The sequence below is a fragment of the Burkholderia sp. WAC0059 genome (genome assembly GCF_002870125.1).
Taxonomy (GTDB): domain Bacteria; phylum Pseudomonadota; class Gammaproteobacteria; order Burkholderiales; family Burkholderiaceae; genus Paraburkholderia.
On record NZ_PNEO01000026.1, the window covers coordinates 1 to 43035 of the forward strand.

General features: G+C 67.8%; 35 protein-coding genes, 1 tRNA gene and 1 rRNA gene. 20 read left to right on the plus strand and 17 right to left on the minus strand.

Annotation, left to right across the window (positions count from 1 at the left end; all coding sequences use genetic code 11):
- Positions 1-26: 26 nt before the first annotated feature.
- Both rrf and CY652_RS24605 read left to right on the plus strand, forming a co-directional pair.
- Positions 27-139: ribosomal RNA gene (rrf, locus tag CY652_RS21430) — 5S ribosomal RNA — on the plus strand.
- Positions 140-299: 160 nt separating this feature from the next.
- A complete protein-coding gene (locus CY652_RS24605; protein ID WP_180970718.1) occupies positions 300-443 on the plus strand; it encodes a hypothetical protein in 144 nt (47 codons plus the stop codon).
- A gap of 225 nt (positions 444-668) precedes the next feature.
- Here the strand turns inward: CY652_RS24605 and CY652_RS21435 are convergent, their stop codons facing one another.
- The 3 genes from CY652_RS21435 to CY652_RS21445 all read right to left on the minus strand — a co-directional run bounded on the left by CY652_RS21435 (position 669) and on the right by CY652_RS21445 (position 3346).
- On the minus strand, positions 669-977 hold the full coding sequence (locus CY652_RS21435) for a DUF2288 domain-containing protein (protein WP_180970719.1): 309 nt from the start codon (positions 975-977) through the stop codon (positions 669-671).
- Positions 978-1486: 509 nt separating this feature from the next.
- Positions 1487-2197, minus strand: a complete 711-nt coding sequence (locus CY652_RS21440) for a peptidoglycan DD-metalloendopeptidase family protein (RefSeq protein ID WP_102132735.1) — start codon at positions 2195-2197, stop codon at positions 1487-1489.
- 231 nt (positions 2198-2428) lie between these two features.
- On the minus strand, positions 2429-3346 hold the full coding sequence (locus CY652_RS21445; RefSeq protein ID WP_102132736.1) for an aldose epimerase family protein: 918 nt from the start codon (positions 3344-3346) through the stop codon (positions 2429-2431).
- A gap of 536 nt (positions 3347-3882) precedes the next feature.
- On the opposite strand from CY652_RS21445, the gene CY652_RS21450 reads away from it, so the two are divergent.
- The 4 genes from CY652_RS21450 to CY652_RS21465 all read left to right on the plus strand — a co-directional run bounded on the left by CY652_RS21450 (position 3883) and on the right by CY652_RS21465 (position 6353).
- Positions 3883-4713: an undecaprenyl-diphosphate phosphatase gene (locus CY652_RS21450; RefSeq protein WP_102132762.1), complete on the plus strand. Its 831-nt coding sequence runs from the start codon at positions 3883-3885 to the stop codon at positions 4711-4713.
- 154 nt (positions 4714-4867) lie between these two features.
- Positions 4868-4944: transfer RNA gene (locus CY652_RS21455), tRNA-Arg, on the plus strand.
- 316 nt (positions 4945-5260) lie between these two features.
- The gene (locus tag CY652_RS21460; RefSeq protein WP_102132737.1) at positions 5261-5575 is read left to right on the plus strand and encodes a hypothetical protein; all 315 of its coding nucleotides are present in this window, start codon (positions 5261-5263) and stop codon (positions 5573-5575) included.
- A 460-nt stretch (positions 5576-6035) separates the two neighbouring features.
- Positions 6036-6353 (plus strand): antibiotic biosynthesis monooxygenase family protein, encoded by a 318-nt coding sequence (locus tag CY652_RS21465; RefSeq protein ID WP_102132738.1) that lies wholly within the window; start codon positions 6036-6038, stop codon positions 6351-6353.
- Between the two features lie 254 nt (positions 6354-6607).
- Here CY652_RS21465 and CY652_RS21470 read toward each other — a convergent pair whose 3' ends face one another.
- A complete protein-coding gene (locus CY652_RS21470) occupies positions 6608-7429 on the minus strand; it encodes an aldo/keto reductase (RefSeq protein ID WP_102132739.1) in 822 nt (273 codons plus the stop codon).
- A gap of 302 nt (positions 7430-7731) precedes the next feature.
- Between CY652_RS21470 and CY652_RS21475 the strand changes: the two genes are divergently transcribed.
- Positions 7732-8193 carry an NUDIX hydrolase gene (locus CY652_RS21475; protein ID WP_102132740.1) on the plus strand — a complete coding sequence of 154 codons (462 nt, stop codon included), beginning with the start codon at positions 7732-7734 and terminating at the stop codon, positions 8191-8193.
- 27 nt (positions 8194-8220) lie between these two features.
- Here the strand turns inward: CY652_RS21475 and CY652_RS21480 are convergent, their stop codons facing one another.
- A complete protein-coding gene (locus tag CY652_RS21480; protein WP_102132741.1) occupies positions 8221-9930 on the minus strand; it encodes a glutamine--tRNA ligase/YqeY domain fusion protein in 1710 nt (569 codons plus the stop codon).
- Positions 9931-10080: 150 nt separating this feature from the next.
- On the opposite strand from CY652_RS21480, the gene CY652_RS21485 reads away from it, so the two are divergent.
- On the plus strand, positions 10081-10740 hold the full coding sequence (locus CY652_RS21485; protein WP_102132742.1) for an RBBP9/YdeN family alpha/beta hydrolase: 660 nt from the start codon (positions 10081-10083) through the stop codon (positions 10738-10740).
- 52 nt (positions 10741-10792) lie between these two features.
- On the opposite strand, the gene CY652_RS21490 is transcribed toward CY652_RS21485, so the two are convergent.
- The gene (locus tag CY652_RS21490) at positions 10793-12013 is read right to left on the minus strand and encodes a CaiB/BaiF CoA transferase family protein (RefSeq protein ID WP_102132743.1); all 1221 of its coding nucleotides are present in this window, start codon (positions 12011-12013) and stop codon (positions 10793-10795) included.
- Between the two features lie 377 nt (positions 12014-12390).
- Between CY652_RS21490 and alaS the strand changes: the two genes are divergently transcribed.
- Positions 12391-15015, plus strand: a complete 2625-nt coding sequence (gene alaS, locus CY652_RS21495; RefSeq protein ID WP_102132744.1) for an alanine--tRNA ligase — start codon at positions 12391-12393, stop codon at positions 15013-15015.
- Positions 15016-15246: 231 nt separating this feature from the next.
- On the plus strand, positions 15247-15777 hold the full coding sequence (locus tag CY652_RS21500; protein ID WP_102132763.1) for an NUDIX domain-containing protein: 531 nt from the start codon (positions 15247-15249) through the stop codon (positions 15775-15777).
- A 76-nt stretch (positions 15778-15853) separates the two neighbouring features.
- Here the strand turns inward: CY652_RS21500 and CY652_RS21505 are convergent, their stop codons facing one another.
- The gene (locus tag CY652_RS21505; RefSeq protein WP_102132745.1) at positions 15854-17104 is read right to left on the minus strand and encodes an MFS transporter; all 1251 of its coding nucleotides are present in this window, start codon (positions 17102-17104) and stop codon (positions 15854-15856) included.
- A 465-nt stretch (positions 17105-17569) separates the two neighbouring features.
- Between CY652_RS21505 and CY652_RS21510 the strand changes: the two genes are divergently transcribed.
- Together CY652_RS21510 and CY652_RS21515 are read left to right on the plus strand one after the other, a co-directional pair.
- Positions 17570-19270, plus strand: a complete 1701-nt coding sequence (locus CY652_RS21510) for a methyl-accepting chemotaxis protein (RefSeq protein ID WP_374703688.1) — start codon at positions 17570-17572, stop codon at positions 19268-19270.
- Positions 19271-19397: 127 nt separating this feature from the next.
- A complete protein-coding gene (locus CY652_RS21515) occupies positions 19398-19628 on the plus strand; it encodes a sulfurtransferase TusA family protein (protein WP_102132765.1) in 231 nt (76 codons plus the stop codon).
- Between the two features lie 110 nt (positions 19629-19738).
- On the opposite strand, the gene galU is transcribed toward CY652_RS21515, so the two are convergent.
- Positions 19739-20620 (minus strand): UTP--glucose-1-phosphate uridylyltransferase GalU, encoded by an 882-nt coding sequence (galU, locus tag CY652_RS21520; protein WP_102132746.1) that lies wholly within the window; start codon positions 20618-20620, stop codon positions 19739-19741.
- Positions 20621-20709: 89 nt separating this feature from the next.
- Positions 20710-23577, minus strand: coding sequence for a valine--tRNA ligase (locus tag CY652_RS21525; protein ID WP_102132747.1), 2868 nt, complete (start codon positions 23575-23577; stop codon positions 20710-20712).
- A gap of 252 nt (positions 23578-23829) precedes the next feature.
- On the opposite strand from CY652_RS21525, the gene CY652_RS21530 reads away from it, so the two are divergent.
- Positions 23830-26190 carry a UvrD-helicase domain-containing protein gene (locus CY652_RS21530; protein WP_102132748.1) on the plus strand — a complete coding sequence of 787 codons (2361 nt, stop codon included), beginning with the start codon at positions 23830-23832 and terminating at the stop codon, positions 26188-26190.
- A 28-nt stretch (positions 26191-26218) separates the two neighbouring features.
- Positions 26219-27016 carry a 5'-methylthioadenosine/adenosylhomocysteine nucleosidase gene (locus CY652_RS21535; protein ID WP_102132749.1) on the plus strand — a complete coding sequence of 266 codons (798 nt, stop codon included), beginning with the start codon at positions 26219-26221 and terminating at the stop codon, positions 27014-27016.
- Positions 27017-27023: 7 nt separating this feature from the next.
- Here CY652_RS21535 and CY652_RS21540 read toward each other — a convergent pair whose 3' ends face one another.
- The 4 genes from CY652_RS21540 to CY652_RS21555 are packed head-to-tail and all read right to left on the minus strand — an operon-like array spanning position 27024 to position 31911.
- Positions 27024-27884, minus strand: a complete 861-nt coding sequence (locus CY652_RS21540; RefSeq protein ID WP_102132750.1) for an efflux RND transporter periplasmic adaptor subunit — start codon at positions 27882-27884, stop codon at positions 27024-27026.
- A gap of 13 nt (positions 27885-27897) precedes the next feature.
- A complete protein-coding gene (locus CY652_RS21545) occupies positions 27898-28098 on the minus strand; it encodes a DUF1656 domain-containing protein (protein WP_102132751.1) in 201 nt (66 codons plus the stop codon).
- Positions 28088-30280: an FUSC family protein gene (locus CY652_RS21550; RefSeq protein ID WP_102132752.1), complete on the minus strand. Its 2193-nt coding sequence runs from the start codon at positions 30278-30280 to the stop codon at positions 28088-28090. Before CY652_RS21550 ends, CY652_RS21545 begins: the two co-directional genes overlap by 11 nt.
- 11 nt (positions 30281-30291) lie before the next feature.
- Positions 30292-31911 (minus strand): efflux transporter outer membrane subunit, encoded by a 1620-nt coding sequence (locus tag CY652_RS21555; protein WP_102132753.1) that lies wholly within the window; start codon positions 31909-31911, stop codon positions 30292-30294.
- A 164-nt stretch (positions 31912-32075) separates the two neighbouring features.
- Between CY652_RS21555 and CY652_RS21560 the strand changes: the two genes are divergently transcribed.
- Both CY652_RS21560 and CY652_RS24610 read left to right on the plus strand, forming a co-directional pair.
- Positions 32076-33014: a LysR family transcriptional regulator gene (locus CY652_RS21560; protein WP_102132754.1), complete on the plus strand. Its 939-nt coding sequence runs from the start codon at positions 32076-32078 to the stop codon at positions 33012-33014.
- A gap of 261 nt (positions 33015-33275) precedes the next feature.
- The gene (locus CY652_RS24610; RefSeq protein ID WP_180970720.1) at positions 33276-33419 is read left to right on the plus strand and encodes a hypothetical protein; all 144 of its coding nucleotides are present in this window, start codon (positions 33276-33278) and stop codon (positions 33417-33419) included.
- Positions 33420-33504: 85 nt separating this feature from the next.
- Here CY652_RS24610 and CY652_RS21565 read toward each other — a convergent pair whose 3' ends face one another.
- The 3 genes from CY652_RS21565 to wrbA all read right to left on the minus strand — a co-directional run bounded on the left by CY652_RS21565 (position 33505) and on the right by wrbA (position 36715).
- A complete protein-coding gene (locus tag CY652_RS21565; protein WP_102132755.1) occupies positions 33505-34311 on the minus strand; it encodes a metallophosphoesterase in 807 nt (268 codons plus the stop codon).
- 40 nt (positions 34312-34351) lie between these two features.
- A complete protein-coding gene (locus CY652_RS21570) occupies positions 34352-35794 on the minus strand; it encodes an FAD-binding oxidoreductase (RefSeq protein WP_102132756.1) in 1443 nt (480 codons plus the stop codon).
- A gap of 318 nt (positions 35795-36112) precedes the next feature.
- On the minus strand, positions 36113-36715 hold the full coding sequence (wrbA, locus tag CY652_RS21575) for an NAD(P)H:quinone oxidoreductase (protein ID WP_102132757.1): 603 nt from the start codon (positions 36713-36715) through the stop codon (positions 36113-36115).
- A 79-nt stretch (positions 36716-36794) separates the two neighbouring features.
- Between wrbA and CY652_RS21580 the strand changes: the two genes are divergently transcribed.
- From CY652_RS21580 to aroC, 4 genes are all read left to right on the plus strand, one after another.
- Complete coding sequence (locus tag CY652_RS21580) at positions 36795-38108, plus strand: YihY family inner membrane protein (RefSeq protein WP_102132758.1); 1314 nt, start codon at positions 36795-36797, stop codon at positions 38106-38108.
- Positions 38109-38420: 312 nt separating this feature from the next.
- Positions 38421-38876: a CBS domain-containing protein gene (locus tag CY652_RS21585; RefSeq protein ID WP_102132759.1), complete on the plus strand. Its 456-nt coding sequence runs from the start codon at positions 38421-38423 to the stop codon at positions 38874-38876.
- A 137-nt stretch (positions 38877-39013) separates the two neighbouring features.
- Positions 39014-40981, plus strand: a complete 1968-nt coding sequence (locus CY652_RS21590) for an MFS transporter (protein WP_102132760.1) — start codon at positions 39014-39016, stop codon at positions 40979-40981.
- 103 nt (positions 40982-41084) lie between these two features.
- Entirely contained in the window at positions 41085-42197 is a 1113-nt protein-coding gene (gene aroC / locus CY652_RS21595; protein ID WP_102132761.1) for a chorismate synthase, read from the plus strand.
- A 96-nt stretch (positions 42198-42293) separates the two neighbouring features.
- On the opposite strand, the gene CY652_RS21600 is transcribed toward aroC, so the two are convergent.
- The coding region (locus CY652_RS21600) for an electron transfer flavoprotein-ubiquinone oxidoreductase (RefSeq protein WP_180970721.1) at positions 42294-43035 on the minus strand (742 nt) is incomplete at its 5' end.

Here is a 43035-nt window from a genome sequence, read left to right on the forward strand (position 1 = left end):
CTCCTGCGACGCAGCAACCCGTCATGCCTGATGACCATAGCGAGTCGGCCCCACCCCTTCCCATCCCGAACAGGACCGTGAAACGACTCCACGCCGATGATAGTGCGGATCCCCGTGTGAAAGTAGGTAATCGTCAGGCTCCCCTCCTCACCAGACCCCGCCGGCCCTCGCAGGACCGGCGGGGTTTCGTGTTTAAAGGCTCCATGGTTTTGGCACAGGGGACTCAGAGTGAGTCTGCCCCGGTGAATTTAAGAGGAGCGGTTAAATTGACAAAAAATCGCCTTGGGCTCGCGCTAATCATGCTGATCTCGTTGGCCGGCTGCGTTGACAACCCGACCATCAAGTTCCATGGCCCTCCGCCGAAGGATCCGCCCGATTATCACGGCGTGCCGACCGATACCCGGCCACCCATGATGCTCGACGACCAGGCTCCTTCCCAATGATTTCGTGGCTTGTCTTCGGATGATCGCCGTGATCGGAGGAGTAGCCACGGAAAGAGCGTGAGACCCCGACAGGCCATGAAGACGAGCAACGCTGCCCATAGCCCGTGATTGCCGAGGGGGCGACGAGCAGTTGGGGTACTCCCAGAAAAATTACACGGCATGCTGAACAATCCGGCTCGATCGCTCACGCTGCACGCCTGCGCGACGAGCCCAGCGGTACTCATATTAACGGCGTTCCTGCACGCACACCCACGGCGAGACAACGACGGCCCAAAGCTCGGGATTGCGCGTGCCGACATCGGCTGCGGTCTCGGCTTGCATGCGCTGGACATGGCCGGCCGATAGCCATTCGGTGATGCGCCCAGTATCGTCGTTGGCGATGGCCTCGGCGACGCTCACGAGATCCAGGTCGCTCGCAATCCATAGCAGTTTGCCCTGGGCGAAAAAACGCTCGAGATCCTGCCAGTCGATTTTGGCCGTTTCGCCAAGCAACCTGGTGTAGAGGGGGCTGGGGGAGGTGTCGTGAGTCGTCATGATCGTGGGGCGCGTTGCGGTCGATACTATCATCCGATTCCCGGAATTCGTTGTGGGCGATAGCGCAATTGTTTTGCCGACTGCTCGAATCGGGTTATGTTTCGTCAGAAAATAAAAAAGGCATGGCACTTAAATGCGTGGCTATGATCTGATGAAAATATGCCGGCTTAAATCCCTGCGAGAGGGAGGTGTCATTTAAATGCCGGGTCATCGTATTGCGTGAAAATAGGTGTGCGACTTTGGAGCAGGATATTTTAAAACCTGAGGAATGACTTTTTTGGTCAGGTCTGAATTAATAATCAGAAAATAATCTCCCGTAATTCATAATCCGTACGCCGCGTCACATTTTTCAGGAATCGGTCGATTGCACGGATATGAAGCCGTTGCTAGATTTTCATCTGGCGCATGGTGAACGGTCCTTTGCCGATATGCGCCGAAACCCCCGTTAGCCCGGCTTTTCGCCGGGCTTTTTTTATCGGTAATACGATTGCGAAAATCCGGCAAGGCGTCTATCGCGCGGGCAGGTAGCGCAGCGGATCGATGGAGCGGCCCTGATAACGCAGTTCGAAATGCAGCATGACCTGGTCGGCGTCGGTATTGCCCATCTCGGCGACTTTCTGACCCTGCGAGATCCGCTGGCCTTCCTTCACCAATAACGCCTGATTGTGCGCGTAAGCGGTCAGGTAATCCGCATTGTGCTTGATGATCAGCAGATTGCCGTAGCCGCGCAGGCCGTTGCCGGCATAGACGACCGTGCCGCCGGCCGCCGCGACGATTGGCGTGCCTGCGCTGTTGGCGATGTCGATGCCCTTCGAGTTGTTGCCGTCGAACTTGCGGATGACTTTCCCGCTGGTCGGCCAGATGAGCGAGATCGATGCCGCGGGCGCGGGAGGCGGCGCCTCGGGCGCGACACTCGGAGCCGGGCGGGCGACAGGAGCGGGAACCGGGCTGCGCGGCGCGCTGCGTCCCGGGGGGACGGTCACGGTGCCGGCGGGCGGCGCGATGCGCAGCACCTGGCCGACGTCGATCGAATTGGGATTCGACAGATTGTTCCAGCGCGCGATGTTCTGCACGGTTTGATGGTTCTGGTAAGCGATTCGGCTCACCGTATCGCCGCTCTGGACGCGGTAATAGCCGGGGCCGACCGGCGGCAGCCCGCAGGCGGCGAGCAGTGCGACAAGCAACACGCAAATAAGTCGTCTGATTCCCGTTGCCGACATCGAAAAAACCTCGCAGAACGCCGCCAGGAACGGGTGGCCTCGGCGGGCCGCCCGTTCGGGTGGATGGCAAAGCGTACGATTCTAGCGGTTTGTCGCGCCATGCGGCACACGACCGTTTTCGCGGATTGATCTGGCCGTGCTGTGCGACGCCTTTTACGCAGGCGGCAAACGGAGCCTGCGGCGCTGGGCCGGAAGTCGGACGGACTGATTGCGGGGGGCGTGAGTAGTGCGTCAGCGCAACTCGCCGACGCTGATGCGTAGCGCTGCCGTTTCCGATTCGCCGGGGGCGAGCCAGCGCAGGCCGAGGCCGTTGTGAATCGCGTCCGGCAGGCCGAGCCAGGGCTCCACACAATAGAAGTCGGAATCGGGCGCTTCGGTCCAGGTCGTCACCGCATACCAGGGAACCGAGGACGGGCGCGCAAGATCGATCGTGACCGTCCGGTGCAGGCCCGGTGCGACGAGCGTGACGGGTTTTTCTGGCGGGGTTTCTTCGAGGCAATGGAAGCGCTCGACGATGAGCGGATCGTCGAGCGTGTAGCGGGGGGCGCCGGGTTCGGGCGCGCTGATCGCGCCGTCGGGCAACTGATAACGCCGCCGTGTGCGGGGCAACTCGAGCGCGGTCTGGGCGCGCTGGGTATGCGGCAGGGCGAAATAAAAATGATGGCCGGCGTACCAGGGCAGCGGTGCGGTTCCGGTGTTGGTCGTGACGAGCGCGACGTCGAGTATCCGGGAGTCGGCGAGGCGATAGGCCGCCTCGAACCGGAATCCGAACGGATAGCCGCTACGGGTCTCGGGGCTGTCGACGAGCGTCATTCGCAGGCCCCGGCCATCGTCGTCGATGTTCGCTGCAAACGGCAGGTCGCGCGCGAAACCGTGCATCGACAACTCGCGTACGGTGCCCTGCGCGTCGCGCCAGTAGCCGAGCCGGCCGTCGACGCGATGGCGTCCCAGAAACGGGAAAAGCAGCGGATTGCCGCCGCGCACGCGGGCCGGCTGGTTCCAGTTCGCCTGCTCGGGCCAGCGAATGACCGGTTCCTCGTCGATCAGCCAGGACAGCAGCCGTCCCCCGGCCCAGGGGGCGAATTGCAGGACGGAGCGGCCGTCGGCGATGCTGACGAGATCCTGAGGCGGAAGCGTGGACGTGGACATGGTGGATAAGCGGAAGAGTCGTGACGATGCCGGGGACGGAAGGCGCAGCGGGCCTGTCGGCATGCGCCGCGCCGATGGATTGTGCGCTGCTTTCCGGTTCGTGGAAACCCTGCGTCGGGAAAGCGCGGGTGTCGCGAGGAGCCGGTCCGCACGGATAATCGACTGGTCCACGGCATTGAGCGTGGGTGATCTACTGGAGAATCCGTCATGGACCTGGCGATGGCAATGGGCATGGCCGTGTTCGGCATGTTCGCGGGCAGCACCGTGTATTTCTTTTATCGGATCGTGCGTTGAGCATAGGCGTGCGCCTTTTCCGCGCGGCCATTCGGGATTGTCGGCCGCGTCGAAATCGCGGTAGCCGCGGTTCTCGCGCGCGACGGTTCCTGATCGTCGAGAGTGTTGCGATGCGGTAAATTTTTTGACAAAACGGTTCGAATGCTTGGCGTTGACCCAATGCCCAGGCATAATCGGTGCGCTCCCACGCACCGGCTCCGCGAGGCTCCGGCGCAATGTTCAATCATGACGAGGATCCGCGCGTGAGTCTCTGGTTTCTGCTGTTTCTGAGTGTGCTGCAGGGCGTCACCGAGCTTTTCCCGGTCAGCAGTCTGGGGCACACGCTGCTCGTGCCGGCATTGTTCGGCATGCATATCGACCAGCACGCGCCGCAACTGCTGCCGTTTCTCGTGGCGCTGCACCTCGGCACGGCGATTGCCCTGCTCTGGTATTTCCGCACGCGCTGGATCGCGGTCATTGGCGGGTTCTTCGGCTCGCTCGTCGGGCGGCGCAGCGAGGACGGCCACATGGCATGGGCGCTCATCATCGGCACGATTCCGGCCGGCGTGGTCGGCGTCGTGCTCGAAAAGCACCTCGAACGGATTTTTCACGACCTGCGCATCGTCGCGATCGCGTTGATCGTCAACGGCGTGCTGCTGTGGTTCGGCGACCGTCTGCAACGTGTCCGGGCGTATCGCACGCCGGAGAATCTGACGTTCAGGCAGGCTTTTCTGGTCGGCCTCGCGCAGATCGGCGCGCTGATTCCGGGTTTTTCCCGCAGCGGGCTGACGATGATTGCCGGCAACGCGGCGGGAATGACCACCGAAAAGGCGGCCGAATTCTCGTTTCTGCTTGGCACGCCGATCATTTTCGCGGCCGGCGTGCTCGAATTGCCCAAGCTGCTCCATGCCCCGGGCGAGCTCGGCACCGCGGTGCTCGGCGGGGTGCTGACGGGCATCGCGGCCTGGCTGAGCGTACGGTTCCTGATGCGCTATTTCGAGGGACGCGGGCGGCTCGCCTCATTCGGCGTTTATTGCGTGATCGCGGGCGCGATCTGCCTCGGCTGGTTCATGCTGCATCCACAGCCGGCGTGACCGGCCTGGGCGGGGCGGTCCACAGGGGGCACGGTATAATTGTGCATTCCCGTCGTGCGACAGCCTGCCTCGCGGTTCGCGGCGCGCAAGCGTTTCATGGCGGACGGTTTCGGTCCCTGCAATATGCACGCGGCAATCAGCCGCCCGCATCAATACGGCAGTAGCTCAGCTGGATAGAGCATCGGCCTTCTAAGCCGAGGGTGGGGGGTTCGAGTCCCTCCTGCCGTACCAGATCTTCTCGCGAAATCAATCGTCTACGCCACTTCTAACTCGGCGATGTGTGCCGGGAATAGAGCCGTAATCACAAGCTGATGTTACGGCGTGGCTAATCCAAACTCGGTCCTCCGGCTTTACGGGCTGCACGCACGCATTATCCCGAAGTCATTTCGTCATTCCCTTGTTGGTCGTCTTGAAAGACGCGGGTAGCCGCGCAGAAATATCCCTCACTCCCCGTTACGATGCTTCCTTCGACGTTAACGGATCGAGGCAAGGTCTCTGATGTACAACACGCTTTATGTCCCACTCAAGTTCTTCGGCTGGGCAATGCATGTTGATGACGGCCAATCGGTACCGTGATTACTTCTGGGAGAAAATCAGGGGTGTACCTCGGCAGAAGCACCGTGAGATCGCGAAGGATGAGGAGCGACAGCGCTGTGAAGACCGGCGAGACTTCGCTATGTATTACGAGCTTCGTTTCGAGTTTCGCTCATTGATCCGGTCGGAACTGGATGACGTTCTGTCCTTCATGCGCGATGAAATGCGCCTGTCGCAATGGGATATGCCGACCGATAACGATGGAATCAGGCGCGTCTTTCTGCGGGCGATGGATGATGGCACAGCTTGTGCCGATCGTTATGCGTAACGGTTGGTTCAGTGCGGTCGAGCGGCGCCACGAAGCCAGCGTGCGCAGGCGTTCGAATGCATGCCGGACGCGGCGGGGGATGCCGCAAAGGACCAGGCCGTTAATGATCGTGGACGCATGTATGCGTGCGACATCATCTCGGCAGAATGTAAGGGTTCTGTGCCACTTGAGTTCCCGGGCTAATAACTGAATCGACGCTCAATGAGATCAGGGCGATGCGCAAGACGAGGCGAACGATGCCCAGGCAGCTTGACGATGGGCGATTCAAGAAATAGGCAGGCGCCAAAGCATGCGTTCTGTTCGCCCCGGGAAGGTGCGCGTGTTTCCCAGGCAGTTCACCGCACGCCCGGCAAGTAAACTACGTGTGGTAAAGGTACAGCGTGGTTGCGCATGATGCCGGTTGTGTCGCCTGGCAGGCCGTCTGCCTTGGGGCACGCGTTTTCCTCAAAGGAGTCAGCCCATGTACATCGCCATGAACCGTTTCAAGGTCGCGTCCGGTTCCGAGGCCGCGTTCGAGCAGGTCTGGAGCAATCGGGACACGCATCTGCACGAGGTTCCCGGCTTCGTCGAATTTCATCTGTTGCGCGGCCCTCAGCGCGACGATTACGTCCTCTACGCCAGCCATACGGTATGGGCCAGCCGGGCGGCCTTCGAGCAATGGACGCAATCCGAAGCCTTCCGCGCTGCACATCGCAACGCCGGCGACGGCAGCGTGCGCCCGCTTTACCTCGGGCATCCGGAATTCGAGGGGTTCGAGGTCATCCAGACCGTCAAATAGGGAGGAGGCCGAGGCGGCCCTATCCGATTTCGTCCGTCCGCGCGGACGCTGCCCATAGCGCCGTCCCCCGGCGCTATGGGCACGGAAGTATCTGATGCGCAGCATACGGGAAGCTGGCGAAGCAGCCGCACGGCAAGTCGGCTTCGAGTTCCGGCGCGCGCCAGACTTCGGTTTCGGTCCGGGTTCGCGATGTGATCGTGCGTCGTGCCGTGCCGTTGCGCGCGCCGTCATTCGAAGTGCCGTCTACCCGGCGATCAGGCGTCCCATTGCGGCGCGAACGGCGGGTTCACGAAGCGCTGGTCCTTGGGCAGCGCGGCAATGGCCGCGCGATCCTCGTCGTCGAGACGGATCGACTGGGCGTCGAAGTTCGACTGTTGGCTTTCGCGTCGCTGCGCCTTCGGGATGGCCAGCACGCCGTCCTGGTCGAGCAGCCAGGCGATGGCGATCTGCGCGGCTGTGGCGCCGTGCTTCTCGCCGATTTTCGCGAGCGTGGGGTGGCTGGCCGCGCGTCCCTGCGCGAGCGGCGAGTAGGCGACGAGCGGAATGCCCTTGCCGCGCAGGTAGTCGAGCATCGGGCGCTGCGAGAGGAACGGGTGATACTCGATCTGATGGCAGGCAATGGGCGCGCCGATCGCTTCGACGGCCGTCCTCAGCAGCGTCATGTTGAAATTGCAGACGCCGATCGCGCGCACGAGGCCCCGCTCGCGCAGCGATTCGAGGGTTTCGAGCGCGGCGGCGAGCTTCATGTCGCGGCCGGGCCAGTGGATCATATACAGGTCGACGAAATCGAGCCGCAGCTTTCGGAGGCTGTCGTCGAGCGCGCGGCGGATCGCGTCGGGCGCGAGGTTCTCGTGCCAGACCTTGGTGGTGACGTGCAGCTCGGCGCGGGCGAGGCCCGACGCGGCGATCGCGGCGCCGACGCCTTCTTCGTTCTGGTACATCTGCGCCGTGTCGATGTGCCGGTAGCCGATGTCGAGCGCGCTTTCGACGACGGGCTGGCAATCCATGCCCGGCATGCGGAACGTGCCGAAGCCGAGGCGCGGAATGACGAGTCCCTGCGTGCCGATCGATTCCATCGTGTTCTCTCTCCTGATCAGGGCCGGGCTCGCGCGGGCGGTTGCCGGCCGTCGGGTTGGTGGTGGGCTCCAATGTTCCACGGCGCCACGGCCGGATAAAGTAGGCTTACGGCAATTCAGTTGTGAATAAAATTACGACTGGCCGGATCGGATGGGCTTAGCGCCCGGCGCATTTCGCGCGGGCGGCAATCAGGGAGGATATACCGGATGTCGATGTCGTTCGGAACCCGCTTTCGCCGGGGTGCCCGGCTTGTCGTCGCGATGAAGCGGTTCAGCGCGGCGGGCGAGGCCGGAGACGGCGCGTGAACGGGGCGTCGATCGAGAAAACCGTGTCGTGCGGCGTCGTGCTGCTCGATCCCGACGGACGTGCGCTGCTGGCGCACGCGACGGGCACCGATCACTGGGACATTCCGAAAGGGCAGGGCGAAATCGGCGAAACGGAAGTTGAGGCCGCGCTGCGCGAGATGGTCGAGGAGACGGGTTTCGTGCTCGCCCCCTCGCGGCTCAGGGAGCTGGGCCGGTTCGCCTATCGCCGCGACAAGGACCTGCATCTGTTCGCCGCTCGCGCTCATGCCGGCGAGCTGGATCTGTCGCGCTGCGTCTGCACTTCGCTTTTCCCTCGCCGCGGAGACGGCGTGATGATCCCCGAAATGGATGCCTACCGCTGGACGGCGCCGGGCGAGATCGACCGGTACGCGAGCCGTAGTCTCGCCCGGCTGTTCCGGACCGCGCTTTCGCTGACGGAACTGCATCGGACGCTGTAGACGCCGCCCCGGCGGGCGAGGCCGCGCTCAGGCGGGCTTGCCCCAGCTATCGCGCAGCGACACGATGCGGTTGAACACCGGCCGGCCCGGCTGCGAATCGACACGGTCGGCGACGAAGTAGCCGTGCCGCTCGAACTGGTAACGGGCTTCCGGCTCGGCGTCGCGCGTGCCCGGTTCGAGGAACGCCTGCACGACGCGCTTCGAATCGGGGTTCAGCGCCTCGAGGAAGTTGCGGCCGCCGGCATCCGGCTGCGGTTCGCGGAACAGGCGGTCGTAGAGCCGCACCTCGGCCGGCAGCGCATGCGTCGTGCTGACCCAGTGAATGTTGCCCTTCACCTTGTAGTTGTCCGCGCCCGGCGTGCCTGACTTGCTGTCCGGATAGTAGTTGCAGTGCACGGCCGTCACGTTGCCGTGCTCGTCCTTGTCGGCGCCCGTGCATTCGATCACGTAGCCGTAGCGCAGCCGCACCCGGTTGCCGGGGAACAGCCGGAAATAGCCCTTCGGCGGCGTCTCGTTGAAATCCTCGCGCTCGATCCAGAGCTCGCGCGAGATCGGGAACGTCCGCGTGCCGCGCTCGGGGTGATGCGGGTGGACTGGGGCGCTGCACGTTTCGGTCTGGCCTTCGGGGAAGTTGTCGATGACCAGTTTGAGCGGATCGAGCACGGCGATCGCGCGTGGCGCCTTCGCGTCGAGATCGTCGCGCAGCGCGCCCTCGAACACGCTCATGTCGATCCACGAATCGACCTTGGTGATGCCGACGCGCTCGCAGAAGAGCTGGATGCTCTCCGGCGTGAAGCCGCGCCGCCGCATGCCGACGATGGTCGGCATGCGCGGGTCGTCCCAGCCGTCCACGTGGCCCTCGGTGACGAGCTGCAGCAGTTTGCGCTTGCTCGTGATCGCGTAGGTGAGGTTCAGGCGCGAGAACTCGATTTGCTGCGGCAGCGGCCGCGCGAACACGCCCGCGTCGGCGAGCTCGCCGAGCACCCAGTCGTAGAGCGGCCGGTGGTCTTCGAACTCGAGCGTGCAGAGCGAGTGCGTGATGTTTTCGAGCGCGTCCGAAATGCAGTGCGTGTAGTCGTACATCGGATACACGCACCATGTGTCGCCGGTGCGGTAGTGATGCGCGAAGCGGATCCGGTAGATGACCGGATCGCGCATGTTGATGTTCGGCGAGGCCATGTCGATCTTCGCGCGCAGCACGTGCTGCCCCTCGGCGAACTCGCCGGCCTTCATGCGGCGGAACAGGTCGAGGTTTTCTTCGGGCGTGCGCTCGCGGTACGGCGAAGGCTTGCCGGGCTCGGTCAGCGAGCCGCGGTTCGCGCGCATCTCGTCGGCCGACTGGCTGTCCACGTAGGCCTTGCCGCGCGTAATCAGCAACTCGGCGAATGCGTAGAGTTTGTCGTAGTAGTCGCTCGCGTAGTAGCGATGCTCGGCGCCGTCCTTGCTCCAGTCGAAGCCGAGCCACTTCACCGCGTCGACGATCGACTCGACGTACTCGACGCTCTCCTTTTCCGGGTTCGTGTCGTCGAAGCGCAGGTGGCAAACGCCGCCGTAGTGCTTCGCGATGCCGAAATTCAGGCAGATGCTCTTCGCGTGGCCGATGTGCAGGTAGCCGTTCGGCTCGGGCGGAAAGCGCGTTTCCACGCGCGCGCCCCACTTGCCGGAGCGGTTGTCGTCGTCGATGATGTTGCGGATGAAATTGGATGCCGCGGGCGCGTCGTTGCGTTCGGTATTCATGCCATGCGAAAAGGGGGAGGTCGTTCGCGGCCGGGCGCGCTGCGCGCCCGGCTGTGTGTGACTTCCATTCTACCTGACGAGGCTCGCGCCGCGGCAGCCCTTCCGGGGCGCCGCCGGCGGCCCGTCCGGATTCTTCGGGCAAGGACTCCGATGATCGAACACAAGGTGCTGGTGGTGCCGGGCTATCTGAATTCCGGCGAGGGGCACTGGCAGACGCGCTGGGAGGCGGCACATCCGGGTTTTGCGCGGGTACGGATGCCCGATTGGGCGCATCCCGATTGCGACGCCTGGTGCGAGGCGCTCGACGCAGCCGTGGCGGCGGCCGGCGCGCCGGTGCTGCTCGCCGCGCACAGTCTCGGGTGCCTGACGATCGCGTGCTGGGCCGCGCGGCGCGCGGCAAGTCGGGCGACGCCGGGTCCGGCGTCCGCGCCGGAAGCTGCCGCCGCGGCCAATGCCGTGGCGGGGCGGGAGGAGGCGAGCCGACAATTCGCCGGCGCCGGAGGGGCGGCCCGGCCCGCCGTGGCGCGCGTCGTCGGCGCGCTGCTCGTGGCCGTGCCCGATCCCGACGGTCCGCAGTTTCCGCGCACGGCGTCGGGTTTCGAGCCGATTCCGCTCGAGCCGTTGCCGTTTCCGGGTCTCGTCGTGGCGAGCAGCGACGACCCCTACGGCAGCGTGCCGTTCTCGCAGCGTTGCGCCGAGGCGTGGGGCAGCCGCTGGGTCGGCCTCGGCGCGCGCGGGCACATCAACGCGCAAAGCGGCCTCGGCGACTGGCCGGAGGGCCTCGAATGGCTGGCCTCGCTGGCCCGCTGATCCCCGCGTTTTCCGGGTTCGCGCTTTTCCGGTTCCGGGTGCCCCCGGACCGTCAGATCACGCGCTGCCCGCGTAGCGCCGCGATGCGTCCGGCGTCGTAGCCGAGCACGTCGCGCAGCACCGCGTCGGTGTGCTGGCCGAGCGTCGGCGGCGGGCGATCCACGGCCGGCGGCGTCTCGCTCATGCGCACCGGGTTGCGTACGAGCCTGACCGCGCCGCTCGAAGGATGCGGCAACTCGACCTCCATCCCGCGGGCGACCACCTGCTCGTCGTCGAACACCTCGGCCAGGTCGTTGATCGGTCCGCACGGCACGCCGGCCGCCTCGAGCGCGGCGATCCATGCCTGCTTGCCGCGCGCGCGGACCATGTCCGCGAGAATCGGCACGAGCACGTCGCGGTGGCGCACGCGAGCGGGGTTGGTCGCGAACCGTGCGTCGTCGGCGAGCTCCGGTCGCCCGCCCGTCTCGACGAACTTGCGGAACTGGCCGTCGTTGCCGACCGCGACGATGATCCAGCCGTCGCTCGTCTGGAAGGTCTGGTACGGCACGATGTTCGGATGAGCGTTGCCCCAGCGAGCGGGCGGCTGGCCGCTTGCGAGGAAGTTGGCGCCGGCGTTCGCGAGCATCGCCACCTGCACGTCGAAGAGCGCCATGTCGACGTATTGGCCGACGCCCGTGCGGTCCCGATGCGCGAGCGCGGCGAGGACGGCGACGGTCGCGTACATGCCCGTCATGAGGTCGGTGATCGCGACGCCGGCCTTCTGCGGCCCGCCGCCCGGCAGGCCGTCGCGCTCGCCGGTGAGGCTCATGAAGCCGCCCATGCCCTGCACGATGAAGTCGTAGCCCGCGCGCGACGCGTAGGGCCCCGTCTGCCCGAAGCCCGTGACCGAGCAGTAGACGAGGTCCGGCTTCACCGCGCGCAGCGATTCGTAGTCGAGGCCGTACTTCTTCAACTGGCCGGCCTTGTAGTTCTCGAGCACCACGTCGCTGCGCGCGGCGAGTTCGCGCACGATGCGCTGGCCCTCGGGCGAGGCGATGTCGACGGTGATCGAGCGTTTGTTGCGGTTCGCCGAGAGATAGTAGGCGGCCTCGCGCGTGTCGGCGCCGTCCGGCGTCTTCAGGTACGGAGGCCCCCAGGCGCGCGTGTCGTCGCCCGCGCCGGGCCGCTCCACCTTGATGACGTCGGCGCCGAAGTCGGCGAGCGTTTGCGCGCACCACGGGCCCGCGAGCACGCGGGTCAGGTCCAGCACGCGGAGATGGCTGAGAGCGCCCATTGGCAGATTGTCCGTGTCTCTTGTTGATGTCGGGGGCCGCGCAATGCCGTCGGGGCAGGCACCGGCCGCTTGCCGTGCCCACATCTTAAGCGATCCGCGCACGCGAACCGGGGCGTGCGGGCAGGCCTGTGGCTACAGAGCCCGCTGCGCCGGGCGCGGGAGGGTTTGCCGGCGGCCCGCGAGCCCGCGGCCGGCACCCCGCGAGCGGGCGTCGATCCCGTATAATCAGCCGGTTGGACATCGGCCGATCGACTGGGTCGGGCCGTGTCCAGATCGGACAACCCGGCCGCGGGTTCGCCGCGCTCCCCGTGCGCAGCCCGCCGGCCACGAGGCCGGACCGGCCACAGATTCAAGCAAGAGACCGCCCCCAGCACGCCATGAAAGCCGCCGAAATCCGCGAGAAATTCCTCAAGTTCTTCGAATCGAAGGGCCATACGATCGTCCGTTCGTCGAGCCTCGTGCCCGGCAACGATCCGACGCTGCTCTTCACCAATTCGGGGATGGTGCAGTTCAAGGACGTGTTCCTCGGCGCGGAAACGCGGCCCTACAGGCGCGCCACGACGGCGCAGCGCAGCGTGCGCGCGGGCGGCAAGCACAATGACCTCGAGAACGTCGGCTACACCGCGCGGCACCACACGTTCTTCGAGATGCTCGGTAACTTTTCGTTCGGTGACTACTTCAAGCGCGACGCGATCCGCTACGCGTGGGAGCTGCTCACGAGCGTCTACGGGTTGCCGAAGGACAAGCTCTGGGTGACCGTCTACCAGGACGACGACGAGGCCTACGATATCTGGGCGAAGGAAGTGGGCGTGCCGACGGAGCGGATCATCCGCATCGGCGACAACAAGGGCGCGCGCTACGCGTCGGACAACTTCTGGCAGATGGCCGACACCGGCCCGTGCGGCCCGTGCTCGGAAATCTTCTACGACCACGGTCCCGAGGTTTGGGGCGGCCCGCCGGGCTCGCCCGAGGAAGACGGCGACCGCTACATCGAGATCTGGAATCTCGTGTTCATGCAGTTCAACCGCGACGCGCAGGGCAACATGACGCCGCTGCCCAAGCCCTGCGTCGACACGGGCATGGGCCTCGAGCGCATCGCCGCCGTGCTCCAGCACGTGCACAGCAACTACGAGATCGACCTGTTCCAGGCGCTCATCGCCGCGGCCGGGCGCGAGACCGGCGTGGCCGACCTCGCGAACAACTCGCTGAAGGTGATCGCCGACCACATCCGCGCCTGCTCGTTCCTGATCGTCGACGGCGTGATTCCGGGCAACGAGGGGCGCGGCTACGTGCTGCGCCGGATCGTGCGCCGCGCGATCCGCCACGGCTACAAGCTCGGCCGCAAGCACGCGTTCTTCCACAAGCTCGTCGCGGACCTCGTCGCGCAGATGGGCGGCGCCTATCCGGAACTGGCCGAGGCGCAGGCCCGCGTGACCGACGTGCTGCGCCAGGAAGAAGAGCGCTTCTTCGAGACCATCGAGCACGGCATGTCGATTCTCGAGGCCGAGCTGGCCGACCTCGACAAGCGGGGCGGCAAGGTGCTCGACGGCGAGCTCGCGTTCAAGCTGCACGACACCTACGGCTTCCCGCTCGACCTGACGGCCGACGTTTGCCGCGAGCGCGGCGTCACCGTCGACGAGCCGGCGTTCGACGAGGCGATGGCGCGCCAGCGCGAGCAGGCGCGCGCGGCCGGCAAGTTCAGGATGGCCCAGGGGCTCGAGTACTCGGGCGCGAAGACGACGTTCCACGGCTACGACGAAAGCGTGCTCGACGACGCGAAGGTCGTCGCGCTCTACGTGGACGGCTCGGCGGTCGGCGAAGTGAAGACGGGCCAGCAGGCCGTCGTCGTGCTCGACCACACGCCGTTCTACGCGGAGTCGGGCGGTCAGATCGGCGATCAGGGCGTGCTCGCCAACGCGAGCGTGCGCTTTGCCGTCGTCGACACTCAGAAGGTGCAGGCCGACGTGACGGGCCATCACGGTCTGCTCGAGCAGGGCACGCTCAGGGTGGGCGACGTCGTGAAGGCCGAGATCGACGCGGTGCGCCGCGCGCGCACGGCGCGCAACCACTCGGCGACCCACCTGATGCACAAGGCGCTGCGCGAGGTGCTCGGCGCACACGTGCAGCAGAAGGGTTCGCTCGTCGACGCGGAGAAGACCCGCTTCGACTTCGCCCACAACGCGCCGATGACCGACGACGAAATCCGCCGCGTCGAGGCCATCGTGAACGCCGAGGTGTTCGCGAACGCGCCGGGCATCGTGCGGGTGATGCCTTACGACGAGGCCGTCAAGGGTGGCGCGATGGCGCTCTTCGGCGAGAAGTACGGCGACGAGGTGCGCGTGCTCGATCTCGGCTTCTCGCGTGAACTGTGCGGCGGCACGCACGTGCAGCGTACGGGCGACATCGGCTTCTTCAAGATCGTGATGGAAGGCGGCGTGGCCGCGGGCATCCGGCGCGTCGAGGCGATCACGGGCGACAACGCCGTGCGCTACGTGCAGGAACTCGACGCGCGCGTGAACGCGGCGGCCGCGGCGCTGAAGGCGCAGCCGTCCGAGCTCACGCAGCGCATCGCGCAGGTTCAGGACCAGGTGAAGTCGCTCGAGAAGGAGCTTTCCGCGCTGAAGTCGAAGCTCGCGTCGAGCCAGGGCGACGAGCTGGCCGGCCAGGCGGTCGAAGTCGGCGGCGTGCAGGTGCTGGCGGCGACGCTCGACGGCGCGGACGTGAAGACGCTGCGCGAGACCGTCGACAAGCTCAAGGACAAACTCAAGAGCGCGGCCATCGTGCTCGCGTCGGTGGAGGGCGGCAAGGTCAGCCTGATCGCCGGCGTGACGCCCGAGGCCAGCCGCAAGGTGAAGGCGGGCGAGCTCGTCAACTTCGTCGCGCAGCAGGTGGGCGGCAAGGGCGGCGGCCGTCCGGACATGGCGCAGGCGGGCGGCACCGAGCCCGCCGCGTTGCCGGCGGCGCTTGCCGGCGTGAAGGGCTGGGTCGAAGCGCGACTCTGACGACGATGGATCGTCCGGTCTGGCCGGACGCCTGCTCCGCAGCGGCGCCGGCGACGAGACCAGGATAGGGAAGGGCCGCCCCGCCGGGCGGCCCTTCTTTCATGCGGAGTGTTCGCCCGCGTTCCGGCGCGGCACGCCGTGATCGAGCACGCTCTAGAATACCGGCTCGGCCGTGTGCCGCGCATCGCGGCGCGCCGGTACGGGCAATGCGAGACGAGACAACAGGACCCCATGACCGACTATCGATTCTGTCCCCGCTGCGCGTCGACGCTCGTCGAGCGCGCCGATCCCGAGCACGAAGGCGGCCGGCTGCGTCAGGCCTGTCCCGACGCGGCATGCGGCTACGTGCACTGGAACAACCCGGCGCCCGTCGTGGCCGCGATCGTCGAATACGAAGGGCGCATCCTGCTCGCGCGCAACGCGGCTTGGCAGGAAGGCGTGTTCGCGCTGATCACCGGGTTTCTCGAGAACGGCGAAACGCCCGAGGAAGGCATCGCGCGCGAGGTGCTCGAGGAGACCGCGCTTCACGCCGACAGCGTGGAGCTGATCGGCGTCTACGAGTTCATCCGCAAGAACGAGCTCATCATCGCTTACCACGTGAAGGCGCACGGCACGATCGCGCTGTCGCCCGAACTGCTCGAATACCGGCTCGTCGAGCCGGCGAAGCTGCGCCCGTGGAAGGCGGGCACCGGGCAGGCGCTCGGGGAGTGGATGCGGCGGCGCGGCCTGCCGTTCGAGTTCGTCGAGCGGCCGGGACAGTAGCGCTGGCCGGGCACGCTCCCCGGAAGCAGGATGCGGGGTCGAGCGGAGCGCTGCCTCGTGGCCGCCCGATGGCCGTTCAATGCGCCGCGGCCTTGCGGCGCCGCTTGCCCTCGACGTCGGGCAGAAACACGGTGAGCACGCCGATCAGCGGCAGGAACGAGCAGACCTTGTAGACGTAGTCGATGCTGGTCGCATCCGCGAGCTGGCCGAGCACGGCCGCGCCGATCCCGCCGAGCCCGAACGCGAAGCCGAAGAAGAGCCCCGCCACCATCCCGACCTTGCCCGGAATCAGCTCCTGCGCGTAGACGAGAATTGCCGAGAAGGCCGAGGCCAACACGAGGCCGATCACGACGCTCAGCGCGTCGGTCCAGAACAGGTTCGCGTAGGGCAGCAGCAGCGTGAACGGCGCGACGCCGAGAATCGATGCCCAGATCACGTACTTGCGGCCGATCCGGTCGCCGACCGGCCCGCCGACGATCGTGCCGGCCGCGACGGCCGCGAGGAACACGAACAGATGCACCTGCGCGGATTGCACGCTCAGGTGGAAGCGGTCGATCAGATAGAACGTGAAATAGCTGTTGATGCTCGCGAGGTAAAAATACTTCGAGAACACGAGCAGCACGAGCACGCCCATCGCGGCCATGACGCGGTTGCGCGGCAGGCCGGAGGCCGGCGCCGCGCCGCGCGCTTTCTTCGTCGCCGGATGCCGCTGATACCAGCGGCCGATCTGCGCGAGCACGACGATCGCGACGAGGGCCGCCGCCGAGAACCACGCGATGCTGTGCTGGCCGTGCGGAATGATGATCGCGGCCGCGAGCAGCGGCCCGAGCGACGAGCCGGCGTTGCCGCCCACCTGAAACAGCGATTGCGCGAGTCCGTGCTGGCCGCCCGAGGCCATGCGCGCGACGCGCGACGATTCCGGATGGAACACCGACGAGCCGCAGCCGACGAGCGCCGCCGCCACGAGCAGCAGCGCGAAGGTCGGCGCGACCGACATCAGCAGCAATCCGCACAGCGTGAAGCCCATGCCGATGGGCAGCGACCACGGCATCGGCCGCCGGTCGGTATAGGTGCCGACGAGCGGCTGCAGCATCGACGCCGTGATCTGGTAGGTCAATGTGATCAGCCCGATCTGGGCGAAGGACAGCGCGAAGTTGTCCTTGAGCATCGGATAGATCGCCAGAATCAGCGACTGGATCATGTCGTTGAGCAGATGCGAGAAGCTGATGGCGCCGAGCACGGAGTAGACCGTTTGCTGCGTTCGGGGCGAAAGTGGCGCGGATGTCGTCGCGCCGGGGACGGCGCGCTTGTCGAGGCTCGTTTGCATGGTGAGGGGGCCCGGTGTCTCCTGCCGAGGCGAGCAGAAAGGTTGGAAATAACGCTGTAATGAATTCGTCGCAGAAATGCAGTGTAGTGTGTCTGTGCTGAGTTGTAAGGACATCTTTTGTCGAAATCCGGACATCGCCGCGAGCGGCTGGACGGACCGGATTGCGCGGTATTTATCCGACTTTTGCCCGACTTTCGACACCGCGTTTTTGGCACTGTATTTTTTCTCCATGCAGAAAACGTATTGCCGGAATGCGTCGGCCGGACGTGCATGAAGCGGTAGGCAGGAAAGCCCGGACGAAGGAGGGCATGCGGGCGGCCGCATGGGCGCTGCGGCGGCGCGGGGCGGCACGCCGTGGCGCGCTAAAGGTTCGCGGGGGTTTTGCCGTAGATTCCGGTGAGAAGGAAAAGTCGCGCTGGAGCACGAGTCCGGACGCGTCAGACCACATATAAGTGAGGCACGCTCATGAATACAGTATCGCAGGCACATCCGCATACCAGCTTCCTGCCTGACGACGAGCCCGCGGCGGGGGCGGCGGCGAATCCGGACGAGACGCAACAGGACACGTCCGCCTCGCGTTCGCGCGAGGGCATGGGCCTGTCGGTCAAGGCCACCTTGCGCCTCGCTTTCGCCCTCGTGCTGATCGGCACGCTGGCCATTGGCGCGCTCTCGCTCACGCAGATCCGGCGTCTGAACGCGTCGGCGCAGAGCATCTACGATCAGGGCAGCGTGGCGAGCGTCGCGGCCGAAGAGGTGCGCGGCCACCTGCTGCGCGCGAGCCGCTCGCAAAAGATGCTGCTCACGGCCACGACGGCCAACGAGCGCACCGAACTCGGCAACGACATCGACAAGGACCTGGGCGCGCTGAACGCCGAGCTGTCGACGCTGCAACGCTATTCGGCCCAGTCGGGCAGCGCGGCGCTCGCGCAGCACAAGCAGCTCTCCGACGCGGTCGCGACCTGGGCTGACCATCTGCACACGTTCGTCAAGCTCGTGCAGGCGCAGTCGCTCGACCTCTCGCAGATGAACTGGCAGGTCGGGATGCAGGACGTCTCGCTGCTCGTCGAGACCGAAAAGCTCGAGCAGCTCGTCGACCAGATCGTGGCGCAGCGGGCCACGGCGGCCAAGGCGACCGTCACGACGGCTTCGTCCATTTTCCAGTCCTCGTTCCTGATGATCGCCGGCATCACCATCGCGCTGCTCGTGATCGCGGTCGCGGTGAGCGAGTGGGTGGTCTGGCGCCTCGCGCGTCAGCTCGGCGGCGAGCCGGCGCATGCGAAGGCGATCGCGGGCCGCATCGCCTCGGGCGACCTCACGCACCCGGTCGAACTGCGCGCGGGCGACACGTCGAGCATGCTGAGCGCGCTGCGCGACATGCAGCTCGGCCTTTCCTCGACCGTCAGCGAAATCGCCGCGAGCGCGGAGGCGATCGCGTCCGCCTCGGGCGAGATTTCGGCCGGCAACCGCGACCTCTCGCGCCGTACCGAGGATCAGTCGGTCGCGCTCGAGCGCACGGCGAGCAGCATGGAAGAACTCACCTCGACCGTGCGGCAGAACGCCGACAACGCGAAGCAGGCCAGCACGCTCGCGAACAACGCGTCCGAGATCGCGGAGAAGGGCGGCGAGGTGGTCGGCCGCGTGGTCTCGACGATGGGCGAGATCAGCGACAGCGCGAAGAGCATCGCCGACATCACGGGCGTGATCGAGGGCATCGCGTTCCAGACCAACATCCTCGCGCTGAACGCGGCCGTCGAGGCGGCGCGCGCCGGCGAGGAAGGGCGCGGCTTCTCGGTGGTGGCGGGCGAGGTGCGCAACCTGGCGCAGCGCAGCGCCGCGGCGGCCAAGGAAATCAAGGCGCTCATCGCGGCGTCCGTCGAGCGCGTCGAGAACGGCTCGACGCTCGCGCAGGACGCGGGCCAGACGATGGACGAGGTCGTGAAGGCGGTCAAGCGCGTGACCGACATCATCGGCGAGATTTCGGCGGCGTCGGCCGAGCAGAGCGCGGGCATCGAGGAGATCAACCGCGCCGTCACGCAGATGGACGCCGGCACGCAGCAGAACGCCGCGCTCGTCGAGGAGGCGACGGCGGCCGCGCAATCGCTCGACGACCAGGCGCACGTGCTCAAGCGGCTCGTCGGCAAGTTCCAGCTCGGCAGCGGCTATTGACCGATCCTCGTCGACGTGCCGGACCGGCGGCCGTGAGCGCGCGCCGCGCGTGCGGTAGAATGGGCTTCGTTGCGAGCGCCGCAATGCGTTGCGGCGCGCCATTCCCGAAGGTCCATCGTCAATGCAGATCCAGGTTCACAAGGAAGTGGATGCGCGCGGGCTGAGTTGCCCGCTGCCCATCCTGCGTGCCAAGAAGGCGCTCGCCGACATGGCGAGCGGTCAGATTCTCAGGGTGCTCGCCACCGATCCGGGTTCGCAGCGCGATTTCGCCGCGTTCGCGAAGCAGACCGGCAACGAGATCGTGGAGAGCGGCGTGCAGCAGGACAAGACGTTCGTCTTCCTGATGCGGCGGCGCTGACCGTTTCTCCCGATTTTTCCGGACAGGACGAAACGGAACGGCCCGCCGATGCGGGCCGTTCCGTTTTTCGAGGCCGGGCAGAACGACGACCGGCCTTGCGCGACGCCAGGTCAGCTCGCCATGACCGGCGAGCGCGTACGCAGATACTCGTCGAACTCGGCGCTGACTTCGGCATGGCGCAGCGCGAACTCGACGGTCGCCTTCAGGTAGCCGAGTTTGCTGCCGCAGTCGAAGCGCGTGCCGTGGTACTTGTAGGCCAGCACCTGCTCGTCGGCCAGCAGGGACTGGATCGCGTCGGTGAGCTGCAGTTCGCCGCCCGCGCCGGGCTTGAGTTGGCGCAGATGCTCGAAAATGCGCGGCTTGAGCACGTAGCGTCCGACCACGCCGAGGTTCGACGGCGCGTTCTCGGGCGCGGGCTTCTCGACGATGCCCGAAAGCTTGACGATCGAGTCCTCCCATTCCTTGCCGTCCACGATGCCGTACGACTTCGTGTCCGACGGCGGGATTTCCTCCACGCCGATCACTGAGCTGTGATAGTGATCGAACACCTCGACCATCTGCTGCATGACGGGTGGTTTGCCGTAGAGCAGGTCGTCGGCGAGGATCACGGCGAACGGATGGTCGCCGACCAGCTTCTCGGCGCAGAGCACCGCGTGGCCGAGGCCGAGCGCCTGAGGCTGGCGCACGTAGAAGCAGTCGACGTGGCTCGGCTTGATGCCGCGCACGAGCTCGAGCAACTGTGTCTTGCCGCGTGCTTCGAGCTCGGCTTCGACTTCGTAGGATTTGTCGAAATGGTCCTCGATTGCGCGCTTGCTGCGTCCCGTCACGAAGATCATTTCGGTGATGCCCGCCGCGATCGCCTCTTCCACCGCGTACTGGATCAGCGGCTTGTCGACGATCGGCAGCATCTCTTTCGGGCTGGCCTTGGTGGCGGGGAGAAAGCGCGTACCGAGACCCGCTACCGGAAATACTGCTTTTGTGACTTTTAGCATGTCTTCACCCTGATCCTCGTGAGCGGGTCGTGCACCAGTCCATGCACGGCCCGCGACGGCAACGGCGGCAAGTTTTCCCGCACCGGCCTTCAGGCCGGCAACCGCGCGAGCTGCGCGGTCAGCTTGCCGAGCGTGGCCCGGTATTCTGCCAGCCTGCGCTGTTCCTGCTCAACGACGGCGGGCGGAGCCTTGGCGACGAAGCTGTCATTGCCCAGCTTCGCATTGCATTTCGAGACCTCGGCGGTGAGCCGGGCGATTTCCTTCGAGAGTCGCTCGCGTTCGGCCGCGACGTCGATCTCGACCTTCAGCACGAGCTTGTTCGTGCCGACGATGGCGACGGGCGCGCCGTCGGCCTTGCCGTCGAGCGTCGCCTCGTCGGCGATGACCTGCACGTCCGAAAGTCGCGCGAGCGCCTGAACGTAGGGCGCGAACGCCAGGAGGCGCGCGGCGTCGCCGGTGGCGAGAAGCGGCACTTTCGTCGCCGGCGACAGGTTCATCTCGCCGCGCAGATTGCGGCAGGCGTCGACGATCGCCTTCAGGTCGGCCACCCATCGTTCGGCCGATTCGTCGAGCTTCGAGGGTTCGGCGACGGGGTAGCGCTGGACCATGATCGACGCCTCGCCCGGCTTCGTGTCCTGCGGATAGCGGTCCGACAACGGCGCGACGTGCTGCCAGAGCGCTTCGGTGATGAACGGAATGATTGGATGGGCAAGCCGCAATACGGTCTCGAGCACCCGCAGCAACGTGCGTCGCGTTGCCCGTTGCTGCTCCGGCGTACCGCTCTGGAGCTGGACTTTCGCGAGTTCGAGATACCAGTCACAGTACTCGTCCCAGACGAATTTGTATACAGCGTTGGCGACGTTGTCGAAGCGGTAGTCGGCGAAACCCTTCGCCACTTCGGCCTCGGTGCGCTGCAACAGCGAGACGATCCAGCGGTCCGCCTGCGAGAAGTCCGTGTAGCCGCCGGGGCCGCAATCGCCGGGCTGGCAGGCCCCCGGCTTGCTGAAGCCGCAGTCCTCGCCCTCGCAGTTCATCAGCACGAAGCGCGTCGCGTTCCAGAGCTTGTTGCAGAAGTTGCGGTAGCCCTCGCAGCGTGCGAGATCGAAGTTGACGTTGCGCCCGAGCGTCGCCATCGAGGCCATCGTGAAGCGCAGCGCGTCGGTGCCGAACGACGGAATGCCGTCGGGGAATTCCTTGCGCGTTTTCTTCTCGATCGAGGCGGCCTGCTTCGGGTTCATGAGGCCCGTGGTGCGCTTGGCGACGAGCGCCTCGAGGTCGATGCCGTCGACGATGTCGATCGGGTCGAGCGTGTTGCCCTTGCTCTTCGACATCTTCTGGCCCTCGGCGTCGCGCACGAGGCCGTGCATGTAGACCGTTTCGAACGGCACCTTGCCCGTGAAGTGCGTGGTCATCATGACCATCCGCGCGACCCAGAAGAAGATGATGTCGAAGCCGGTCACGAGCACCGACGAGGGCAGGAAGTGGCGCAGCTCGGGCGTGTCCTGCGGCCAGCCGAGCGAGGAGAACGGCGCGAGCGCCGACGAGAACCACGTGTCGAGCACGTCCTCGTCGCGTTTCAGCGTGCCCTCGTAGCCGGCGGCGTCGGCCTTCGCGCGCGCCGCTTCCTCGCTTCTCGCGACGAAGATCTCGCCTTTTTCGCCGTACCACGCGGGAATCTGGTGGCCCCACCAGAGCTGGCGCGAGATGCACCAGTCCTGGATGTTTTCGAGCCACTGGTAGTAGGTCGTCGTCCAGTTCTCGGGCACGAATTGGATCTGGCCGTTCCTGACGACGTCGAGCGCGGTTTCGGCGATCGACTTGCCCGGATTGAACGTGCCCTCGGGCGCCGGCTTGCTCATCGCGACGAACCACTGGTCGGTCAGCATCGGCTCGATCACGACGCCGGTGCGGTCGCCGCGCGGCACCATCAGCTTGTGCGGCTGCACCGATTCGAGCAGGCCGAGCGCCTCGAGGTCGGCGACGATCTGCCTGCGCGCCTCGAACCGGTCGAGACCGCGATATTTCTCGGGCGCGTTTTCGTTGATCTTCGCGTCGAGCGTGAGGATTTCGATCTGCGGCAGGCCGTGGCGCTGGCCGACCTGGTAGTCGTTGAAGTCGTGCGCGGGCGTCACCTTCACGACGCCGGTGCCGAACTCGCGGTCGACGTAGTCGTCGGCGATGATCGGGATCTCCCGGTTCACGAGCGGCAGCACGACGGTTTTACCGATCAGGCGAGCATAGCGCTCGTCCTCGGGATGCACCATCACGGCGACGTCGCCGAGCATCGTCTCGGGCCGCGTCGTCGCGACGCTCAGGTGGCCCGAGCCGTCGGCAAGCGGATAGCGGATGTGCCAGAGATGACCGTTTTCCTCCTCGCTCGCGACTTCGAGGTCGGAGACGGCCGTGAGCAGCACGGGGTCCCAGTTGACGAGCCGCTTGCCGCGATAGACGAGGCCCTGCTCGTAAAGGCGCACGAACACCTCGCGCACGGCGGCCGACATCTTGTCGTCCATCGTGAAGTATTCGCGCGACCAGTCGATCGAGGCGCCGAGCCGGCGCACCTGGCCCGTGATCGTCGAGCCCGACTGCTGCTTCCATTCCCACACGCGCTCGACGAACTTCTCGCGGCCGAGGTCGTGGCGCGAGACTTTCTGCGCGTCGAGCTGGCGTTCGACGACGATCTGCGTGGCGATGCCCGCGTGGTCGGTGCCGGGCACCCAGAGCGTGTTGTCGCCGAGCATCCGGTGATAGCGGGTGAGGCCGTCCATGATCGTCTGGTTGAACGCGTGCCCCATGTGCAGCGTGCCGGTGACGTTGGGCGGCGGCAACTGGATCGAGAAATTGTTGCGCCCGGGCGTGAAGGTCGCGGCCGCGTAGCCGCGACGCTCCCATTCGGGGCCCCATTGGGCCTCGATCGTCTGGGGCTCGAAGCTCTTCGCTAGCGTGCTGTCGCTCATGAATGAAATAGCCGAAAAATGCGTGGAACGAGGGCGGAAACCTTGAATTATAAGGGGATGAGCCGCGCGTGACGCTCCATGTACCGTTTGCGAACCCATTTTGCAGCTTTTCCCGCCGCCGCGACCGCTCGCTGGCCGGGGCCGCGACTGCCGCGGGCGGCGGCCGACCTTCGGCGGCCCTGCGACTTATAATGTCGCGCACGAACCGCCATCGACCGCGCGTCGCGCGCCCTCCGACTCCCGCCGCATTCCATGCCCGATCTGCTCGCGAACCTGAACGCCGAACAACTCGCCGCCGTCACGTTGCCCAACGAGCCGGCGCTCATCCTGGCCGGGGCCGGCAGCGGCAAGACGCGCGTGCTGATCACGCGCATCGCGTGGCTGATCCGGCAGCGGCTCGCCTCGCCGGCCACCGTGCTCGCCGTCACGTTCACGAACAAGGCCGCGCGCGAGATGATGACGCGCCTCTCGGCGCTGTTGCCGATCGACACGCGCGGCATGTGGATCGGCACGTTCCACGGCCTGTGCAACCGCATGCTGCGTGCCCATTACCGCGACGCGGGGCTGCCCTCGACGTTCCAGATTCTCGACACCGCCGACCAGCTCTCGGCGATCAAGCGGCTCATGAAGGGGCTGAACGTCGACGACGAGAAGTATCCGCCGAAGAATCTCCAGTACTTCATCAACAACGCGAAGGAGCAGGGGCTGCGTCCGAAGGACGTGGACGTGACGGACAACTTCAACCGCAAGTTCGTCGAGCTCTACGAAGTCTACGAGCAGCAGTGCCAGCGCGAGGGCGTCGTCGACTTCGCCGAATTGCTGCTGCGCTGCTACGAGCTGCTCGCGCACAATCCGCCGCTGCGCGCGCACTACCAGGCGCGCTTTCGCGACATTCTCGTGGACGAGTTCCAGGACACCAACCGGCTGCAGTACGCGTGGCTCAAGATGCTGGCCGGCCCGGGCAACGCGATCTTCGCGGTCGGCGACGACGACCAGTCGATCTACGCGTTTCGCGGCGCGAACGTCGGCAACATGCGCGACTTCGAGGAGGAGTTCCGCGTCCGGCATCTGATCAAGCTCGAGCAGAACTACCGCTCGCACGGCTACATTCTCGACGCGGCCAACCAGCTCATCGAGCACAACACGCACCGGCTCGGCAAGAACCTGCGCACGGACGCGGGCCACGGCGAACCCGTGCGCGTCTACGAGGCCGCGACCGACGCCCAGGAGGCCGGCTGGATCGTCGAGGAGATCCGCGCGCTCATCAACACGGGCTTCGCGCGCCACGAGGTCGCCGTGCTTTACCGCAGCAACGCGCAGTCGCGCACGCTCGAGCACACGCTCGTCAACGCGGGCATTCCGTACCGCGTGTACGGCGGGCTGCGCTTTTTCGAGCGTCAGGAAATCAAGCATGCGCTCGCCTACCTGCGCCTGATCGACAATCCGAACGACGACACGGCGTTCGTGCGCGTCGTCAACTTCCCGGCGCGCGGCATCGGCGCCCGCTCGCTCGAGCAACTGGCCGACGCGGCGCGGCAGTACGACTGCCCGATGGCGGCGGCGATTCCCTACGTGGCCGGCAAGGCCGGTTCGAGCCTCGCGGCGTTCGCGAACCTGGTCGCGAAGATGCGCGCGGAGACGCAGCAGATGAGCCTGCCCGAGACGGTCGAATACACGGTGCGCATGAGCGGCCTCGCCGATTTCTATCAGGCCGAACGCGAGGGGCAGGACCGGCTCGAGAATCTGCAGGAACTCGTCAATGCGGCGACGGCGTTCGTCAGCGAGGAGGGCTACGGGCTCGATACGCCGGCGCGCTCGATTCCGCTGCGCCCCGGCGCGAGCGCCGCGCCGGAGATCGTGGACGACGCGGGCGAGGTCGTCGAGGTGTTCGACGCGCCCGGCATCACGGACCCTGCGCAGAACCCGGACCTGATGACGCCGCTGGCCGGTTTCCTCTCGCACGCCTCGCTGGAGGCGGGCGACAACCAGGCGCAGGCGGGCCAGGACGCCGTGCAGCTCATGACCGTGCACGCGGCCAAGGGGCTCGAATTCACGGCGGTGTTCATCACGGGGCTCGAGGAAGGGCTTTTCCCGCACGAGAACAGCGCGATGGAGTCCGACGGGCTCGAGGAGGAGCGCCGGCTCATGTACGTCGCGATCACGCGCGCGCGCGAGCGGCTTTACCTCTCGTTCGCGCAGAGCCGGCTGCTGCACGGGCAGACGCGCTACAACGTGCGCTCGCGCTTTTTCGACGAACTGCCGCAGGAAGCGCTCAAGTGGCTCACACCGAAAGTCGAGGCCGGTTCGCGCTGGGGCGGCCGGGCCGGCCTCGGCGACAACGCGGGCTGGGGCCGCGACTGGTTCGCGCGGCCCGACCGGCGCGACGCCTACGTGGAGGCGGCGGCGCCGCTGCCCGCGTTCGCCGACGAGCAGCGCGCCGCGCAGACGGGCTTTCGCGTCGGCCAGCAGGTGTTCCACACGAAATTCGGCGAGGGTACGATTACGGCGCTCGAAGGCGACGGGGCCGACGCGAAGGCGCAGGTCCGCTTCAAGCGCCACGGCGAGAAATGGCTCGCGCTCGCCGTAGCAAAGCTCCAGGCCGTCGAATCGTAATGCTTTTCCTTACCCGATCCGAAACGCGATGAATCTCCCGTTACGCGCCGCGAGGCGTCCGCTCGGCGTGCTGGCCGCGCTGCCCGAAGAACTCGGCGACCTGCTCGCGACGATGCGCGCTGAATCCGGCGTCGAGACGCTGACCCACGGCCGGCGCGACTATCACGTCGGCACCGTGCACGGCGCGCCGTGCGTCGTCACGCTCGCGCGCATCGGCAAGGTGGCCGCCGCGGCTACGGCGAGCGCGCTGATCCACGCGTTCGATGCGGAGGCCATCGTGTTCACGGGCGTCGCCGGCGGCGTCGGGCGGGACGTGCGGATCGGCGACGTCGTCGTGGGCGAAACGCTCGTGCAGCACGACATGGACGCTTCGCCGCTCTTTCCGCGCTTCGAGATTCCGCTGCTCGGGCAGGCGCGGTTTGCCGCCGACGCCGTGCTTGCCGCCGCGCTTGCGCAGGCGTGCGAGCAATTTCTCGCCGAGGAGGGCGCGTCGCTCGCGGCGCACTTCGGCACGGCGCTGCCGCGCGTGCACCGGGGCTTGATCGTCAGCGGCGACCAGTTCGTCGCGAGCGCCTCGGCCGTCGGCACGCTGCGCGACCTGCTGCCCGACGCGCTCGCCGTCGAGATGGAGGGCGCCGCGCTCGCCCAGGTCTGCCACGAGTACGGCGTGCCGTGCGCCGTGGTCCGGACGATCTCGGATACGGCCGACGAGCATGCGAGCACCTCGTTCGCATCGTTTCTCACGGACATCGCGGGAACCTACTCGACGGGCATCCTCAAGCGGTTTCTCTCCGCCTGGGCCGCGAGTCGCGCGACCCCGCTTTAATCCCGCTTCAACCCGGCTTCACCACCACCGTGCAGGTCGTGCCGGCCGCGAGCATGATGCCGTCCGGCACGCGGTCGATGTGGATGCGCACGGGCACGCGCTGCGCGAGCCGCACCCAGTTGAAGGTCGGGTTCACGTCGGCGAGCAGTTCCTGGCTTTGCGGGTTGTCGCGGTCGTAGATGCCGCGCGAGATGCTTTCCACATGACCCTGCAGCACGCCGCCGCTCATCAGCTTGATCTCGGCCGCGTCGCCGACCTTCACGTGCGGCAGCTTGGTTTCCTCGAAGTAGCCGTAGACCCAGAACGAGTGGCTGTCGATCATCGCGAGCCGCGGTGAGCCGGCGATCGCGTAGTCGCCGCGGAACACGTTCAGGTTCGTCACGTAGCCGTCCACGGGCGCGACGACGCGCGTGCGCGAGAGGTTGAGCTGCGCGGCGTCGAGCGCGGCCAGCGCCTCCTCGTACTGCGCCTGCGCGGCGTTGGCCGTGTGCGCCGCGTTCTCGCGGCTCTCCGCCGAGACGACGAGGCTGTCCATGTCGGCGCGGCGTTTCGCGTCGTCGAGCCGCATCGTCAGTTCGGCCTTGCGCGCGGCTACGGTCGCCTCGGCCTGCTCGACGGCGATCTGGTAGTGCGACGGGTCGATCTGCATGAGCAGGTCGCCCTTCTTTACGAACTCGTTGTCGTGCACGGGCAGCGCGACGACGTAGCCCGAGACGTCCGGCGCGACGTTGATGACGTCGGCGCGCACGCGGCCGTCGCGCGTCCAGGGTTCGTCCATGTAATGGACCCAGAGCACGCGGCCGATCAGGATCGCGACGACGAAGATGGCGGCTGTCGCGAGAAAGCCGACGATGTTGCGGATGGTCATGATTGGCTTCGAATCAACGGTAAACGGCGAGTCCCAGCAGGCAGCACACGCAGACGAGCAGGCTTACGCGGAACAGGGACGGGTGCCAGACGAGCCGGTACAGGCCGACGCGGGCCAGCACGAAGTCGAGCGCCCACGTGAGCGCGGCGCCGAGCACGAACAGCAGCACGATCGCGGGGACGTAGGCGTCGAAGAGCGCGACGTCACGGGGCATGGTGATCTCCTTGCGGCGCGGCCTGCGTGGCGGCGAACGGTTCGAGCGGCGATTGCGGGTCGATGAGCGCGGTGCGGATGAAGTGCAGATGGCTCAGGATGCGCTGCAACTGGCGGCGTTCTCCGGGCGGCGGATCGAGGCGATGCAGCGCCTCCTCGCCCGCGGCGATGGCCGCGTCGGTCGCCGCGATCGCGCGCGCGTGGCGGCGCGCCTGCGGACGCGAGAACAGCGCGCTCACGGCCTCGAACGTCGCGCCGATGGCCTGCCGCCACGGCATGGTCTTGCCGTAGCGCGGATGGTCGGGCAGCGCCGCCAGCTCCGCGCGCAGGTCGATGACGGCGTTGCCGACCTCGAGCACCGAGAAGAGCCAGCGCAGCGCGTCGCGCCGCAGGCCGGACTCGACGCCGGCGATCGTGTTGATCTGGAACGTCAGGTCGCGCGCGCCGCTTTCGAAGCGGTTGCGCAGCCGCCGCAGCCGCGAGCGGCAGGCCAGCACGGCCTGGCCGCGCAGGTCGTCGAGCAGGCGCGCCATGATCCAGCGCGCCGAGGTCGGCACGAACACGGCGAAGGCCGCGGCACAGACGGCCATCGAGAGCACGAGCGCGAGCGCGTCGTTCATGTAGGCGATCGGGTCGTAGCGGATCACGTTGTCGGGACCGGCGAGAAAGCAGAAGAAGATGCAGTAGCCGACGCCGTAGCCTGCATGGCGCGGGCGCGTGCTCAGGTAGACGCCGAGCGCGAGCGCGGGCGCGAGCACCGCGCAGAGCAGCGGAAACCCGTCGATGTGCGGAAAGATGCCGAACGTGATCACGAGGCCGACGAACGACGAGAGCGCGGTGCCGAGCGCCATCTGGACGGAGGTGCGGGTCGGGTTCGGCGAGGACGAGGCGAGCGCGCAGAGCGCCGCCGCGTTGAGCACGAGCGTCGCGCCGCTCGGCCAGGCCGTGGCGATCCAGTAGGCGCCGAGCACCGTCATCACGACGGCCGCGCGCACGCCCGAGAGGCCGGCCGCGAACAGGTTGGTCTTCGGCTCGTAGCGCTCGATCCAGCGTTCGCGCGCGTGCGCGTCGACGGCGAGCGACGCGTAGGTGGCCGTGTATTCGTGCAGATCGTCGAGGAAGCGGTAGAGCAGCTCGGTCGCAGTGTCGAAGTCGGGCAGGTGGGCTTCGGGGTGCCGCTCGAGCCCGGCGCGCGTCGCGCGCACGCGCTCGGGCAGCGCGTCGCGCCAGGCCTCGATCTGGCGCGACACGTGGATCGCATCGGCCGCCGTCGCGACCGGCTCGCCGTGCGGCGTGCGCAGCAGCGGCGCGATTTCGCGGAAATACGGCTCCAGCGCGTCGATCGTCGCGCCGGAGCCGGCGCTGCGCAGTCGGTTCATGAGCTGGTGCAGCGCGTGAAAGCGCGTCGAGGCCATCATGAACTCGCTGTTCATGCGCGCGAGCCGGCCGCCGCGCATGCGCGCGTCGGGGCTGTCGAACACGGCGATGCTGCGCGTCGCCTCGAAGCCGACGATGTCGGCGATGAAGCGCGTCTGGGTCGCCTCGACCTGCGAGCGGTCCACCTGGCCGGCCAGCGTGGCCGACACGTAGTCGACGAACGACGAGAAGCGCCGGCGCACCGTGGTGCGCAATTGCTCGCCCGCGTACTGCGGAAACACCACCGCGCTCACGAGGCCCGAGCAGAGAATGCCGACGACGATCTCGGCCACGCGCGTGAGCGCCGTCATGAACGCGTCGTTCGGGTGCTGGGCGACGGGCAGGCCGATCAGCGCGGCGGTGTAGCCGGCCAGTACGAAGCCGTACGAGCGGAAGTTGCGGTTGCGCGCGGCGCCGGCCGTGCAGAGGCCGACCCAGAGGGCCGTCGAGACGATGAAGAGCTCGGGCTGCTGCGAAAAGAGGCTGATCAGCGCGAGCATCACGACGAGCCCGACGAGCGTGCCGCAGACGCGGTAGAAGCTCTTGGCGAACACGGCGCCGCTTTGCGGCTGCATCACGATGAAGACCGTGGTCATGGCCGTGCGCGGCAGCGGCAGGTCGAGCTTCATCGAAACGCCGAGCGCGAGCAGCCCCGCACCGACGGCCTTGAACAGATAGATCCAGGTCTGGCCGTCGGTGCGGGCCCAGTCGGCGAAGGCGGCGAGGAGCGCGCCGGCGCGCGCGGGACGGGAGGCGGGGGTCTGCATGGCCGGCTCCTTTATTGTGCCGACGCTGGCGTGGTCGGGGTCGGCGCCGGGTTCGCCGCCGTTCGCGCGGCGGCTTCGTCCGGCAGCGCCGGCAACGCCGGCCCGAGCCGGGCCGCCGGCATCGCGGGCAGCAGATGCTGCGGGCTGCGGCCGTGCGCCGGCAATTCGTCGTCGCCGGTCGGCGCGGACGCGGGGTCGATCGCGCCGCCGCCGAGCGCCGCGACGAGCGTCGCGTGCGCGGCGAGCCGCTCGGCCTGAATGCGCGCGACGCCTTCCTGCGCGCGCAGCAACTGGCCCTGCGCGACGAGCACGTCCAGGTAGTCGGTCAGGCCGCGCCGATAGCCGGCCTCGGCGAGGTCGAAGTTGCGCTGCGCTGCCGCCACCGAGCGGTGCGCGTCGGTCTCCTGGGTTGCGAGCGAGCGGGCCCGCATGATCTGGTCGGAGACGTCCTTGAGCGCCGCGACGACGGCCTCGTTGTACTGGTCGACGGCCTCGTCGTAGCCGGCCGACGCCGCGCCGAGCTGCGCGCGCAGCCGTCCGCCGTCGAAGATCGGCAGCGAGAGGGCCGGTCCGCCGGTCCAGCCGCCGTTCGCCGCGTGCAGGAACTGGAAGATCGGGCCGCCCGCCGCATAGCCGCCGAGCGACGCGACGAGGTCGATGTCCGGGTAGAACTGCGCCCGCGCGACGTCGATGCCGCGCGCCTGGGCTGCCACGGTCCAGCGCGCGGCGACGATGTCGGGGCGATGGCCGAGCAGCTCGGCCGGCAGCGTGGAGGGCAGGCCGATCGGCGCGGCGAGCGAGAGCGCCGGCCGCGCGAGCGCGTCGCCCGCGCCCGGGCCCTTGCCGGCCAGCGCGGCCAACTGGCTGCGGTCGAGCTGGATCGCCTCGTCGAGCGCGTCGATCTGCCGTTCGTATTCGGGGATCGGCGTTTGTGCCTGGCTCACTTCGAGTTGCGTGCCGAGGCCGGCGGCGAGCCGTCGCTGCGCGTAGCCCAGGATTTTCTGCTGCTCGGCGAGCGTGGCGTTCGCGATGTCGAGCAGCGCGTAGTTCATCGAGAGGTCGACGTAGGCCTGCACCACGTCGACCTGCAATTCGAGCTGCGCGGCGCGCGCGTCGGCCGCCGCCGCATGGGCCGCGTCGAGCGCGCGTTCGGCCGTGTTTTTGTCGTGGCCCCAGAGGTCGAGGCGGTAGGACAGGCCGACCGTCGCCGTGTTGTCCCAGGTGGTCGTGTTCGAGAGCGAGCCGGGGCCGTAATAGACGTTGTCGGCCCAGTGCTGGCGCTCCATCGAGAGGTTGCCGTTGATCTGCGGCAGCAGTCCCGCCGCGGCAACGCCCGCGAGCGCGTGCGCCTCGCGCACGCGGGCCTGCGCAAGCGCGAGCGTCGGGCTGCCCGCCTGTGCGGCTTCGACCCAGGCATCGAGCTGCGGGTCGCCGTAGGCGCGCCACCAGTCGCCGGCGGGCCAGTGCGCGTCGGCGTCGGCGGCCCGGATGGCAGCGCCCGCGTCGAGCGCGGACGCGTCGAGGCGATGCGCCTGCGGCGCGATGCCTCCGGTACTGGCGCATCCCGCGATTATCAACGAGAGCGTAAGAGACGCCAGTGTCGCGAGCCCTTTCGGTACCGGAGACTGCACGATTGACTCCCCAAATGGCGATAGAACGGTGTGACGAATTATATTTTTTGGGGGATTGCCGAATAACCCGTAAGGATGTAAGGCATCTTTACCGTTTCTGAGATAAAAAACCTTGCAGGACATGTAACAATCCGCAGCAATCCGCAGGTCTGAGAGGGGATCGTATGGACACGCTCCAAAACATGCGCGTATTCGCCCAGGTGGTCGAAGCCGGCAGCTTTACCGGCGCCGCCCAGCGCCTGAACACGACGACGGCCTATGCCTCGCGGGCGATATCGGACCTGGAGGCGCATCTGCGCACGCGGCTTCTGAATCGCACGACGCGGCGCATCGCGCTGACCGAGGCGGGTGAGCGCTACCTGCAGCGCTGCGAGCAGATTCTCGCGTACGTCGAGGAGGCCGAAGCCGAGGCCGGCGACGCCCACGCGCGCCCGTCGGGCAGGCTGAAAGTCCACGCGATGGCGAGCTTCGGCCAGCACTACGTCGTGCCGGCGATCGGGCGCTACCAGCAGCGCTACCCCGAGGTACAAGTCGAGTTGACGCTCGCGCAGCGCGTGCCGGATCTGCTCGACGAGGGGTACGACGTGGCGCTCGTGCTCGCGGCGGCGTTGCCCGATTCGGGCTTCGTCTCGCAGCGGCTCGGTGCCGCGTACAGCATCGCCTGCGCCTCGCCGGCCTACCTCGCGCGGCGCGGCGTGCCGAAGAGGCCGGCCGACCTCGCGGGGCACGTGTGCCTGCAGATGGTCTCGCCCGTGTCCCCGGCCTCGCAGTGGCAGTTCCTCGGGCCCGGCGGCACCGAGACGATCGAGCTCGGCGCGGCCACCTTCCAGGTCAACGTGGCCGAGGCGCAGGCCGTCGCCGTGCGCGAGGGCATGGGCATCGGCCTGCTGCCGCTCTACTCGGCGATGCAGTGGCTGCGCAGCGGCGAGCTCGTGTGGGTGCTGCCCGAGTACAAGTCGCAGGAGATGAACGTCTTCGCGGTCTATCCGTCGCGCCAGTATCTCGACGCGAAGATCCGCACCTGGGTGGAACTGCTGCGCGAGCAGATGCCGGCGACGCTCGGCCAGGACGAGGCCGAGCTCGGCCGCTACGCGCGCGTCTAGGGGCGGTTCGCGCCCGCTCTTCTTTCCGCCTTGCGCGGGCGAGCGCAAAGGCTCGTTCGCCAGCCCGTTATCAGTGTGAGCCGGCTCCCCGGGACGCTCGCGTGCAGCGCCGGGCGCGCGCCGGTGACGGCCTGTTACAGACGGGCCGCGTCGCAACACTTCCTTACGCCTTGGGCGCGCGCGCTTTGGTAATGTTCGTCGGACCGCACGCGGGGCGCGTGCGGGCGCAAGGCAACATTCGAGAGACCCCGAGGATTTTCAATGAGCACGCATCTGTTGATCGGCATCGCCGTGATGATGGGACTGGTCGGCATCGCGGCGTCGCGCGACCTGCTGCGCATGCGCCGCGCGCAACTGCAACCCGTGTCGCTGCGCGCGCGCGGCGACGGCGAGCGCGATCGCTGATCCGCGTCGGTCGGCGCGACGGGCCGCGTCCCGTTCGCGCCTGAACCCGCCGCCTTTTCCGTTGCCGCCGATCCCCGCGGCGGAGTCAGATTTCGACGACCTTGTCCCACGCGAACGCGTCGTTCTCCATCCGGCCGGTGCGCCGGTCCCGATAGCCGCGCGGGTTGCAGACGACGCGCGTGCCGTCGACGTCGTAATCGAAGCTCGTGTGCGTGTGCCCGTGTATCCAGAGCGAGACGGGCGGGCCCACGAGCGCGCCGAGGTTGCTGACGAAGCCCGCCGACGCCAGTTCGTCGGCGTAGCGCGGCGCGAGGCTGTGCCGGTGCGGCGCATGGTGCGTGACGACGATCGTCGTGCCGCCGAACGGCCGGGCGAGTTCGGCCTCGAGCCAGGCATGCGCCGTCTCGTGCAGCGCGAGCGAATCGGCCGGCGTGAAGTCGCGCGAGGCCTCGCCGGGGCCGCCCGGCCAAGCCACCTGGATCGGCCCGTGAAAGTCCATCATCACGCGTTGGGCGGCCGTCATCGCGGCGGCGCGGGCCGCATCGTCGGCGCCGAATAGCCGGAAATCGGCCCACAACGTCGTGCCGAGCACGCGCCAGCGGCCCGCCGGATCGACGAGGGCCGCGTTGTTCAGAAAGCACACGTTGTCCGTGGCGCGTGCGGCGTCCTGCATCGCCGCTTCCAGCGCGCCGAATTCCCCGTCGTAATACTCGTGGTTGCCGGGCACGTAGACGACCGGCACGCCGGGCGCGAACGTCTGCGCCGCCCAGCGCAGGCCGAGCGCGTGGTTGTGGATGTCGCCGGCCAGCACCACCAGGTCGGCGTCGGCGTGCGCGATCGCGTCGGGCTCGTCGTTTTCCAGATGCAGGTCCGACAGCACACGGATTCTCACGGTATCGGTTCTCCCGGTCAGGCAGGGGGCGGCCCGGCGCTCAGGCCAGTACCTTGCCCGGGTTCATCAGATTGAGCGGGTCGAGCGCCGTCTTCAGCGCGCGCATCAGGCGCAGTTCGACGGCGCTTTTGTAGTGCGCGGCCTCGTTCGGCTTGAGCTGCCCGAGCCCGTGCTCGGCGCTGATCGTGCCGCGGTGCCGGTGCACGCTGTCGTAGACGATCCGGTTCAGCCGCTCTTCGTGCTCGACGAGAAACCGCGCCGGGTCGACGCCCTCGGGTGCCTGCACGTTGTAGTGCAGGTTGCCGTCGCCGAGATGGCCGAACGTGACCATGCGCGCGCCCGGCACGGCGCGGGCGATGGCGGCGTCGGTCTCCTCGATGAAGCGGCCGACGCGCGAGATCGGCACGGCGATGTCGTGCTTGACGTTTTCCCCTTCCTCGACCTGCGCGAGCGGAATGTGCTCGCGCAGGTTCCAGAACGCCCGCGATTGCGCGAGGCTTTCGGCCACCACGGCGTCCTCGACAAGCCCGGCTTCGAGCGCGTGTTCCATCAGGCGCTCGAACAGCGCGCGCGCATGCGTCTCGTTTTCGCTGTCCGAGAGCTCGAGTAGCACGATCTGCGGATGTCTGCCGGAAAACGGATAGCGCAGTTGCGGGAAATGCCGGCGCACCAGCGCGAGGCAGAAGTCCGACATCAGCTCGAAGCCCGTGAGCAGCGGCCCGGCGAAACGCTGCGCGAGCGCGAGGAAGTCGAGCGCCGCGTGGGCGGAGCCGAGCGCGGCGAGCGCCGTGACGCGCGCGGCGGGCTGCGGATGCAGCTTCATGACGGCGGCCGTGACGATGCCGAGCGTGCCTTCCGCGCCGACGAACAGATCGCGCAGATCGTAGCCGGTGTTGTCCTTGCGCAGCCCGCGCAGGCCGTCCCAGACCTCGCCCTGCGGCGTCACGACTTCGAGGCCGAGACACAGCTCGCGCGTGGTGCCGTAGCGCAGCACGCCGGTGCCGCCGGCGTTGGTCGAGAGGTTGCCGCCGATCGTGCAGCTTCCCTCGGCCGCGAGCGAGAGCGGAAAGAGCCGGCCGGCTTCGGCCGCGCGCGCCTGCAGGTCGGCCAGCACGACGCCGGCCTCGACGGTGATCGTGTTGTTGTGCGCGTCGATTTCGCGGACGCGATCGAGCCGCCGCAGGCTCAGCAGCGCCTGCCTGCCGCTCGCGTCCGGCGTCGCGCCGCCCGTGAGCCCGGTGTTGCCGCCCTGCGGCACGAGCGCGACGCCGTGTTCGACGGCGAGCCGCACGAGCGCGGCCACTTCGTCGGCGGTGCCCGGACGCAGCACCGCGCAGGCCGCGCCCGTAAAGCGGCGGCGCCAGTCGGTCAGGTAGGGCGCGGTGTCGGGCGCCTGCGTCAGCACGTGCGGGGCGCCGATGGCGTCGGCGCAGGCCGCGACGAAGGATGGGACGGCGGGACGGGGGTGGGCGGCGTCGATCATGGTCGGGAGTCGCGGGCCGCGCGCGCCGCCGCAACGGGACGGAGCGGGAGAACGGCGGGCCGGGTGAAGGATTCGGGGCAAGTATGAAAGTGTGACACGGCGGGCGGCGGCGCGCTTTGCCGGAGACCTCGACCTCGGGCGGGGCCGCGTCTGTCCGATGGCTCCGGGCGGGCCGCCGGGCAGGCCCGAGCCATGCGGGCTCGAAAGGTTGACGGACCGAAAGGGCTGCATCGACTGTCTCGGCCGCGGGTCACGTGGGCATGATCCGTCGCGTCCGTGCCGATGAGGCCGGCCGTGGTCGATCGTGCCCCGTGCCGCTCAGGACCGTTCGTCGAGCTTCAGCGCCGTGCGGGCGAGGCGCGCGCCGAGCGCGAAGGCAAGGGCCCGTTCGTCGGCGGACAGGCCCTCACCCGACGCGCCCGTCCGCGCATGGTGCGAGGCGCCGTAGGGCGTGCCGCCCGTCAGCGTCGTCGTCAGCGCGCTTTCGGCGTAGGGGATGCCGACGAGCAGCATGCCGTGATGCAGCAGCGGCAGCATCATCGAGAGCAGCGTGCTCTCCTGGCCGCCGTGCAGGCTGCCCGTCGAGGTGAACACGCAGGCCGGCTTGCCGGCGAGCGCGCCCGCGAGCCACTGCGGCGTCGTGCCGTCGAGGAAGTACTTGAGCGGTGCGGCCATGTTGCCGAAACGCGTCGGCGAGCCGAGCGCGAGCGCGGCGCATTCCTCGAGATCGCGAAGCTCCGCGTAAGGCGGGCCGTCGGGCGGAATGTCCGGCGCGACGGCCTCGCAGACGGCCGACACGGGCGGCACGGTGCGCACGCGCGCGGCGGCGCCGGGCACGCTGTCCACGCCTTGCGCGATGGCGAGCGCCAGCTCGCGGGTCGCGCCGTGGCGGCTGTAATAAAGCACAAGAATGTCTTTCATGAGGCTCGCGCGGTGAACGGGCTATTATAGGGCCCGGGTTGGCCGCGCCGGCGGCGCACCGTTCGAGGAAGGCAGGCACATGAGCGGGTTCTCGGAAATTCGGATCGATCTGGCGACCGCAAGGCGGCTCGTGCGCTTCGCCATGAAGCGCGGCGACGAGGACCGCATCCCCCAGGTGGCGGGCAGCCTCACGTTCACGACGCTGCTCTCGGTCGTCCCGCTCGCGACCGTGGCGTTCGCGCTCTTCACGGCGTTCCCGATCTTCGCCTCGTTCCAGAGTTCGCTGCAGGGCTTTCTCGCCCAGCACCTGATGCCCGCGCAGATCAACAGCGAAATCTTCCGCTATCTGAACCAGTTCGCGTCCAAGGCCAAGGGGCTGACGACGATGGGGATGATCGTGCTCATCGTCACCTCGGTCATGACGATGATGACGGTCGAGTCGGCGTTCAACGTGATCTGGCGCGTGCGCAAGCCGCGGCCGCTCGCGCAGCGCGTGCTCGTCTACTGGGCGGTGCTCACGCTCGGGCCGATCCTGATCGGTATGAGCTTGTCGATTTCCTCGTACGTTTTCACGCGCTCGGTGGCGTTCGCGCATCAGCAACACGCGATGCTGCTCGAATGGGCGCTCGCGGGCGTGGCCCTGCCGCTGACGGCGCTCGCGTTCACGATGCTCTACGTCTACCTGCCGAACTGCCGCGTGCAATGGCGCGACGCGGCGGTCGGCGGCATTGCGGCGGCCGTCGCGTTCGAGGCGGCCAAGCACGGGTTCGGCTACTACGTGCGGCGCATTCCCACCTATACGGCCGTCTATGGCGCGTTCGCCGCCGCGCCGATGTTCCTGCTCTGGGTCTACCTGAGCTGGTTCATCACGCTGGCGGGCGCGATGATCGCCTCGGCGCTGCCCGAAATCCGCACGGGCCGCTTCGAGCGGCCGCGCTTTCCCGGCAGCGACCTGCTCGACGCGCTGGAACTGATCGCGCGGCTCGCCGACGCGCGCGAGGCCGGGCAGCCTGGCTGCACCGCGCCGCAACTGGCGCGGATGCTGCGGCGCGATCTGCCGACCGTGACGCGGCTGCTCCAGGGGCTCGAGCAGATCGAGCTGACCGCGCGGCTCGTTTCCGGCAGCGCGGAAGACCGGTTCCTGCTGCTCGCCAATCCGGCACGGATTCCCGTCGCGAGCGTGTTCGGGCTTTTCGTCATCGACCGCCGGGAGCTCGCTTACCAGTTGCGGCTCAAGTCGAGCCGGATCGACGCGGCCGCGCTGCTCGGCACGCTCGACAGCGACCGGCTGGCCGCGCCGCTCGCCGCGCTGCTCGCGCCGCGTCGCGAGCCGGCCGAACACGCGGGCGCGGACGCGCGCGCCGGCGCGCGCGTGCCGCGTCCGGCCGCGTAAGGCGCGGTCCGTCGCGGGCCCGTAGCGGCCCGATCGGACCCGGGGGCCGGAGAGCCGCGTTGCGTCTTGCCCGGCGTTCCGCCCAGGGAATACGCGGAGAAAGTTTCGTTTTCGGGCGCGAGTCCGTTTTTTGTCGGCCACGCAACTTTCTTTTTACGAACCTTTCCGATAGGATCGGGAACCCCGTTTAAGGTTTTCGCAGGATTTTCGCGGCCGGATCGCTCTGCCCCGGTTCGCCGTCCTGCTTCCATTCCGGCCGTATTCTCGCGTTTCGTTCGCGCGCTTGCGGCCCGCACTGCCAGGAGACTCATCATGCGCGTGAGCGACATTCTCAAAGTCAAGGGCAACACCCTTTTCACCGTCACGCCCGACACGCTGCTGCACGACGCCGTCATCACGATGGCCGAGCACGACATCGGCTCGCTGGTGGTGATGGAATACGGCCGCCTCGTCGGCATGCTGACGTTTCGCGAAATCATCGTGACGCTGCGCAAGAACGACGGCAGCCTCGGCGACACGACGATCCGCCAGGTGATGGACGGCCATCCGATCACGTGTCAGCCCGAAATGGACGTCAACGAGGTGCGCCGGATGATGCTCGACCATCACGTCCGCTATCTGCCCGTCATGGAGGGCGGCATGCTGATGGGCGTGATCTCGTTCTACGACGTCGCGAAGACGGTGGTCGAGGAGCAGGGCTTCGAGAACCGCATGCTGAAGGCCTACATCCGCGACTGGCCGGAAGAGGAGCGGCACCCGGCCCGCTGAAGAAAAGGGTGTTTGCGGCGGTGCCGGACGGGCCGCCGGTACGGAGAAAGCGCGCGCGAGGCGCGCTTTTTTCATGTCACGTTGATCGTGTAGCGTAGGGCTTTGCGCCGATTCCCGGCTCCGGTTTTCTCCTCCCGATGAGCGATCGTCCGATTCAGGTTTCCCGGCGCCGGCCCGACGCGGCGCCCGGCCATGCCTCGCAGTTCCGGCTGATGCGCGAGCGCCGGTTCGCGCCGTTCTTCTGGACGCAGTTCTTCGGCGCGATGAACGACAACGTGTTCAAGATCGGCTTCACGTCGCTCGTCACCTACCAGGCTGCGCGTTTTTCCGGCGTCGATCCCAAAACGGCGGCCTTCCTGATCTCGGCCATCTTCATCGTGCCGTTCGTGCTGTTTTCCGCCACCTCGGGTCAGATCGCGGACAAGTACGACAAGGCGATGCTCATGCGCGGGGTCAAGACGTTCGAGATTGCCGTCATGCTCGTCGGCGCGGCCGGTTTCTGGCTGCACAGCGCGCCGCTGCTCTACGCCTGCACGTTCCTGATGGGCGTGCATTCGACCGTGTTCGGGCCGGTCAAGTACGCGTATCTGCCGCAGCAGCTCGGGACCGCGGAGCTCGTCGGCGGCAACGGGCTCGTCGAGATGGGCACGTTCGTCGCGATTCTCGTCGGCACGATCGCGGGCGGGGTCGCCGCGGGGCTCGGCGGCGACGCCGGCGGCAGCGGTAACGGCGGAATCGCCGGCGTGGAGATGCTAGGCGGCCTGTGCCTCGCGATCGCGCTCGCGGGCCGTCTCGTCTCCCACTTCGTGCCGGCCTGTCCGCCGGTCCAGTCCGGGCTCCGGATCAACTGGAATCCGTTCGGCGAGACCTGGCGCAACCTCAAGCTCGCGCATCGGGACCGCATGGTCTTTCTGGGCCTCATCGGCATTTCCTGGCTCTGGTTCGTCGGCGCGACGTTCCTCGCGTCGTTCTTCAATTTCGCGAAGGACGTGCTCTCGGCGGACCCGGACGTCGTGACGGTGCTGCTCGCGATGTTCTCGCTCGGCATCGGCCTCGGTTCGCTGCTGTGCGAGCGGCTTTCGCGCCGGCGCCTCGAAATCGGCCTCGTGCCGCTCGGCTCGCTCGGCATGAGCGCGTTCGCGATCGACCTGTACTTCGCGAGTCATGCGCTGCCGCGCGCGGCGCACCTGCTGACGGTGGCGGCGTTCCTGCGGCAGCCCGCGCACTGGCGCGTGCTGGCCGACCTGTTCCTGCTCGCGATGTTCGGCGGCTTCTACAGCGTGCCGCTCTACGCGCTGATCCAGAGCCGCAGCGAGCCGGGTCACCGCGCGCGGATCATCGCGGCGAACAACATCCTCAACTCGCTGTTCATGATCGTGTCCTCGCTGATGGCGATGGCGCTGACGGCGGCCGGCGTCGGTATTCCCGGCCTCTTTCTCGTCACGGCGCTGCTCAACGTCGCGCTCGCCGGCGGGATCTACCTGATCGAACCGGCGTTTCTGCTGCGCTTCGTCTTGTGGGGGCTCGGCCGCACGGTCCATCGGGCGCGGCTCGAGCACGACGCGAGGATTCCGGCGCGCGGGCCGGCGCTGCTCGTCTGCGGGGGAACGGACGCGGCCGGCGCGCTGGCGATGCTGGTGGCAAGCCCGAGGCCGGTGCGTCTCGTCGTTGCGTCCGCGCTGCTCGACGCATCGCTTACCGGATGGCTGTTGCGCCGCTCGCGCGCGATTCCGGCGGCCGCCGCGCGCGCGGCGGGGGCGCGGGATGCTATCGAACCGGTCGCGCAGGCGCTGGAGCAGGGCGAACTCGTCTGCGTTTTCGCGCGGCCGGGCGATTCCGGGTCGTTTCTTCCCGACGTCGCGCGGATTCTGGCGCGCGCGCCGGCGCCGGTGGTGCCGGTGACGCTGTCGGGGCAGCGGGGGCGCGTGCCGGCCGGACGCCCGCCGACGGGGCAGGGCGAGGCGCATGCGCCTCGCACCGGCCTGACGAGTCGGCTGACGCTGACGGTCGGCGAGCCGCTCGAGCCCGGCGCGGCGACGCCCGAGCGGCTGAAGGCCCTGCTGGAGCGCTCCGCCGGGCGGCGCGACGCGGCGCCGGCGCGCTGACGGCTGTCTGCGTTGGCCTGCGCCGCGCCCGCCGACGGACGGCGCGGCGCGTGCGACGGACTGGCATAATGACGAATTCCCCGTTTTACTTTGGACGACCGCCATGTCCGGCAACACGCTCGGTACGCTTTTCACCGTCACGACCTTCGGCGAATCCCACGGTCCCGCGATCGGCTGCGTGATCGACGGCTGCCCGCCCGGCATGGCGCTGGCCGAAGCCGACATCCAGCACGAGCTCGACCGCCGCAAGCCGGGCACGTCGCGCCACGTGACGCAGCGCCAGGAGGACGACAGGGTCGAAATCCTGTCGGGCGTGTTCGAAGGGCAGACGACGGGCGCGCCGATCGCGCTCGTGATCCGCAACACCGACCAGCGCAGCAAGGACTACGGCAACATCGCCGAAACGTTCCGGCCCGGCCACGCGGACTACACCTACTGGCAGAAGTACGGCATTCGCGACTACCGCGGCGGCGGCCGCTCGTCGGCGCGGCTGACCGCGCCGACCGTCGCGGCCGGCGCGGTCGCGAAGAAGTGGCTGCGCGAGCGCTTCGGCGTCGAGGTGCGCGGCTACATGAGCGCGCTCGGCGAAATCGACGTGCCGTTCGTCGACTGGAAGCACGTGGGCGAGAACCCGTTCTTCGTGCCGAACGCGGACATCGTGCCGCAACTCGAGGCGTACATGGACGCGCTGCGCAAGGACGGCGATTCGATCGGCGCGCGCATCGGCGTCGTGGCGTCGGGCGTGCCGGCGGGCTGGGGCGAGCCGCTCTTCGACCGGCTCGACGCCGACATCGCGCACGCGATGATGGGCATCAATGCCGTGAAGGGCGTCGAGATCGGCGCGGGCTTCGCGAGCGTCGCGCAGCGCGGCTCGCAGCACGGCGACGAGCTGACGCCCGACGGATTCGTCGGCAATCGCGCCGGCGGCGTGCTGGGCGGCATCTCGACGGGGCAGGACATCACGGTATCGATCGCGATCAAGCCGACGTCGAGCATCCGCACGCCGCGCCGCTCGATCGACAAGGCCGGCGCGAGCGCGACGGTCGAGACGTTCGGCCGCCACGATCCCTGCGTCGGCATTCGCGCGACGCCGATCGCCGAGGCCATGCTTGCGCTCGTGCTGATCGACCACGCGCTGCGTCACCGCGCGCAGTGCGGCGACGTCGTCGTGACGACGCCGCGCATCGCCGCGCGCGCCGACCGACGCGGGAATTGACGCCGGACACGACGCGGCGCGAAGACGGGCCGACCAGAACGCGCGCCGGGGCGACCGGAAGCGCGGCATCGCGGCCCGCGCCCGGCGGCGCATCGATCACATGTTCGGATAGTTCGGCCCGCCGCCGCCTTCGGGCGTGACCCAGACGATGTTCTGCGTGGGGTCCTTGATGTCGCAGGTCTTGCAGTGCACGCAGTTCTGCGCGTTGATGACGAGCCGCTCGGCGCCGTCGTCGTTCTTCACGAATTCGTAGACGGCCGCCGGGCAGAAGCGCGCCTCCGGGCCCGCGTAGGTGCGCAGGTTCACGTCCACGGGCACGTTCGCGTCCTTGAGCGTCAGGTGCGCCGGCTGGTTTTCCTCGTGGTTCGTGTTCGAGATGAATACCGACGAGAGGCGGTCGAAGGTCAGCTTGCCGTCGGGCTTCGGATACTCGATCGGCTTGCATTGCGAGGCCGGGCGCAGCGTTTCGTTGTCGCGATGCGCGTGATGCAGCGTCCACGGCACGTTGCCGCCGAGAAGCTTCTGCTCGATGCCGACCATCAGCGTGCCCAGGTACAGGCCCTTGCTCATCCACTGCTTGAAGTTGCGCGAGCGGTAGAGCTCGTCGTAGAGCCACGACTGCCGGAACGCGGCGGGATAGGCGGTCAGTTCGTCGTGCTGGCGGCCGGCCTGCACGGCTTCGAACGCGGCGTCGGCCGCGAGCATGCCGGTCTTGATCGCCGCGTGGCTGCCCTTGATGCGCGAGACGTTGAGAAAGCCCGCGTCGTCGCCGACGAGCGCACCGCCGGCAAACACGAGCTTCGGCAGCGAGAGCAGGCCGCCCGCCGTGATCGCGCGC

Coding starts and splice junctions, on each gene's coding strand:
- CY652_RS21580 (WP_102132758.1), top strand. CDS start 36,795: ATGAGCGGGTTCTCGGAAATTCGGATCGATCTGGCGACCGCAAGGCGG.
- galU (WP_102132746.1), bottom strand. CDS start 20,620: ATGCTAAAAGTCACAAAAGCAGTATTTCCGGTAGCGGGTCTCGGTACG.
- CY652_RS21530 (WP_102132748.1), top strand. CDS start 23,830: ATGCCCGATCTGCTCGCGAACCTGAACGCCGAACAACTCGCCGCCGTC.
- wrbA (WP_102132757.1), bottom strand. CDS start 36,715: ATGAAAGACATTCTTGTGCTTTATTACAGCCGCCACGGCGCGACCCGC.
- CY652_RS21485 (WP_102132742.1), top strand. CDS start 10,081: ATGATCGAACACAAGGTGCTGGTGGTGCCGGGCTATCTGAATTCCGGC.
- CY652_RS21525 (WP_102132747.1), bottom strand. CDS start 23,577: ATGAGCGACAGCACGCTAGCGAAGAGCTTCGAGCCCCAGACGATCGAG.
- CY652_RS21510 (WP_374703688.1), top strand. CDS start 17,570: ATGAATACAGTATCGCAGGCACATCCGCATACCAGCTTCCTGCCTGAC.
- CY652_RS21445 (WP_102132736.1), bottom strand. CDS start 3,346: ATGTCCACGTCCACGCTTCCGCCTCAGGATCTCGTCAGCATCGCCGAC.
- CY652_RS24610 (WP_180970720.1), top strand. CDS start 33,276: ATGAGCACGCATCTGTTGATCGGCATCGCCGTGATGATGGGACTGGTC.
- CY652_RS21440 (WP_102132735.1), bottom strand. CDS start 2,197: ATGTCGGCAACGGGAATCAGACGACTTATTTGCGTGTTGCTTGTCGCA.
- CY652_RS21465 (WP_102132738.1), top strand. CDS start 6,036: ATGTACATCGCCATGAACCGTTTCAAGGTCGCGTCCGGTTCCGAGGCC.
- CY652_RS21460 (WP_102132737.1), top strand. CDS start 5,261: ATGTTGATGACGGCCAATCGGTACCGTGATTACTTCTGGGAGAAAATC.
- CY652_RS21470 (WP_102132739.1), bottom strand. CDS start 7,429: ATGGAATCGATCGGCACGCAGGGACTCGTCATTCCGCGCCTCGGCTTC.
- CY652_RS21560 (WP_102132754.1), top strand. CDS start 32,076: ATGGACACGCTCCAAAACATGCGCGTATTCGCCCAGGTGGTCGAAGCC.
- CY652_RS21500 (WP_102132763.1), top strand. CDS start 15,247: ATGACCGACTATCGATTCTGTCCCCGCTGCGCGTCGACGCTCGTCGAG.
- CY652_RS24605 (WP_180970718.1), top strand. CDS start 300: ATGCTGATCTCGTTGGCCGGCTGCGTTGACAACCCGACCATCAAGTTC.
- CY652_RS21590 (WP_102132760.1), top strand. CDS start 39,014: ATGAGCGATCGTCCGATTCAGGTTTCCCGGCGCCGGCCCGACGCGGCG.
- alaS (WP_102132744.1), top strand. CDS start 12,391: ATGAAAGCCGCCGAAATCCGCGAGAAATTCCTCAAGTTCTTCGAATCG.
- CY652_RS21545 (WP_102132751.1), bottom strand. CDS start 28,098: ATGCCCCGTGACGTCGCGCTCTTCGACGCCTACGTCCCCGCGATCGTG.
- CY652_RS21505 (WP_102132745.1), bottom strand. CDS start 17,104: ATGCAAACGAGCCTCGACAAGCGCGCCGTCCCCGGCGCGACGACATCC.
- CY652_RS21540 (WP_102132750.1), bottom strand. CDS start 27,884: ATGACCATCCGCAACATCGTCGGCTTTCTCGCGACAGCCGCCATCTTC.
- aroC (WP_102132761.1), top strand. CDS start 41,085: ATGTCCGGCAACACGCTCGGTACGCTTTTCACCGTCACGACCTTCGGC.
- CY652_RS21490 (WP_102132743.1), bottom strand. CDS start 12,013: ATGGGCGCTCTCAGCCATCTCCGCGTGCTGGACCTGACCCGCGTGCTC.
- CY652_RS21535 (WP_102132749.1), top strand. CDS start 26,219: ATGAATCTCCCGTTACGCGCCGCGAGGCGTCCGCTCGGCGTGCTGGCC.
- CY652_RS21550 (WP_102132752.1), bottom strand. CDS start 30,280: ATGCAGACCCCCGCCTCCCGTCCCGCGCGCGCCGGCGCGCTCCTCGCC.
- CY652_RS21585 (WP_102132759.1), top strand. CDS start 38,421: ATGCGCGTGAGCGACATTCTCAAAGTCAAGGGCAACACCCTTTTCACC.
- CY652_RS21435 (WP_180970719.1), bottom strand. CDS start 977: ATGACGACTCACGACACCTCCCCCAGCCCCCTCTACACCAGGTTGCTT.
- CY652_RS21480 (WP_102132741.1), bottom strand. CDS start 9,930: ATGAATACCGAACGCAACGACGCGCCCGCGGCATCCAATTTCATCCGC.
- CY652_RS21570 (WP_102132756.1), bottom strand. CDS start 35,794: ATGATCGACGCCGCCCACCCCCGTCCCGCCGTCCCATCCTTCGTCGCG.